The following is a 57,075-nucleotide window of genomic DNA, read 5'->3' as shown; positions in this document are numbered from 1 at the left end:
TCGGGGCGACCGGGACACCGGCCGTGGTCGACGTCAAACTCGACGGCATCCGGATCCAGGTGCACCGCTCAGGCGGCGAGATCGCCGTCTTCACCCGCAGCCTCGACGACATCACCGCCAGGGTGCCCGAGGTGGTCGCCGCCGTACGCGCGCTGCCCGCCCGGGAACTCGTGCTCGACGGCGAGGCGATCGCGCTGGACGCCACCGGCCGACCCCGGCCGTTCCAGGAGACCGCCAGCCGGGCCGCCACCCGTGGCGCCCGCCGCAGCGCCACCGCCGGGCTCTCCGCCGAGGTGGCCGCCGAACAGACGGCGACCGAACCGGTCCGTTCCTTCGGCGCCGCCCCGGCCGCACCACCCGCGCCGACCGATCCACCCACCCCGGCCCAGCTACCGGTGCCGGCCCGCCCGGAACCGGCCGCCCCGGCGGTACGCGCAGCCGCCGGCAGCACCGGCGCGACCGTGCTCACGCCGTACTTCTTCGACCTGCTGCACCTCGACGGCACGGACCTGCTCGACGCGCCCGGCCGGCAGCGGTGGGCGGCGCTGGCCGACACGGTCGCCGCACCGCAACTCGTCGGCCGGATGACCGTCGACAGTGTGCTGGCCGCCGCCGACGCGTTCGCCGCCGCGCTCGACGCCGGGCAGGAGGGAGTGGTGGTGAAGTCGCCGGACGCGCCGTACGAGGCCGGTCGGCGTGGCGGCGGCTGGATCAAGGTCAAGCCCCGGCACACGCTCGACCTGGTGGTGCTCGCGGTCGAGTGGGGCAGCGGCCGCCGCCAGGGCTGGCTGTCGAACCTGCACCTCGGCGCCCGCGACCCGCACGACGGCGGTTTCGTCATGCTCGGCAAGACCTTCAAGGGCCTCACCGACGAACTGCTGCGCTGGCAGACCGAACGCTTCCTCGGGCTGGCGGTCGAGCGGGGCGACTGGGTGGTCCGGGTCCGGCCCGAGCAGGTGGTCGAGATCGCCTTCGACGGGGTGCAGACCAGCTCCCGGTACCCGGGCGGGATGGCGTTGCGGTTCGCCCGGGTGATCCGCTACCGGGACGACAAGACCGCCGCCGAGGCGGACACCATCGACATGGTCCGGGCCATCCACGCCGGCCGGGTCAGCGGCTGACCCAGGAGATCGGTCAGGCGGGTGCCGGGTCGGCGGCCCGGTCCCGGCTGCGCGGGGCACCGTCACGGGTCTTCGGCAGGGTGTCGCCGAGCGCCTCCCGGCGGGCCAACCAACCGAACCCGTAGAGCGTCATCAGGGCGAACAGCCACCACTGGATCACGTAGCCGGCGTTCTGCCAGTTGTTCTCGTGCTGGATCGGCACCGCCGCGAACGTCGGATCGGCCGCCGGGGTCTGCTCGCCGACCAGCAGGTACGCCCCGAACAGCGGGTACGGCAGCTCGCGCGCCAACCGGGGTACGGCCACCCGGCGGGTCTCCAGCTTGCCGTCGCGACGGTCCACCGCACCGGGCTTGCTCTCCGACATGTGCACCCGGCCGACCACCGTCACCTGCCCGGTGGGGATCGCCGGGATCCGAGGCTGCTCCGTGGCGGAACCACCCGGCGGCGGAACCCACCCGTGGTCGACCAGCACGGCGCTGCCGTCGTCGAGCAGCAGCGGGCTGACCACCTCGAAGCCGACCTTGCCGTCCACCGTCCGGCCCCGTACGACGATGGTGTTGGCGGTGTCGTAACGCCCGGTGACGGTGACCCGGGTCCAGGCCACCTCCTTGACCGGCGCGTTGCCCGCCGTCCCGGCCGCGCCGCCCGCCGGGGGCAGCACCTCGGCCAGCGGGACCGGCGCGATCCGGTCGGCGGCGTCGATCCGTTCGTTGATCGCGGACCGCTCCCGGTAGCGGCTCAACTGCCAGTTACCGAGCAGCACCATCACCGCGGCCGCGGCCAGCGTCAGGGCGAGGATGCCCAGCCAGCGTGGGGTGAGCAGGAAGCGGTACACGACACGAGGTTACCCGTGTGACGGCAGCCACTACGCTGGTGCCCGGATCGGCGGCCGGCGGGTCTTTCCGACGCCCGGTATCGTCACGCCCGGCGATCCGGTTGCCGGGTTGGTCCGCCCCGTCACGTCTGCTCACGGTTCGGGTAACGGACCCGGCCGCCCCGGTAACCGTGCCCCGCCCCGCAGTCCGACCCCGGTACCCCGTTCGCCCCCGAGGAGCCGACCATGACCGCCGTGCCGCGCGTACTGGTGAGTGCGCCCTCTTCGGGACACGGTAAGACCGCGATCGCCGTCGGGCTGCTCGCCGCGTACGCCGCCCGGGGGATGGCCGCCGCCGGTTTCAAGGTCGGCCCGGACCAGATCGACGCCGCGTACCTGGGGTTCGCCGCCCGGCGGCCGGGACGCAACCTCGACCCGAGGCTGGTCGGTCCGCACCGGGTCGCGCCGATCTTCGCGCACGGCTCGGCGGGCGCGGACGTGGCTGTGGTCGAGGGGACCATGGGCCTGTTCGACAGCCTTGCCGGGCGTTCCGAAACCGACTCGACCGCTGCCGTGGCGACCGAGCTGCGCGCCCCGGTGGTGCTGGTCGTCGATGTCGCGGCGATGGGTCAGTCGGTGGCCGCGCTGGTGCACGGCTTCCGTGCGTACGACGAGATGCTCTGGCTCGGCGGGGTCATCCTCAACCGGGTTGCGTCGGACCGGCACGAACAGTTGCTCCGGGACGCGCTCGACGACATCGGCGTACCGGTCTTCGGTGCGCTGCGCCGGCACCAACTGCCCGCCGTCCTGCCGTCGCGCGAGCACGGGGTGGTGCCGGTGCTCCAGCAGGGCGTGGACGCGTACCGGGGGGTGCGGCGGCTGGGTGAGGCGATCAGCGGCACCGTCGACCTCGACCGGTTGCTGTCACTGGCCCACTCGGCGCCCCGGCTCGGTGTCGAGCCTTGGTCGGCGGCCGACGCGCTCGCCCAGGTCAGCGGCGCCGGCCAGCCTGGACCGTCCGGGGCGCCGGTCGGCGCGAACGGCGGGCGGCGGCCGGTGATCGCGCTGGCCGGCTCCAAGGCGCTCTCCTACTCCTACCCGGAAACCGTCGAGCTGCTTGCCGCCGCGGGCGCCGAGGTGGTGCCGTTCGACCCGCTGGTCGACGAGGAACTGCCCGAGGGGACCGATGCGCTGGTCGTCGGCGGCGGGCTGCCCGAGTCGTACGCGGAGGAGCTGTCCGCGAACCGCCGGCTCGGTGCGGCCGTGGCCGACCTGGCCCGGTCCGGTCGGCCGGTGCTCGCCGACGGGGCGGGCGTGCTCTGGCTGTCCCGCGAGTTCGACGGGCGACCGATGTGCGGGGTGCTGGACGCGACCGGGGAGAGCACGGACCGGATCGTGGTCGGCTACCGCGAGGCGACCGCTCGCGCGGCCAGCGTGGTCGCCCCGCTCGGCGCCCGGCTGATCGGCTACAAGCAGCACCGCGGGGTGCTCACCCCGCGCGCCGGGCAGACGCCGGCCTGGACCTGGGGCGGCGGTACGCCGGAGGGCTTCGTCTGGCGTCAGGTGCACGCCTCGCAGCTCATCCTGCACTGGGCCGGTACGCCGGAGATCGCGGGTCGGCTGGTCCGGGCGGTGGCGGCGGCCGGCCCGGTGGCACCTCGCGCGGGTGCGGAACCGGTCGTCGGAGCACGGGTCGGACCGGTGACCGGGCCGTTGGCGCCCCGTCCCGGTGCGGAACCCGTCGCCGGGCCGTTGGCGCCCCGCGCGGGTGCGGAACCGGTGGCCGGGCCACGGCTGGGGCTGGTGCCCCGGCCGGCCGGCCCGGTGGCCACCGCGGAGCCGCCGAACGGGCCGGACCAGCCGAGCGGCCCGACGGGTGGGAAGTCGGCGTGACCGGCGAGGTGGCGGTCCGCCGGTTCCCGACCCTGACCGTCTCCACCCCGCGGGCCCACGTACGGCCGCTGCTGGCGTACGACATCGCGGCGGTCGCCGAGATCTTCGGCGACAAGCTGACCCAGCGCTGGTTGCCGCTGCCGGAGTCGTCCGGTCCGATCAACGCCACCGCCTGGTGCACGGAGATGGCCAAGGAGCGGCGGGACAGCGGCAACGGCGACCACTACGGTGTGGTCCGGCGCGAGGACGACCAGCTCGTCGGCGCGCTCTGGACCAAGCGCACCGACTGGTCCGGCAAGGTCACCGAGATCTGTTACGCGGTCGCACCGCAGGCGCGCGGCTTCGGGCTGGCCGCCGAGTCGGTCCTCGCGCTGGCCATCGCCCTGATCCTGGAGCACGGTTTCCAGCGGATCGAGTTGCGGGTGGCGCCCGGCAACGTCGCCTCCCGCCGGGTCGCGGAGAAGGCCGGTTTCAGCTACGAGGGCCTGCTCCGCAACGCCGGGTACGCCCAGGGCGGTCGGGTGGATCTCGAATCCTGGTCTTTCGTGGCGGCCGACCTCCGCTAGCGGGTGATCTGGAGTGACGGTGGGGCGAACTGGCGGACCGGTTGGTCCTTGAGTGCTTCCTTCAGGGTGTCGGAGACCGTGCTGACCGGTTTGTTGGACTGTGCGTCACCTACCGCGTTGAACGGGTTGTCCGGGTCGGCGAGGAAGCTCGCCATCGCGTACTCCGGGGTGTAGCCGACGAACCAGGCCGACCGGGTGCTGTCGGTGGTACCGGTCTTGCCGGCGACCGGGCGGCCGACGGTGCCCTTGACGCTGTCGGCGGTGGACCAGCCGCCGCACGAGCCACGGGCCGGGGTGTCGCCGGTCGGGCAGCGGGCCGCGTCGGTGGCGGCCCGGGCCGCGTCCGCGCTCACCTCCTGGTGACAGCGGGGCTTGGCGGCCTCGACCTGGCCACCGCTGCGGGTGGTGATCATCGTCGGGGTGCCGTCCGGGTTGGTGATCGAGGTGACCGGGATCGCCTCACAGAACCGGCCGTCGGCGGCGATCGCCGCGTACGCGTTGGCCATCTCCAGCGGGGTCACGTCGGAGACGCCGAGTACGAATGCACCCCACTCCTTGCGTTTCTCCGGTGACGCCTGCCGCCGGTCGACGTCCGTACGCCATTGCAGGCCGAGCCGTTCGGCGAGGGCGACCGCCTTGTCCGCGCCGACCGCCTGCTCCAACTGGACGAAGTAGGTGTTCACCGACTTGCCGAAGCCGGACCACATGGTCTGTCGGCCGGTCATCGCGGCGCTGGCATTGGATGGGCACCACAGCCCGCCGCAGCTGCTGGTCGTACCGCCGCCCGGATAGATCGAGGTGATCTTGAATGGTGAGTCGTACGCGGTCGACAGCGGCATGCCGGCGTCCAGTGCGGCGAGCATCACGAACATCTTGAACGTCGATCCGGCCTGGTAGCCGGGGAGGTCTCCGCCGCCGAGCAGCGGGTTGACGGTGTTCGGGTAGTTGCCCCTCATCCGGGACCGTTTCTCCGGGTCGGAGTGCGGGCCGTTGTCGGTGGAGTCCAGGGAGTAGATCCGGTTGATCGCCATCGCCTTGACCCGTCCGGTGCCGGGCTCGACCGCGACCAGGCCGTGCGCGAACGGACTGCTCTCGCCCTCCTTCGCCAGCACGTTCTTCTCGGCGATCTCCTGCACCCTCGGGTCGATACTGGTAATGATCTTGTAACCGCCCCGGCGGAGCTTGTCCAGGCGTTCCATCGAGTTGCTGCCGAAGCCGGGCTGGACCGACCACCACGATTTGAGGTAGTCGCAGAAGAAGCCCCAGCTGTTGTATTCCTTCGGCACCGAGACGCAGTCGTTCGGTGGCGTACTGAGCTTGAGTTTGATCGGTTCGGCCGCCATCGCCGCCGCCGCGTCGGGCGAGATGTAGCCCATGGTCCGCATCCGGTCGATGACGTAGTTGCGCCGGTCGGTGGCGGCCTTCTGGTCGTTGACCGCCGGGTCGTACTCGGAGGGGGCCTTGACCAGGCCCGCGAGGGTGGCCGCCTCGACCGGGCTGAGATCCCTGGGTGTCTTGGAGAAGAAGATCTCCGAGGCGGCGTAGATGCCGTACGCGCGGTGGCCGAAGTAGGCGGAGTTGAGGTACCGCTCCAGGATCTCCGACTTGGTCATCTCCTTCTCCAGGTCGAGCGCGATCCGCATCTCGCGCAGTTTGCGGATGCTCGTCTGCTCGGTCGCCTCCTGCACCTCCAGCGGCGTCTGCGCACTGTCCCGCAGCGCCATCCGGACGTACTGCATGGTCAGCGTCGAGGCGCCCTGGGAGACCCCGCCGGCCTGCTGGTTGGCGACGAACGCACGGGCCACGCCCTTGGCATCGACGCCGTTGTGCTTGTAGAAGCGCGAGTCCTCGGAGGCGACGATCGCCTGCTGGATGTACGGCGACATCTCCCCGATCGGGGTGTACTTGCGGTGCTCCTCGTAAAACGTGGTGAGCAGCGTCTTGCCGTCGGCGCCGTACACGTAGGTGGTCTGCGCGGGTGAGGTGTGGCGCAGGTCGCGCGGCCGGTCGCGGACCAGGTCGGCGGTTGCCTTGGCGCCGAGGCCGCCGATTGCGGCGAGTGGGTAGGCCGCTGCCGCGAGGATGACCCCCGCGATCAGTCCGGCCCGCAGGAGGGGAAGGAAGCGGTTGCCTTCGGGAGGCTTGAGGGTGGGGTTCGTCACCCTCTTAAGCTATGACATGCCCCATAATAACCCGATAAAAATTCGCGAACGTCGCCGTCGAACTCCGCCCACCAGGCGTACACGCGTTGGCCAGCGATCCCACCGCCGGGCAGGATCCCGGTCATGCACCCGCAGGTAACCGCGCCCCCGCCGGCCCCCGAGGTCGACACCGAGGTCGATCTGGGGCACCACGGCGACGCGGAGGTCGTACCCGGGCTGGTCGATCTTGCGGTCAACGTCCGTCGGGCGCCGATGCCGGACTGGCTGGCCGACCCGATCACCGCATCGCTCGGCGACCTGGCCAGCTACCCGGACCCCGGCCCGGCCCGCGCGGCGGTCGCCGCCCGACACGGCCGCCCGAGCGCCGAGGTGCTGCTCACCGCCGGAGCAGCCGAGGGCTTCGTGCTGCTCGCCCGGGCGCTGAACGACGCCCGGCGCCCGGTCGTGGTGCACCCACAGTTCACCGAGCCCGAGGCGGCGCTGCGGGCCGCCGGACACCGGGTCGAACGGGTGCTGCTGTCCGCCGAGACCGGGTTCCGGCTGGACCCGGCACTGGTGCCGGACGACGCCGACCTGGTCTTCGTGGGCAACCCGACCAACCCGACCTCGGTCCTGCACCCGGCCGCCGTACTGGCCGAACTCGCCCGACCGGGACGGGTGCTGGTGGTGGACGAGGCGTTCGCCGACACCACCATCGACCCGGACGGCACCGAGGCCGAGCCGGAATCCCTCGCCGCCCGGCGGGACCTGCCCGGAGTGGTGGTGGTCCGCAGCCTCACCAAGACCTGGGGCCTGGCCGGACTGCGGATCGGCTACCTGCTCGGCCCGGCCGACCTGATCGAGCGGCTGGGCGCCGTACAGCCCCTCTGGGCGGTCGGCACGCCGGCCCTGGCCGCCGCGCGGGCCTGCGCGACGCCGGTCGCGGTCGCCGCCGAACGGGAGATCGCCGTACGGCTCGCCGCCGACCGCGAGCACCTGGTCCGCCGCCTGGCGGCCCTGCCCGGCGTACGCGTCGCGGGTACCCCGGCCAGCGCGTTCGTACTCGTCCACCGGCCCGGCGCCGCCGACGTACGGCTCGCGCTGCGCGCCCGCGGCTACGCGGTACGCCGTGGCGACACCTTCCCCGGGCTGGGTGCCGACTGGCTGCGGGTGGCGGTGCGGGACACTGCCACCACTGACGCGTTCGTCGCCGTGCTGGCGGAGATCCTGGAGGCATGATGTTGGAGGCGTTGATCGCGGCGGTCCGCCCACTGGACACCGAGGCGATGGCGGCCGCCCGCCTGCTGCACAGCCGGCTGACCAAGCCCGCCGGCTCGCTGGGCGCCCTGGAGGACCTGTCGGTACGCCTGGCCGGGCTGGCCGGGGTCTGCCCGCCCCCGCTGCCCGCCCCCGCCGCGGTGGCGATCTTCGCCGGTGACCATGGCGTACACGCCCAGGGTGTGACGCCCTGGCCGCGCGAGGTGACGGCCCAGATGGTCGGCAACTTCCTGGCCGGCGGCGCGGTGGTGAACGCGTTCGCCCGGCAGACCGGCGCTACGGTCACCGTCGTCGACGTCGGCGTGGCCACCCCCCTCGCCGACCCCGAGGACCCGACCGACGCCGAAGACGGCACCCCGCCCGGTCACACCACCCACGACGAGCTGACCGCCCTGGACGACCTCACCGCCCCCGACGCCCTGGTCGACCTCGACGGCCCCACCTCGCCCGTCCCGGCCCAGCGCCTCGCCGCCCCCGACAGCCAGCCCGGCCCCGACAGCCAGCCCGACCGTGACAGTCGACCCGTCCTCGTCCGGGCCCGGATCCGGCCCGGTACCCGGGACATGACCGTCGAACCCGCGCTCAGCCGGGACGAGGCGCTGGCCGCGGTCGAGGTCGGCTCCCGTACCGCCGGTCAACTGATCGACGCGGGCGCGGCCATCCTGCTCACCGGTGACATGGGCATCGCCAACACCACCGCGGCCGCCGCCCTGATCGCCGTACACACGGGTGCCGGTGCGGCCGAGGTGACCGGCCGGGGGACCGGCGTGGACGACTACACGTACGCCCGCAAGGTTGCCGTGGTCACGGCCGCGCTCGCCCGGCACCGGCCCGACCCGGCCGACCCGCTCGGCGTACTGGCCGCCATCGGTGGGCTGGAGCACGCCGCGCTGGCCGGCTTCATCCTGGGCGCCGCCGCCCGGCGTACGCCGGTCATCCTCGACGGGGTGAGTACGGTGGCCGCGGCGCTGGTCGCCGCCGCCTTCGCGCCGGAAGCCGTCGGGGCGATGGTCGCCGGGCACCGGTCCGCCGAGCCCGGTGCCACCGCCGGCCTGCGTGCCCTCGGCCTGGAGCCGCTGATCGACCTCGGACTGCGTCTCGGCGAGGGGACCGGCGCCCTGCTCGCCCTCCCGGTCGTCGCCGGCTCGGTACGGGTACTGCACGAGGTGGCGACGTTCGACGCGGCGGGAGTTTCGGAGAAGTGACGCAACAGATCGGTGCCAATCCCTACCCGCTCGGCCTGCGGTTGGCGGGGCACCGGGTGCTCATGGTCGGTGGGGGAGCGGTGGCGACCCGCCGGGTACCGGCGTTGCTGGACGCGGGTGCACTGGTGGAGGTCGTCTCTCCCGAGCTGACACCCGCGCTGCGGGCACAGGTGGACGCCGGCCGGGTGCGGTGGACGGCCCGGCCGTTCGAGCCCGCCGACGTGGACGGTGCCTGGCTGGTGCAGGTGGCAGTGGACGACCCGGCAGCGGCCGAGGCGGTCAGCGTCGCCGCGTTCGAGCGCCGGGTGTTCTGCGTACGCGCCGACGACCGGACCGCGGCGACGGCCTGGACCCCGGCGGTGGCCCGGCACGGCGCGGTGACCGTGGCCGTGCTCGGTGGCGGTGACCCGCACCGCGCGGTGACCGTACGCGACGCCATCCGCGACCGTCTCGCCGACGGCACCCTGCCGCAGACCGGCCGGGAGTCGACACCCTCCACGGGTGCGGGCATCTCCCCGGCCAACGGCCGCCCGCCACGCGTCGGGCGGGTCGCACTGGTCGGCTCCGGCCCCGGTGACCCTGAGTTGATCACCGTCAAGGGTCGCCGCCTGCTCGCCGAGGCCGACGTCGTGGTGGCGGACCGACTCGTGCCCGGCCTGCTGCTGGACGAACTGCGACCCGACGCCGAACTGGTCGACGCGTCCAAGATCCCCTACGGCCCGGCCCGTACCCAGGAGGAGATCAACCGGATCCTGGTCGAGCGGGCCCTGGCCGGCGCGTTCGTGGTCCGGCTCAAGGGCGGCGACCCGTACGTCTTCGGCCGTGGCGGCGAGGAGGCGCTCGCCTGCGCGGCGGCCGGCGTACCGGTGACCGTGGTTCCCGGCGTGACCAGCTCGATCGCCGCACCGGCGCTGGCCGGCATCCCGGTGACCCACCGCGGCGTGGCGCACGAGTTCACCGTCGTCTCCGGTCACCTCCCCCCGGACGACCCGGCCTCACTGGTCGACTGGGCGGCCCTGGCTCGGCTGCGCGGCACCCTGGTGGTGCTGATGGGGCTGAAGAACCTGCCCGCGATCGCCGCGACCCTCCAGGCACACGGGCGGGCGCCGGGCACGCCGACCGCGGTGGTCCAGGAGGGTACGACCGGCGCCCAGCGTTCCCTGCGAGCCACCCTCGGCACCATCGCCGATGCCACCCACACCGCCAACATCCGCCCTCCCGCAGTAGTGATCATCGGCAACGTGGTGACCACCCTCCCCACCACCTGACCGCCCAGACGGGGTTTCGGTAGTCCTGGCAGGAGATCAACGGATAGGGCTGGCCAGGACAAGAGCGCCTTAGCCGCGCCGGCTGCACCACCGTGGTGGCGGGTCCGGGCAGGCCGGTAGCTCTTCGCCGCCCCAGCGTCACGCGCCAGGACGGGGGCCGGGAGGGGTGATGGCGGCGATGGCCAGGTCGACGATGCCGTCGGCGTAGTCGTCGGTCAGTGGGCCGTTGCGGAGCAGCCAGCGGTGGTAAAGCGGGCCGAACAGCAGCTCGACCACTTGGTCCAGCGGGACGTCGGGGCGGACCTGGCCGGCCTCGCGGGCGGCCTCCAGGCGGGTGCGGACCGCGTCCAGTTGGGGACGGAGCAGGCGGTCGCGCGCCTGGTCGGCCAACTCCTCGTCGGCGAGGGTCTCGATGGTGATGGCACGGGTGGTGGCGGACAGCCGTGGATCGGCGAACTCGGCGACCGTGGCCCGGAGGATCTGGCCCAGGTCAGCCCGCAGGTCGCCGGTGTCGGGCAGGGCGAGGACCTCCGGCGTGTTGTCGACGAGCGCGTCCAGGATGACCGCGCCCTTGCCGCGCCACCAGCGGTAGATGGTCTGCTTGCCGACCCCGGCGCGGGTGGCGATCGCCTCGATGGTCACGGCCGAGTACCCGGTCTCGGTCAACAGCTCCAGGGCGGCGGCGAGGATCGCGCGGCGGGACTGTTCGCTGCGACGGGCGGGCTGTGGAGTCACACCGGTAGCTTACACGAGACGAAACGTTTCGTCTTGACGCGCCCGTGGTGCTGTGCTCTTCTGGTTGCGAGACGAAACGTCTCGGCTCTCTAGTCCTCAGGAGATTCCATGCCGCACCTCGCCATGGTCAGCATTCCGTTCCACGGCCACGTCAACCCGAGCTTGGAGATCATCCGGACCCTCGTGCAGCGCGGCCACCGGGTCACCTACGCCAATGACCCCGCCTTCGCCGAGGTCATCGAGGGCGCGGGCGCCGAGCTGAAACCGTATGAATCAACGCTGCCCAGCGACGGTGGCTCGGGAACCGACAATCCGATCGAGCAGCTAACGCTCTTCCTCGACGATGCCATCGCCATGCTGCCGCAGTTGCGGGCCGCCTATGCCGGCGATCGGCCGGATCTGTTCCTCTACGACATCGCCGGCGCGCCGGCTCGGTTACTCGGCGAGCAGTGGGGGATTCCGGCCATCCAGTTGTCCTCGACGTTCGTGGCCTGGGACGGCTACGAGCAGGAGATGGCGCCCGTCGTCGAGTCGATGCGGGCTGATCCGCGCGGCGCCGACTATTACCAGCGGTTCAAGAGGTGGCTGACCGCAGAGGGTTCGTCGGTCACCGACAGCATGGCATTCCAAGGCCGGCCGGTGCGCAGCCTCGTCCTGCCGCCGGAGGCGCTCCAGCCGAACGCCGACCGGGTGGATCGCTCGGTCTACAGTTTCGTCGGCCCGATCCTGGGTGACCGCTCCCACCAGGGTCCCTGGGTCCGGCCGGACGGCGTCGAGAAAGTGCTGCTTGTTTCCCTCGGCTCCGCCTTCACCCGGCAGCCCGATTTCTACCGCCGCTGTATCGTCGCGTTCGGTGACCTGCCCGGCTGGCACACCGTTTTGCAGATCGGCAGCCACGTCGATCCCGCCGAGTTGGGGCCCGTCCCGGACAGCGTCGAGGTCCACCAATGGGTGCCGCAGTTGGCCGTACTGGAGCAGGCGGACGCCTTCGTCACCCATGCCGGCATGGGCGGCAGCAGCGAAGGCCTTTACTGCGGGACCCCGATGATCGCCGTACCGCAGGCGGCCGACCAATTCGCGAACGCCGAGCAACTGGCCTGTCTCGGCGTCGCCAAGGTCGTCGACTCGGTCACCGTTACCGCCGTGGAACTCCGCGAGACGCTGCTCGCCCTCATCGCAGACCCCGCCGTGGTGGCCCGCAGCGCTGACCTGAAGCGGCAGACCCGCGAGGCTGGGGGCGCCGACCGTGCCGCCGATCTGATCGAGGCCGAACTCACCACGGCGCGACGCCGTACCATCCACCGTCCCGCAAACGGCAGGTAAACCGCCGTACCTCACGCCCTGACCAGCACCGCTGCCAGGGGCGTGAGGTGGCGCGGTCGCCGGCCGGACTATCCCGACCGGAGCACAAACCCAAGGCGTCACCACTCAAGCAAAACCCAAACGGGTAAAGGTCGGGCCCCACCGTGCCTGGCGAGGGGATCAAGCTTGACGGCCCTCGCCAGGCACGGTGGGGCCCAACCCCCCACATCAAAATCTCAGACCGAAGAATCCAACAACAACGCACACCGAATCAACCCGAGATGGCTGTACGCCTGCGGGTGGTTACCCAACCCCCGCTCGACCAGCGGGTCGTACTGCTCCGGCAGCAACCCCGTCGGCCCGGCCGTGTCGACCATCTGCCGGAACAGCTCCTCGGCATCCGACCGCCGCCCGGTACGCAGGTACGCCTCGATCAGCCACGCCGTGCAGATGTGGAAGCCGCCCTCACGCCCCGGCAGCCCGTCGTCCCAGTGGTAGCGGTAGACGACCGGCCCGCTGCGCAGATCCGCCTCGATCTTCAGCACCGTCGACAGGAAGCGCGGGTCGTCGTCGGGCAGCAGCCCGGACAGCCCGATCCAGAGCGAGGACGCGTCCATCTCCTCGTCGCCGTACGCGACGCTGTAGGCGCCGACGCCCTCGTGCCAGCCGTACTCGAGCACGTTGTGCCCGATCCGGTCGCGCAGCTCGACCCAGTCGGGCCGCTCCTCGCCACCGTGGCGGCGCACGATGTGCAGCGCCCGGTCCACGGTCATCCAACACATGACCTTGGAGTAGACGTGGTGCCGAGGGGGGAGGCGCGCCTCCCAGAGGCCGTGGTCGGGCTCGTGCCAGCGGCGGCTGACCGCCTCGACCATCGATTCGAGCACCCGCCACTCGGTTTCCAGCACCGAGCCGCGCAGGTCGGCCACGGCCGCGAGCAGGTCCGCGATCGGCCCGAACACGTCGAGCTGAAGCTGGTGGTTGGCCAGGTTGCCGACCCGGACCGGCCGGGAGCCGGCGTAGCCGGGCAGGGTGTCGATCACGGCTTCGGCGCCGAGTTCGTAGCCGTCGACCGTGTAGAGCGGGTGCAGCCGCTCCGGGTGGCCGCCGGTGCGCTCCACACAGCCGTCGACCCAGCGCAGGAACGCCTCGGCCTCGCCGAGTGAGCCGAGGTCGACCAGGGCGCGGGCGGTCATCGCCGCGTCCCGCAGCCAGCAGTAGCGGTAGTCCCAGTTGCGTACGCCGCCCAGTTCCTCGGGCAGCGAGGTGGTCGCCGCGGCGAGGATCGAACCGGTGGCCTCGTGGCAGAGCCCGCGCAGGGTGAGCGCGCTGCGGGCGACCAGTTCACGGTCGTGGGTGGGTAGCTTCAGGCTGGCCACCCAGTCCCGCCACGGCTGTTCGGCGGCGGCCTGCCGCTCGGCGACCGGTACCCGGTGGTGGGCCAGGCTGTGCGAGCCGAACCGGAGTTCGAGGGTGATCGAGCCACCGGCAGCGGCGAGGTCGACCACGGCGCGGGCGGTCTCGTAGCCGCCGTCGGCGACCACCTTCCACTCGATGCCGGGGGCGTAGAGGGCGATCGGCTCGTTGGAACCGAGCACCAGCAGGCCGTCGGCGAGCGGTTGGAGCTGGACCGCGACCTGACCGAACTCGGGCCGGGGGGCGAACTCCAGCCGTACCCGGCCGGAGCCGGTGAGCACCCGGACCAGGGTCGAGTCGCCGGAGATGACGGCCGAGCCGCTGGGCACGTTGTCCGACGAGGGCCGGTCCAGCCAGTCGGTGACGGTCAGCCCGGACCAGCGGGTCTCCACCGTCATCGTGCCGGGCCGGTAGCGCTGCCCAAGCGGCAGGCCGCCCCGGTCGGGGGCGACGCTGAAGTGACCGGCCGGCGGGCCGCCGACCAGGTCGGCGAAGATCGCCGAGGCGTCCGGCTTGGGGTGGCAGAGCCAGGTGACCTTGGCCTCGGGCGTGAGCAACGCGACCGTACGACCGTTGGCCAGCATCGAGTGCCGCTCGATCGGCACCGCCCGCTCGCCGAACAGCCAGGTACGGCGGACCTGGAGCAGCAGGCCGAGCACCCGGGCTGCCTCGGTCGGGTCCGCGACCCGGTAGGCCGCCTGGGTGTCCCCGCTGCCGATCTTGATGCCGACGTCGGGGCCGTGCAGGTTCGCGAACGCGTTCTCGTCGGTCACGTCGTCGCCCATGAAGAGCACGGCGCTGGCCGAGATCTGGGTACGCAACTGGTCGACCGCGGTCCCCTTGTGGGTGGGGATCACCGACAGCTCGATGACCTCCTTGCCCTGGGTAACGGTCACCCCGGCCCAGCTCGCCGGACCGTTCTTGACCGCCTCGACGACCTGCTTGGCCACCTCGGGCTTCGCACCCCGGGTGTGTACGGCGATGCTCGCCGGTTTGCTCTCCAGCCGTACGCCGGGTTGGTCGGTGGCGATCCGGCGCAGCTCGTTGCGCAGCCGGGTGCGTACCTCGACCAGTTCGGGGGCGAGTCGCTCCACGAAGCCGATGTCGAACTCGGATCCGTGGCTGCCGACCAGGTGCACCTCGCTCGGCAGCCGGGAGAGCGTGGCCAGGTCACGCAGCGCCCGACCGGAGACCACGGCGACCGTGGTCTGCGGCAGGGCGGCCAGGGCGCGTACGGCGGCGACCGACTCGGGCAGCGGTACTGCCTTGCTCGGGTCCTCGACTATCGGCGCCAGGGTGCCGTCGTAGTCGCAGGCGACGAGTAACTGGGGTGAGCGGGCGATCCTCCCGATCGCGTCCCGCAGCACGGGATCGATCGAGTCCAGGGCCATCGCCCCGGTGTCCAGTACGGACGTGCTCACACTGCCTCCGTTTCGGGCACGCCCAGCTCGTTCAGGAAAGACCGGGCCCAGTGTTCGACATCGTGGGTACGCAGGTGGCGCTGCATGATGCGCATGCGCCGCCGTGCTTCCACCTTGTCGACGTGGACCGCGCGCAACAGCGCGTCCTTCACCCCGTCGGGGTCGTGCGGGTTACAGAGGAAGGCCTGGCGCAACTCGGTGGCGGCGCCGGCAAACTCACTGAGCACGAGCGCGCCGCCAGAGTCGGCGCGCGATGCAACGTACTCCTTGGCCACCAGGTTCATTCCGTCTCGCAGTGGGGTCACCATCATCACATCAGCCGCGCAGTAGAGCGCGGCAAGTTCACTGCGACTGTACGACTGGTGCAGATAGTGAACAGCAGGCACGCCGACCCGGCCAAATTCCCCATTAATCCGGCCAACTTCGCGCTCGACCTTCACGCGTAGTGCCTGGTAGTGCTCGACCCGTTCGCGGCTCGGTGTGGCGACCTGCACCATAACGGCGTCGGGAACTGTCAACTTTCCGTCAGCCAGGAGCTCGCGGAAGGCCTTGAGGCGAAGCTCGATGCCCTTGGTGTAGTCGAGCCGGTCGACGCCGAGCACGACGGTCTTCGGGTCGCCCAGTTCGGCCCGGATCTGCTTGGCCCGCGCCTGCACCGCCGGGTCGGCGGCCATCCGTTCCATCTCCGCGACATCGATGGAGATGGGGAACGCGCCGGCCTTCACCTGGCGCCCGTCGACCTGGATCATCTGGCCCTCGTACCGGAGGCCGAGCAGGTGCCGGGCGAGCCGGACGAAGTTCTGGGCCGCCAGCCGCTGCTGGAAACCGACCAGGTCGGCGCCGAGCAACCCGCGCAGCACCTCGGCGCGTAGCGGCATCTGCATGAACAGTTCGATCGGCGGGAATGGGATATGGAGGAAGAAACCTATCCGAAGGTCCGGACGGAGTTCGCGCAGCATCGCGGGCACGAGCTGAAGCTGGTAGTCCTGCACCCAGACCGTGGCGCCCTCCGCGGCCACCTCGGCGGCGGCCTCCGCGAACCGGGCGTTGACCAGCCGGTACGCCTCCCGCCAGCGGCGTTTGTAGGCAGGGGTTTCCACCGCGTCGTGGTAGAGCGGCCAGATGGTGGCGTTCGACTGGCCCTCGTAGTAGCGCTCCAGTTCCTCGGAGCTGAGCGGGACCGGGTGCAGCCCGATGCCCTCGAGGTCGAACGGTTCGGGGGCCGCGCCGACCCCGCCGGCCCACCCCACCCAGGTGCCCTGGTGCTGCACGAGGACCGGGTGCAGGGCGGTGACCAGGCCCCCCGGACTCCGGCGCCATTGCCGACCCTCTGGGGTGGTCACCTCGTCAACCGGCAGACGATTCGCCACGACCACGAACGAGCTACGTTCCGTCACGATCTGTGCACCTCCGGTGATTCCGCAGTCCACCGCTGAGCGTACTGAGCGTAGCTGTGGCTCCTACCTCGCGGTGCCACTCTTACTGCCCTGCGGGACGCTGTGGGCAAACCGGTAAGTGATCTTGGCGATAACGATCCCTTTCGTCCCACCTCGGGTGCTCCGGCGGGGTGATGTGGGCGTACCGCGCTCCACCTGTCAGGATTGACGACGGCCCGCGCGGAGTCGACCCCGGCTCGCGCCTCGCGCTCGCAGGCTTCCGGGCCCGGGCAAAGCTCCCTGTTCCGCAGACTCTGGAGGTAGGCCGCACCGTGGCCCAGTACATCTACGTTCTGGAAAAGGCGCGCAAGGCGCACGGCGACAAGGTCGTGCTCGACAACGTGACGCTGAGCTTCCTGCCCGGGGCCAAGATCGGTGTGGTCGGCCCGAACGGCGCCGGTAAGTCCAGCCTGTTCAAGATCATGGCGGGGCTGGACCGGCCGAGCAACGGCGAGGCCCGGCTGATGCCCGGCTACACCGTCGGCATGCTCGCGCAGGAGCCGCCGCTCAACGACGCCAAGACCGTCCTCGGCAACATCGAGGAGGCGGTCGCGGAGACCAAGGCCAAGCTGGAGCGGTTCAACAAGATCGCCGAGCAGATGGCCACCGACTACTCCGACGAGCTGATGGAGGAGATGGGTCGGCTCCAGGAGGAGTTGGACAACGAGGACGCCTGGGACATCGACTCCAAGCTCGAACTCGCCATGGACGCCCTGCGCTGCCCGCCGCCGGACGCCGACGTCGTCCAGCTCTCCGGTGGTGAACGCCGCCGGGTGGCGCTCTGCAAGCTGCTGCTGGAGGCGCCGGACCTGCTGCTGCTCGACGAGCCGACCAACCACCTGGACGCGGAGAGCGTGCAGTGGCTCGAACAGCACCTGGCCAAGTACGCCGGCACCGTCATGGCGATCACCCACGACCGGTACTTCCTGGACAAGGTCGCCGGCTGGATCCTGGAACTGGACCGAGGCCGGGCCATCGGGTACGAGGGCAACTACTCCACCTACCTGGAGAAGAAGGCCGCCCGGCTGGCCGTCGAGGGTCGCCGCGACGCCAAGATGAAGAAGCGGCTCACCGAGGAACTCGAGTGGGTCCGCTCCAACGCCAAGGCCCGGCAGACCAAGTCCAAGGCGCGGCTGGACCGCTACGAGGAGATGGCGACCGAGGCGGAGAAGACCCGCAAGCTCGACTTCGAGGAGATCCAGATCCCGCCGGGCCCGCGCCTGGGCAACACGGTGATCGAGGCGAACGACCTGACCAAGGGCTTCGGCGACCGGACCCTGATCGAGCACCTCAGCTTCAGCCTGCCGCGTAACGGCATCGTCGGCATCATCGGCCCCAACGGTGTGGGTAAGACCACCCTGTTCAAGACCATCGTCGGCCTGGAGCAGCCGACCGACGGCTCGGTGAAGGTCGGCGAGACCGTCAAGCTGTCGTACGTCGACCAGAACCGGGAAGGCCTGGACGGCGACAAGACCGTCTGGGAGGTCGTCTCCGACGGGCTGGACTACCTGATGGTCGGCAAGGTCGAGATGCCGTCGCGGGCGTACGTGGCCGCGTTCGGTTTCAAGGGCCCGGACCAGCAGAAGCCGACCAAGGTGCTCTCCGGCGGCGAGCGCAACCGGCTCAACCTCGCGCTCACGCTGAAGATCGGTGGGAACGTGATCCTGCTCGACGAGCCGACCAACGACCTCGACGTCGAGACGCTCTCCTCGCTGGAGAACGCGCTGCTCGAGTTCCCCGGCTGCGCGGTGGTCATCTCCCACGACCGGATGTTCCTGGACCGGGTGGCGACGCACATCCTGGCCTGGGAGGGCGACGACGAGAACATGGCCCAGTGGTTCTGGTTCGAGGGCAACTTCGAGGCGTACGAGAAGAACAAGATCGACCGGCTCGGCGCGGAGGCAGCGCGACCGCACCGGGTGACCTACCGCAAGCTCACCCGTGACTAGTCCGGTCGCGGCCGAGCACCCGCCGGCAGCCCGGTACGTCTACCACTGCGCGTTGCGCTGGTCGGACCTGGACGCGTACGGCCACGTCAACAACGCCCGCTTCCTCACCCTCTACGAGGAGGCCCGGGTGGCGTTGATGTTCGTCGGCGGCCGGGCCTGGGGGCTCAGCTCGTTCGTCGAGGGGGTGGTCATCGCCCGGCACGAGGTGGACTACCTGCGCCCGGTCGACTACGCCCTGGGCCGGGCCACCGCGGAGCAGGCGCCGATGGTCCGGGTGGAGCTGTGGGTGGAGGAGATCAAGGCCTCCCGGTTCACCATCGGCTACGAGCTGTTCGACGGCGAGGTGCTGGCCAGCAAGGCCCGTTCGGTGCTGGTGCCGTACGACCTCGAACACGGGCGGCCCCGCCGGCTGACCGAGGACGAGCGGGCCTTCCTGCGGCCCTACCTGCTGCCGTGACCGGGCACGCCGAGCCGGGGCCCGTGTCGGCCGATGCGGTGTCGGCCGGGCACGGGCTGACCGGTGTGGCGGACGCGGGTGCATTCCTGGCCCGGCTGATCCGGCTCGATCCGGCGGCCGTGGTACGGCTGCGTTCGGCCGGGCCGGCCGGGCGTACCACGCTCTGGGCCCGCCTGCCGTGGACGGTGCTGGTCGCCCGGACGGTGGCCGGAGCCGGGCCGGGTGACGTCACCGTCTCCGCGGACGCGCTCCTGGCCGAGCTGGCGCGGGGCGGCACCGACCTGCCGCCCCGCCGCGACGCCGACTGGAAGTGGCCGCTGCCCGGGTCGACCGGCCAGCTGGTGGAGACGATGCCGGGCGGGGACGTACGCCGGATCGCCGCCGCGGCGGCCGGCACCCTGCGCGACGCGGCGGACAACGGGGTCGGCGGTCGGGCGGTGGGCCAGCGGGTGCTGCGGGATGCGCTGCTGGACCACGTGGCGGTGGTGGTCACCGGCTCGACCCAGCAGGCCGGGCCGGGGGAGCGGATCGAGGTGTCGCAGCGGCTCGTGCAGGCGGTCGTCCGGATGGGCTTCCTCGGTCCGGGCGAGGCGGCCGGACCGGGTCGCGCGGGTCCGGGCGAATCGGGTCGGACCGGGGCGGTCGAGGCAGACCTGGTCCAGGTTCGGGTGGCCGGTCGGTGGACGGGGCTTTCGGCACCCTACGGAGCTGCCTGGTCACTCAAGGCGAGCCAGTTGTCGATCATGCCGGTCTGAGATCGCCTGAACGGTTGATGCTATATAGTTCCTCTGGTCATGGGCGTCCGGTGGGGGGATGCTTCAGAACGGCTATCCGGGTACCGTCGTCCCTCGGATCCAACGCACCGTAGGCGACTGGATCCGCTGGGGAGCGAGGTGCGCGAGCAATGCCGTGGTGGTCATGGCGCCCCGGTCACACCGCCGCGAGCGGTGAGCCGGAGACTCGAAGCAGGATCTCCGTGGACGAGGCCGTCCGGGTCGGACCGCCCGCGCCGCGAGAGCCCGAACACGACTCCGATTCCGCGGAATTACCCGCGATAACCGAACGGCCCGCGCCGGTTGTGCCGGCCATCGTCGCGCCGGTCACCCTGCGCCGGCTCGGGGACGCACTCGACCTGCTCGACGTGCGCTACCTCGCCGACGGCGACGGCAGCCTGCTCGCGATGTGGGAGCGGCACGCGGTGCTGTTCACTCTCGAAGGGCCCGAGGACGAGATCCTGGTGATGCGCGCGCGGCCCTACTCGACCGTGCCGCCAGACTGGGCAGACCGGGCCTACCGGGTGGTCAACGAGTGGAACCACGCCCAGCGGTTCGCCAAGGCGTACGTGGGCGACCCGACCGAGCGCGGCCAGTTGCCGATCTACGCCGAGATGCAGGTGCCGATGCGGGCCGGCGCACACGACGCGCTGCTGGTCGAGGTGCTCGACTGCGGTGCGGCGATGGCAACGACCTTCGTCGACTGGCTGCACGACGAGGGCGCCCTGCTCTAGCTGCCATCGGCCGCCCCGCCGGGTCGGTCAGCCGATCTGGGGCGGGGTGGCGGGCTCGCCGTCGTCGGTGTTCACCATGAAGTACGCGGCGCGCTCCAGATAGTCCCAGAGCGTCTGCTCGTACTCCTGGGGTAGGGCCAGGCTATCCACGGCCCGGCGCATCGCCCGCAGCCAGGCGTCCCGCTCGGCCGGCCCGACCCGGAACGGTGCGTGCCGCATCCGTAGCCGCGGGTGTCCCCGCTGCTGCGAGTAGGTGTTCGGGCCGCCCCAGTACTGCATCAGGAAGAGCGTCATGCGGTCGGCCGCCGGCCGGAGATCCTCCTCCGGGTAGAGCGGGCGCAGCAGCGGGTCGGAGGCGACGCCGACGTAGAACTCGTCGACCAGCTTGCGGAAGGTCGGCTCGCCGCCGATCGCTTCGAACAGGGTCGTCGGCGTACCCGCCTGGTCGCCCTCACCTGGAGACGTCACCGTTCCATCCTGCCAGGTGTGCATCGACCGGGCGCGGTGTGGGCGGCGCGGCCTTGATCACAGCGTGCTGACGCCGGTCGGTGCACCGGGTGCACCGGGCGCCCGATCGCCGGCCGGCTCGTCGGTCGACCGCTGCTCCGTCGACCGCTGTGGCGGTGCGGCGCCCTCGTCCGCCCGGGCCTGCCTGGTGGCCTCCGCGATTGCGGAGTTGAACTCCGCAGTGCTGGGCCACTGGGTGGCGACCACCAGCATCAGCAGGACGCCACCGATGCTCCACAGCCCCACCACGGTCGGGATGTCGAACCGCCCCGCCAGGATGCCGGTGATCAGCACTGCTCCACCCTGGAGGACCTGCATCCCGCTGCTCATCACGCCGAACGCCCGGGCCCGGAAGCCGGGCGGCAGCGCCTGCACGAAGAGCCCGTTGGCGACCGGCAGCAGCCCGGCCACGGCGAAGCCGCTGACCAGCGCCATCAGCGCCACCAGGGGCGGGGTCGGGTTGAGCAGTGCCGGTACCAGGGCGAGGGGTGCCAGCACCGCGAACGGGCGGATCAGCGTCCGGCGCAACTCCGGTCGCAGGCCCCGCCCGATGGTCAGGCCACCGAGGATGAAGCCGACCGGGCTGGCGATCATGATCATGGCCTGGGTCAGCCCGCGTCCGGGATGGTCGGGATCCGAGATCGCCGCGAACTTGGCCGCCCAGCCCGCGGCGAGGCCCTCCGGCACGATGGCGAAGAGCATCGAGGCGAAGACCACGATGGCGATGGCGCGCAGCACCGGCGTACCGAAGACCAGCCGGAAGCCCTCGGCGGTCTCCCGGAGCAGGTGGCTGCGGTGCGCCTCGGTCATCGCGGCCGGTCGCTGGTGGATCCGGAACCGGATCAGCGCCGCCGAGAGCGCGAAGGTGCCGGTGTTGATCAGCAGGGCGACGCTCGGGTTCAGCGTGGCGACGGAGGCACCGAGCACGTACCCGACGATCTGCGCGGCCTGGCCGGTGCTCGTGCTGACCGCCAGGCCGACCACCAGGCGGTCGCCGGTGAGCAGCATCGGCAGCAGTGCCGAACGGGCCGCCTGGCTGGGCGGGTTGGCCAGGGTGACACCGAACAGCAGCAGCAGGATGACCGGAACGGGCAGGTCCGGGATCGCGATGATGCCGATCAGCACCATCCGGGTCAGATCGCAGACCACCATCACGGTCCGGTACGGGTGCCGCTCCGCCAGCGTGGCGAGCAGCGGACCCCCGACCAGCCAGGGCAGGAAGCTCACCGCGAACGCGGCGGCGGAGAGCGCCACCGACCGGGTTTCCTGGAAGACGAGTACGGTGACGGCGGCCCGGGCCAGGTAATCGCCGAGCCAGGAGAACGCGTTGGCCGTGTACAGCGCCCGGAACTCCGGCTGTGCGAACACCTCGCGGAAGGTAGCCGGCCCTTCGGGCGTACGTGTCGCGTCGGACACGGGGGCCTCCATCGTTCTCGACCGCTGACCACTCAAGATGGAGCCGTCGGGAAACGTTTGTCAGACGTTGGGGGCAACGTTGTCTTCGTCACGCTGTGAGAGGAGCTTGTCCCGGATTCTGCCCGATCGTCAGACATCTGGCTAGTGTGAATGGGTAGATCGTCGCATGGTTGACTGAACGAACGGACGATACCTGACCAACCGTGTGGTTCGCGACCCCCTGCTCCCCGGTGGCACCGAATTGCGCAATCGCGGCCCGGTCCGGCTCCCGCTCAGGTCGCCCCGCCCTGGCCCGTCTCGTGTCCCTCCGGCGGCGGCGACGGCGACCGGACGTACATCCGCGAGGCCGCGATCTGAGCGGTGATACCCGAGTTCTCCAGCGCCTCGGCGAGCCGCCGACGCAACTCCCGGCCGACCGGCAACTGACCGTCCGCCGTCGTCTTGATCACCGTACGGATCACCGCGCCGTCCACCGTCACCTGTTCGACACCGAGCACCTCCGGCGCCTCGACGATCTCGGGCGCGAGTTCCGGGTCCATCGCCACCGAGGCCGCGGCGGTACGCAGCACCGCGGTCGCCTCCTCCGTACCGGCGAAGCCGATCGGCATGTCGACCACGACCATGGCCCAGCCCTGGCTCTTGTTGCCGACCCGGATGATCTCGCCGTTGCGGATGTACCAGAGCACACCCCGACCGTCCCGGATCGTGGTGATCCGCAGGCCGACCGCCTCCACCACACCGGTGGCCTCGCCGAGGTCGACCGTGTCGCCCACCCCGTACTGGTCCTCCAGCAGCATGAACAGGCCGGCGATCAGGTCCTTGACCAGCGTCTGGGCGCCGAAGCCGAGCGCCACCCCGGCGATGCCGGCACTGGCCAGCAGGGGCGCCAGGTTGAAACTCAGCTCGCTCAGCACCAGCAGTACGGCGATCCCGAAGACCACCGCCGTGACCAGGCTGCGCAGCACCGAGCCGATAGCAGCGGCCCGTTGCCGCCGCCGCTCCGGTACGACCAGGGCAGGGTCGACCGCGGCGGTCGGGATCCGCTCCCGCAGCGGCTTGAGTACGGTCGGCACCCCCTCCGCGGTGGCGTCGACCAGCCGGCTGATGGTCCGGTGCAGCAGCCACCGGATCAGCATCGCGACCAGCACGATCGCGATGATCCGCAGCGGCTTGATCAGGATGTAGTAGCTGCCCTCGGCGAACCAGGGGGTGTCGGTCGCGTCCAGCACCGCCCGGCACAGGAAGCTGTCCAGGCAGCTCTGGCTCGGGCGCGGGGTCGAGGTCACCGTCGGGCTCGGTGTCGGCACGGCGGCCAGGATCGCGAGATTCACGCCTGCTTTCGTACCGCACCGCCGGTCGCGGTCGCCGGGCGCCCCGCCGCAGAACGCCGCCGGAGGCTCTGTGTGCCGCGCGCGCGTACGCCGGAAGGGCCGCAGGTTAACCGGACGGAACCGGTCATCCTGCCACGCGACACAAAAGCTTCATGAGGGACCCCGGATTAGTACGTGCAATCAGGGGTCCTATCGGGGACTATTGGCGCACGGACGCCGGTGATCTGCCGGCGTCGGCCGCGGTCGGTGACGATCCGCGCCGTCGGTCGACACACGGCAGATGACAGGAGCGGGGAGCAAGACAGAACGCGGGAGGGTGATCGCGATGCCTGACATACGACCCACGGTGGGCTCCGGCTCGTTGGTGCTCAACGCTACGTATGAGCCACTGTGTGTCGTTTCGGTGCGTCGAGCCGCGATTCTCGTGCTCTCCGCGAAGGCAGTCTGTGTCGCCGACGGCGAGGGCATGCTGCACAGCGCCCGCAACTCGCTGCCGGTTCCCTCGGTGGTCCGCCTGACCCGCTTCGTACGGGTGCCGTACCGCAGCCACGTCGGCCTCTCCCGTCGGGCGATCTTCGCCCGGGACGGCTGGCGGTGCGCCTACTGCCGGGGTCCGGCCGAGACCATCGACCACGTCTTCCCGCGCAGCCGGGGCGGCCGGCACGCCTGGGAGAACGTCGTGGCGGCCTGCGCCAAGTGCAACCACAGCAAGGGTGACAAGACCCCGGCCGAGTTGGGCTGGCGGCTGCACGCCCTGCCGGCCCCGCCGAAGGGTACGGCCTGGCGGGTGCTCGGCCACCGGGCGCCCGACCCGCGCTGGGCCGACTGGCTCGACCTGCGCGAAGCCGACCTGGCCGCCTGAGCCAGCTCGCGCTCGTCCGGATCCCCCCGGCGGTCGGATGGCTCACCTGGGTGGTCGGGCGGAGACCAGTGAGGCGAACACCACCACGTTGTCGGCGTACCCGGTCGCGCCGCCCACCCAGCGACCACCGCAGGTGATCAGGCGCAGGCCGGGGCGGTTGAAGTCGTCGAACACCCGGTCGGTGGGGAGTTCTGCCTTGTCGTACCGCTGCACCGAATTCACCTCGAAGACGGCCACCGAGCGGTCCATCCGGGTGACCTCGATCTGGGCGCCGGGCCGGATGTCGGCCAGGTCGTGGAAGACCGCCGGACCGGTCCGGGTGTCGACATGGCCGACGATGACCGACGGGCCGTACTGGCCGGGGGTGGGGCTCTGGTCGTACCAGCCGGCCTCCTGGTAACGGTCGGGCGGCGGTACGGCGATCGAACCGTCCGGTGCGATCCCGACCCGGTGTACGCGCGCTCGCACGTCCAGCGAGCGGATCGAGACGGCGGTCGGCGGGCTCGGTTCCATGACCGGGAACTTGCGCGGCGGCGGGCGGCTGCCGGAGCTGAAACCGGGCAGGAAGTTGGTGCCGGTCACGTACTGCACACCGAACCCGGTGATGATCAGGCCCATCAGCACGATGATGATCGGTATCGGCCCGGGGCGTCGCCGTAGTTGGCGACCGCGGGTGACCCGCTGACCGGGCGGCCGGACCGTACCGGCCGCCCGGGCGGTTCCGACGGCACGGGCCGTTGCGTTCGGGTCGGGGCGCAGCGTTCCGGGCGCGGTGCGGTCGGCGGTGTCCGGGGTGACGATGCTCGCCGCCGACGCCTCGTTGGCGAGCCGCGCGGCGAGGCGGCACACCCGGCTGTGCGCCGCCCGGACCGGCGCGAGGCGACCGCCCATCGGCCCGCTGACTCAGGGGCCCGTCGAGGGCCGGCGACGCGCGCTGAACAGCCAGAGTCCGCCGCCGAGCACGATCACGGCGATGCCACCGGCCAGCACCACGGGACCACCGAAGCCGCCCGCCGTACCGCCACCGCCGGTGGCCGGACCCTGGGTCGGCTTGCTCATGTTCACCACGGTCAGGGTGGTGTGCGCGGTATTACCGTTCGGGCAGTTCAGGTTCACGTCGAAGGTGCCCGGCGCCCGGTTGCCCGGAATGGTGACCGCCCCGGTGAGGAAGCCGTTGTTGGGTCGTACGACCACCCGGCCGAACGCCTGCGAGTCCACCGTCGCCTGGTTGTTGTTGGCCTGGTCGCAACTGGCCCGGATGTTCACCCGAGTGCCCGGTTGGGCGGTGTTCGGGGTGACCTCCACGAAGGCGTTGCCGCTCTGCATCGGCGTCGGGGTCGGCGCCGCCTCGGCCGGCGCCGCCGGTGCGGCCAGTGCGATCACCCCGGCCGTCGAGAGGAGCGCTCGACGTACTGCTGATCGACCCTGCATGACCTCCCCCTTCCGGCCATCCGGCCGGCCACCGCGTGGTCCGCGTCGCTCAGGGTGTTCCCACCCGGCTCCGCGAATCACGCCGGATCGCGAGGTCGGTCGGCGCCACCGGGCCCTCGGCTGCGGCTCAGGGGGTCGACTGCTCCGGCAGCGGTGTCACCGGGTGCCAGTTCAGCGGGGACGAGAGCACCATCGTGCTCGACGGCTGCCCGTACGGGGCGAGCCGGTCGATCACCTGCTCGAACGCGTCGATCGACCCGGCCGCGACCTTCAGCACACTGCACGCGTCACCGGTGATCCGGTGTATCTCCAGCACTTCCGGCCAACCGGTCACCGACGGGTCGCGCAGGATGCAGCGGGGGCCGTAACAGGACATCCGGATCAGCGCCACCACACTGCGGCCGGCGCGGGCCAGGTCGACATGGGCGTGGTAGCCGGTTACCACCCCGGCCTCCTCCAGTCGGCGTACCCGCTCGGCGACCGCCGGTGGGGACAGGTGCACCCGGCGGGACAGCTCGCTGAACGAGAGCCGGGCGTCGGCCTGCAACTCGCGCAGCAGTGCCCAGTCCATGTCGTCCACGCCACACACCTTTCCTTCGTGAGGTGATTTCCCAAACTAGCCCTCGAACCGGAGGGTCGAAACGTCTAGGTGCCGTTGGTTCGGCATTCCGTACGGGCGCCCGTCGGGGAGATCATGACGTCAGGCCGACGGGAAGCTGCGCCGACGGACGGAAAGGGGACCGGCGATGAGGCACACAGAGCGCGGGACAGCGGCGGTGGTGGCCGGTGACCCGGCCCCGACCAACGCGGTGATCCGTACGGTGAACGCCGACGAGCGGGCCGCCCGGGCGGTCGCCAACGCGGGCGAGCCGACGCTGGAGTTCGCCGACCGGACGCCGTACGACGCGTACGTGCACGCCAGCACCCTGCACACGTTGCAGCAAACGCTGAGCAAGGATCCGGGCGAGATGTCGTTCCTGATGACCAGCCAGATCATGGAGCTCTACTTCGGGCTGACCTGCTTCGAGCTGCGCGAGACCAGAGAGCGGCTGCGCGACGACGACGTCTGGGGCGCGCTGCCCTCGCTGCGCCGGGCGGCGCTGCACCTGGAGGGGCTGAACGCGGCCTGGCACGGCCTGCGCTGGATGACCCCGGCCGACTTCAACAAGTTCCGCGACCTGCTCGGCGAGGGCTCCGGCTTCCAGTCCGCGATGTACCGCCAGTTGGAGTTCCTGCTCGGCCTGAAGACCGCCTCCCTGGTCCGCCCGTTCCGCCGCCAGCCGGCCGTGTACGAGGCCCTGGTCGACGCCCTGCACGCCCCGAGCCTCTGGGACGAGGTGCTGGTGCTGCTCGACCGCCGCGGCTTCGCCCTGCCGGCCGCGTTGCTCGACCGGGACCTCACCGAACCGGCCGAGCCGGACCCGGCGGTCGAACTGGCCTGGGTCGAGATCTACCGGGACACCGGCCCGGACAACCACCTGCGGATGCTCGGCGAGGCACTGGCCGAGGTCGGCGAGCAGTTCGGCGACTGGCGTTACCAGCACCTGAAGGCGACCCAGCGGGCGATGGGCGCGAAGGCCGGCACCGGTGGCTCGGGTGGCGTGGCCTGGCTGCAACGGAGCATGGCCCGTACGGTCTTCCCGGAGCTGTGGTCGGCCCGCACGCTGATGTGACGAGTGGACGACCGCCCGGGAACCGGAACCACCCCTTTCGTGAAGTGGACGCACAGATGCACGCTGCCGAAGAAGAAGCCCACCGTCTCGACGCCGCCGACCCGGGACACCGGGACCTGTTCCTGATCCCGTCGGCCGAGGGCGGCCGGTACGCCGACAGCGCGTACCTGGTCGGCAACTCCCTCGGCCTCCAGCCCCGGGCGACCCGTACCGAGCTGCTGGAAGAGCTGGACAAGTGGGCGGGGCTGGCGATCGAGGGCCACTTCGAGGGCGCCCGCCCCTGGACCCCGTACGTCGGGTTGCTCACCGGCCCGGCCGCGCGACTGGTCGGCGCGCTCCCGGCGGAGACCGTGGTGATGAACACCCTCACGGTCAACCTGCACCTGCTGATGGTCTCGTTCTACCGGCCTTCCGGCGACCGCACCCGGATCGTCATCGAGGACAGCGCGTTCCCGTCGGACAGCTACGCGGTCCGCAGCCAGGCCGCCTTCCACGGCCTCGACCCCGACGACACGGTGGTACGGCTGCGCGCCCGACCGGGCGAGGAGAACCTGCGCACCTCCGACGTGCTCGACTACCTCGACCGGGAGGGCGACCGGGTCGCGCTGGTGCTGCTCGGCGGGGTGAACTACCTCACCGGCGAGCTGATGGACATCGAGGCGATCACCCGGGCCGGTCACGCCGCCGGGGCGGTGGTGGGTTGGGACCTCGCCCACGCCGCCGGCAACGTGCCGTTGCGGCTGCACGACTGGGACGTGGACTTCGCCGCCTGGTGCACCTACAAGTACCTGAACTCGGGGCCGGGCTCGGTGGCCGCCGCGTTCGTGCACGAGCGGCACCTCGGCAAGGCCGACCTGCCCCGGTTCGACGGCTGGTGGGGCAACGAGCCGGCGACCCGGTTCGAGATGACGGCGGAGATCCGGCCACCGGCCACCGCCGACGCCTGGCAGATCTCCAACCCGCCGATCCTGGCCATGGGTCCGGTCCGGACCTCGCTGGAACTGTTCGACTCCGTCGGCATGGACGCGCTGCGCGAACGGAGCATCCGCCTGACCGCGTACGCGCAACGCCTGCTCGACGAGGTGGTCGCGACCCGGCCGATCAGCGTGCTGACCCCGCGCGACCCGCAACGGCGTGGCGCCCAGCTCTCGCTGCGGATCGGCCGGGGCAGTGCCGCCGAGCTGGCCCGACGGCTCCGGTTCGAGCACGGTGTGTTCACCGACTCACGCGAGCCGGACGTGATCCGGGCCGCACCGGTTCCGCTCTACTCGACGTACCACGACTGCTGGCGGCTCGCCGACGCGCTCGCCCGTACCGTCGGGGAGTAGCCCGGCCGGGCGGTATCGCATCGGCTGCCGGCCGGTGTCCGGTTGTCCGCGATGCGCGCAAACCCGTCCACGATACGGCGACGAGGGCCGATCCACGCCGTCGTCGCCGTACCGCACGCAGGTCAGCGGCGGGTGGGATCGCCACCCCGAGATACGCGGCGTGCCGCACTCCGATACCGTTGACAACGTCTGAGTCGGAGCGGACCGGCAGCCTGGCCGCCCAACCCTGGGCCGGGTGTTTGGTCCCTATCACGCCTGGGAGCGTTGAGGTTGTCTGCTACCGAGCAGTGGACGGTTACCGACACCTTGCTGTATTTCGTCGGGATCCCGGCCGCCGTGGTGCTGGTGATCGCCTTGCTGGCGCTCGCCGGTAGCGGCGGACGGAGTGCTCGACGGTATCGGCCGGGACGGCCATTCGACTTCACCCCGGTCTGGTTCCTGTCCGCGCCGGAGAACCTGGCCGGATCGGCCGCCGCGGCCCTGCGGGGCAGCGGCCGGGCCGCCGAGCTGACCGGCGCGGAGACCGAGACCACGGGTACGCCGAGTCAGGCGGGCACAACGGGAGGCGCAAGTGACCGGTGGTGAGCAGACCATGACGGAGTACAGCCCGGCACAGCCGGAGCCGAGCGGTCACCCGGACGTGCTCGACGGCCCGTTCTCGACCCGCCAACTGCTCCGCATCGACGAGGCGCTCCGCCTCGCCGACCAGGGCAGCGAGTTGGTCTTCACGGTCTACGTCGGCGCGCTCGACGAGCCCGTACGCGAGCACGCGGTGCGGCTGCTGGACCAGCTCGCCGAGCCGGCCCGGTCGGTCCTGATCGCCGTCTCGCCGAACCAGCGGTTGCTGGAGGTGGTCACCGGCGCCGAGGCCCGCAAGCGGATCCCGGACCGGGACGCCAAGCTGGCCGCACTGTCCATGGTGGCCGCCTTCGGTGGCGGTGACCTGGCCGGCGGCATCATCAGCGGTCTCGACCAGCTCGCCAGCCGCGCCGGCAAGGCGTAAGGGCGGGCGCGCTACACCCTGGACGAAGGACCCGGCCGCGGTACCGAATCGAATCGGTGCCGCGGCCGGGTCCTTTTGTCTGTCAGGCGGTGGCGGCGTCCCGGGCCCGGGCCTTGATCGCCCGAACCACGCCGTCGCGGCCCTCGGACACCAGCCGGCGCAACGGTGCCGGGTGCCCCTCCTGGGCCAACCACTCGTCGGTGGCGGCCACGGTGTCCGTGCTCACCTGGTAGGCCGGGTACGCCAGGATCACGAACTCCTGGGCGGGCTCACTGTCGCGGCTCGCCCAGACCCGGGCGAGCGCGTCGAAGTACCGCCCGGTGTACGGCGCGCTCAGGTCCACCTGCGCCGGGTGCTGGAAGCCCTGCAACAGGGCCCGGCTGCGCCAGTTCGGCAGGATCTCGTCGCCGGTCAGCGACGCCCACACCTCGGCCTTGTGCTCGGCCGTCGGCACCAGCGCCCGGGTCAGCGCGGCCTCCCGCTCACCGCTGGCGGTCCGGTCACCGGCCAGCTCGGCGTCGATCTCGGTGATGCCGGCGGCACCCGTGGCAACCAGGGCCCGCAGCAGGGTCCAGCGCAGCTCGGTGTCGATCGCCAGCCCCTGCGGCACGTCGGCGCCGTCGAGCCAGCCGCGCAACGTGGACAGGTCCTCCTCGGACCGGGCCGCGGAGGCGTACGCACGGGCCCAGGCGAGCTGCAGCCCGCTACCGGGTTCGGCCAGCCGGACCGCGGTCCGCGCCGTACGCGCCAGGTCCGCCCAGCCGGTCGGCGCCCAGTCCGGGTCGGCGTACATGGCGAGCGTGCTGGCGGCCTGACGCAGGGTCTGGGTGACCAGGTTGATGTCGCTCTCGGCGGGCAGCCCGGCCAGCACCAGCGCGACGTAGTCGCGGGCGGACAACTCGGCGTCGCGCACCATGTCCCAGGCGGCGGCCCAGCACAGCGCCCGGGGCAGGGACGACTCGAACGCGCTGACGTGCTGCACCACGGTCGCCATCGAACGCTCGTCCAGGCGCAGCTTGGCGTAGGTCAGGTCGTCGTCGTTGAGCAGCAGCACGTCCGGCGCCGCCACCCCGGCGAGCTGGGTCAGCTCGGTGGCCTCACCGGACACGTCGACCTCGATCCGGTCCCGCCGGACCAGCCGGCCGTCGCGCAGGTCGTACAGGCCGACGCCGATCCGGTGCGTACGCAGGGTCGGGTAGTCGGCGGGTGCCTCCTGGCGTACGACCACCCGCTGGTAGTTGCCGTCGGCGCCGATCTCCACCTCGGGGCGCAGCGTGTTGACCTGCGCCGTCTCCAGCCACTGGGCGGCGAACTTGCGCAGCTCCCGGCCGGAGGCCGTCTCCAGTTCGGAGAGCAGGTCGTCGAAGGTGGCGTTGCCCCAGGCGTACCGGCCGAAGTAGCTGCGCAGACCGGCCCGGAACGGCTCCTCGCCCACGTACGCGACGAGCTGCTTGAGCACGCTGGCGCCCTTGGCGTACGTGATGCCGTCGAAGTTGACCTCGACCGCTTCCAGGTCCGGCATCTCGCAGTAGACCGGGTGGGTCGAGGAGAGCTGGTCCTGCCGGTAGCCCCAGTTCTTCCGGATGGACAGGAAGGTGGTCCACGCGTCGGAGAACCGGGTGGCGTGTGTGTTGGCCCAGTGGCTGGCCCACTCGGCGAACGACTCGTTCAGCCACAGGTCGTTCCACCAGCGCATGGTGACCAGGTCGCCGAACCACATGTGGGCCAGCTCGTGCAGGATCGTGTTCGCCCGCTGCTCGTACTCGAAGTCGGTGACCTGGGAGCGGAAGATGTAGTGCGTCTCCGAGTGGGTGACGCAGCCGAAGTTCTCCATCGCACCGGCGTTGAAGTCGGGCACCCAGAGCTGGTCGTACTTGGGCAGCGGGTAGCGGACACCGAACTGCTCGTGGAAGAAGTCGAAGCCCTGCGTGGTGATCAGGTGCAGGTCGTCCGCGTCCATGTGCTCGGCCATGCTGGCCCGGCAGTAGTAACCCATGCTGATGCCGTCGTGGCTGTGCCGGACCTCGTGGTACGGGCCGGCACAGAGCGCGGTGATGTAGCTGCTCATCCGGGCCGACTCGGCAAAGTGGACGGTCTTCGTCGCGCCGCCGTCGGTCTCCTCGGCGACCACCGGCATGTTGGAGATCGCCCGCCAGTGGACCGGTACGGTCGCGTGCCAGGTGTAGACGCTCTTCAGGTCGGGCTGGTCGAAGCAGGCGAAGACCCGCTGGGCGTCGGCCGTCTCGAACTGGCTGTAGAGGTAGGTCTCGCCGTCCACCGGGTCGACGCTGCGGTGCAGGCCCTGCCCGCTGGCGGAGTAGAGGAAGTCGGCGTCGACGACCAGGGTGTTCTCGGCCGCCAGGTCGGTCAGGGCCAGGCCCGCCTCGGCGGACCAGGAGCCGAGGTCGACGGGCGTGCCGTTGAGCGTGGCGGTGCGGACCGAGTCCGCGGCCACCTCGATGAAGGTACTGGCACCCGGCTCGGCGCAGCGGAACCTGACCTCGGTCACCGAACGGAAGGTGCGATTGTCGGCGGCCTGGCCGCCGGAGGTCAGATCCAGGCTGATGTCATACCCGGTGACGTCGAGCAGGCGGGCCCGCTCGGTCGCCTCGACCTGGGTAAGGTTGCGCACTCCCGGCACGTTATGTCTCCATCCGCAGTTCGCCCGCTGTCCCCACTGACAGCGAAGATCCACCCCCGGTGGCTCCCGTCGAGTGTTTCACGTAGGGGAGCGGGCGGGGGTGGTCCAACTCACGGTCTCATCTCGGTGCTCTCCGGGTGTCCCCGGGGTGAAGATTTGTTCAGGTGGATCGCATTCGCCTTTCTTGAATAGTGAAGGGAGTCGCCGTGCCCGAGCGCGCGAGCGTCACGATGTACTTCGATCCGGCCTGCCCCTGGGCCTGGATGACCTCCCGCTGGCTGCTGGAGGTGGAACGGGTCCGCCCGGTCGACGTCGAATTCCGGGTGATGAGCCTGGCGGTGCTGAACGAGGGCCGCGACGAACTGCCGGAGACCTACCGGGAATTCCTCAAGACGGCGTGGGGGCCGGTGCGTATCTGCATCGCCGTCGAACAGAAGTACGGCCAGAAGGCGGTGCGGGACCTCTACACCGCGCTGGGCAACCGGATCCACCCCGGCGGCGAACAGCGCGGCCCCGAGCTGTACGCCGCCGCGCTCGCCGACGCCGGCCTGGACCCGGCGCTCGCCGCCGCCGCCGACTCGACCGAGTACGACGAGGCGCTGCGCGCCAGCCACGAGGCCGGTATGCGTCCGGTCGGCACCGACGTCGGCACCCCGGTGATCCACGCCCCGGGCCCGGTCGACGGCGAGACCGTCGCCTTCTTCGGCCCGGTCGTCACCCCGGCGCCCAAGGGCGACGCGGCCGGACGCCTCTGGGACGGCGTGCTCCTGGTCGCCGGCACCCCCGGCTTCTACGAGCTGAAGCGCTCCCGCACCATCGGCCCGATCTTCGACTGACCGGTACGGCCCCGGTCCGCCCGGCGCGGCACATCGGGGCCTCGGGCGGTACGGCGTGACCGGGCGGCGGCTCCACTCGTTGGACCAGCGTCCGTGGCGGTGGTCGCACCGCCCGCCCGGTCACGCCGACTCACCGGAGAGGCCCCGATGCCCAAGCACCACCATGATCGTGAGCAGTACGCCGTCGTCCCGACACCGGAGGTGGTGGCCCGGAACCTGGGTGGCGCCTACTGGTCGGTGGACCGCCGGTGGCCGGCGCTGCCCGAGCACCTGGCCGACCTGGTCGCCCCGCCGATCGTGGTCGGTGCCGCGCCCGTACCGGCGAGCGCGCTGGTGGCTATGTCGCCCTCGGTACGTCGCCGTGCCGGCCGGCACCGCCGTAGCGCACCCACCGGCTGACGCTCGCCCAGCCGGTGGACACCCCCGGGGGATCCACGCTCCGCGCTCCCGGTGGCCCGGTAGCGTCACCGGACATGACGGTCGTACACCCGATCAACCGGGCCTGGATCACCACCGGCGGCACCGGTGCGCAGAACTACGACGAGTTCGCCGACGACGCGGAGATCACCGCGATCATCGAGGCAAACCCGCACAGCGCCCTCGCCATCGAGATGCCCCACCGGGCGCCGGAGAGCCTCGGTCGCTCCTTCGTCGAGGCCCTGCCCGACGCGGTGGCCCGGCTGGCCGAGGCGAAGGCCGACGGCAGCTACACCCCGGCCGACCGGGTGGTGGTGCTGTACCGGATCAGCTCACCGGTCGACGAGCCCGGCTACGGGCTGTTCGCCCTGGTCGACACCGACCAGATCTCCACCAGCGCGGACGAGCCGGGCCTGGTGATCCGCAACGAGGACGTCTTCATTGCCAAGGTCCGGGAGCGGGTCGCGCTCGCCGAGGCGACCGGGCACCTGCTCTCACCCGTACTGCTGCTCCAGACCGGGCGCGGCGACGAGCTGCACGCCGCGCTCGCGGCGGCGACCGACGCGGCCGGGGCGCCCGCGGCGACCGACACCGACCAGGCGGGCCGGACGCACGCCATCTGGCTGCTCGGGCCGGGGGCGGCCCAGGACGAGCTGTGCGCGCTGGCCGGTGCCGGCGAACTGGTCGTCGCGGACGGAAACCACCGCAGCCTGGCCGCGCAGACCGGCGGCCTGCCGCGCTTCCTCAGCGTGATCACCACCCCGGCGTCGGTGGCCATCCAGCCCTACAACCGGCTGGTCAGCGAACTCACCAGCAGCGCCGAGGACCTGATCGGCCGGCTGCGGGAGGCGGGGGCACGGGTCGAGCCGGTCGCCGGGCCACCGGCGGTACCGGTGGCCGGTGAACCGGTCCAGCTCTACCTCGCCGGTCAGGCATACACGCTCACCCTTCCGGCCGGTCCCGGCAACGCGGTGGAGAACCTCGACCACGCCCTGGTCGAGCGGGTCCTGCTGCGCGACGCGCTCGGGCTGGATCCGGGCGACAAGCGGATCACGTACGTCGGCGGCGACTACCCGGCGCAGTGGCTGGCCGGCGAGGTCGACTCCGGCCGGGCGGAGCTTGCCGTCCTGATCGCCCCGGTGACCGTGGACGACTTCGTCGCGGTGAACCTGGCCCGGCAGAAGATGCCCCGCAAGAGCACCTGGTTCACCCCGAAGGCCCGTGGTGGCCTGGTGCTGGCGGAGCTGAGGGCATGAGCCTCGCCGGTACGGGTGTGAGCCGCGCCGGCTTGTCGGCGCCTGCTCGTCGCCACGCCGACGCGGGCTGAGAGACTGCCTGTCATGCGCGTCTACCTGGGATCCGACCACGCCGGCTTTGAGTTGAAGGTGCACCTGGTCAACCACCTGGCCAAGCAGGGCTACGAGGTGGTGGACGTGGGTCCGCACGTGTTCGACCCGGAGGACGACTACCCGGCGTTCTGCCTGCACACCGGCGACAACGTGGTGGACGACCCGGACAGCCTCGGGGTGGTCATCGGCGGCTCCGGCAACGGCGAGCAGATCGCCGCGAACAAGGTCGCCGGCGTACGCGCCGCACTGGCCTGGAGCGTCGAGACGGCTCAGCTCTCCCGGCAGCACAACGACGCGAACGTGGTCGCGGTCGGCGCCCGGCAGCACACCCTGGACGAGGCGACCGCGATCGTGGAGGCCTTCCTCACCACCCCGTTCTCCGGCAACGTGCGGCACGCCCGGCGGATCGCCCAGGTCACCGAGTACGAGGAGACCGGCGCCCTGCCGCACCTGCCGTCCTGACCCGCGCCCGTACGTCCGAACCGAGGCCGGTGGCCGTCGGAGCAGAGGCTCCGACGGCCACCGGTTGATCTTCTACCCAGCCGCTAGAGGCCGCCGACGCGGGTTCCGCAGGGGCGTACCGGTTCCAGGGTGAAGTCGACCGTCGACACCAGACCGGCGGCGACCACCTGTGGTCGGCCCTGCGGCTTCCAACCGTCCCGGGCGACGATCATGTCGTACCGCCCCAGGGGCAGCCAGATCGCGTACCGGCCCTGGTCGTCCGCGCTCAGCGTGTAGCCGGTGCCCGGATCGGTGGCCAGGTTGATCTGCACGGTCGCCGGCACCGGCACCGGGTCGCCCGTACACGGCTGACCCAGCACGGTGCCCTGGACCTTGCCCCAGTTCGGTGGCGGGGCGACGTGCGTCCGGACCGCCACGGTCGGCGTCGGGTAGGGGACGTCCGCCCGGATGCCGACCGCCGCGGCGTAACTGCCCGGTTGGCCGACCCCGAACGCCTGGCTGGCGGTCAGGCCCACCGTCACCACCTTCGACTCGCCGGGCGCCAGGGTGAAGGCGCCCGGCGCGAGGGCCAACCACGGTACGTCGAGGTTCTCGTCACAGGACTCCAGCCCGCCGAGCCGTTCCGCCTCCCCGGACGGCTCCCACGGCGCCGGCATCCCGCCGAGCTTGTACGCCCCGCACGCACCCGCGCCCCGGTACTGCGCGAACTGCGACGCGGGCAGTTCCCGCCAACTGCCCAGCGCCGGGTTGTAGGCGATGGTGCGGTTCGTGATCGCGTCCTGGTCGGCGACGATCCCGCCGTTGACCACCAGCAGCCCACCGGCGGCGGCGTACTGGGAACCCCAGAGGGCCACCGGTGGCGCGGGCAACGGGGTCCACGCGTCGGTCGCCGGATCGTAGACGTACGCGTCGTTGGTCGGTTCGTCGCCGCTGCCACCGGCGCAGTAGACCTTGCCGGCGATGCCGGCGCAGGACGCCCAGGAGACCTCGCGGGGATACGCGGCACCGGTGCGGAACTCCTGCGTCGCCGGGTCGAAGACCACCAGGTCGGCCGACCTCCCGCAGGAGGCGTCGACACAGCCACCGACCAGGTAGACCCGGCCGTCGACGACCGCCGTGCCGGCGGCGGCCCGGGGCGCCGGGTTCGTCACCCCGGAAAGCCGCTGCCAGGTCCCGCCGGTGGCGAGGTTGTACGCGGCGACGTCGGGCAGCGGGGGAGCCTCCCAGTCGTCCTCGTCCTCCTCCCAGCCGCCGATCACGTAGAGCCAGTCGCCGTACACCGTCACCGACGGTTTGGCCCGCCCGACGGGCAGGTCCGGCAGCGGACTCCAGATGTTCGTCGTCGGGTCGTAGACCGCCACCTGGCGGGCGTTGCCGATCCCGATGCCGCCGCCGACGGAGTAGACCCTGCCGTCCTGTACCGCGGCCGAGCTGTCGAACCCGGCCGAGGGCAGGTCGGCGATCCGTTGCCAGCTCTCGTCCTCCGCCGCCGTGCCCACTCCAGCCGTTCCCGTCGCCGCCCCGGCTGCCGGCGCGACCGGCGGTGCGGCCGGACCCGGCCGGTTGATCCGGGAGGCCGTGCTGACGCCGGCGAGCTTGCGTTCGACCAGTGCCGCACCGGGCCGGGAGAGCAGGTCGAACGTGCCGGGTCGCTCCAGCAGCTCCACCTCCGCCGCGGCGGTGCCGGTGTTGGTCACGGTGACCGTGGCGGTACGGGTGCTGCCGTACGGCTGGTGCATCTCGACGCCTCGGGAGTCGACGGTGAGCCGACCGGCCCGCAGCGCGAAGTCGGCTCGCTTGACGGCGTTCGCGACCACGGTCACCGCCGCACCCGCGGTGGCGTACGCCGACCGGCTGGCCCGGAACTGGAGACTGCCGAGACGGTCGGAGAAGAGCCAGTAGAACCCGTCGGGCAGGTTCGGGTCGTCCGGGGTGGCCGCCGACAGCCCGTACGGGTGCCCCGCCGCCCAGTCGGCCCGGATCACCCGGACGCCGTTGAGCGCCGTACCGGTGTTGTGGTCGGTGGTGAAGCCGACGACCAGGCCGCCCGGCACCGGCTCGCAGCCAGCACCGGCGGCGGCGCGGTAACCGGGGGCGGTGCAGTCCGCTCCGACCGGCACCGCGATGTTCGCGGTCCGGCCCGTGGCACCGACCTGCAGCACGGTGGTGACCGGCGGGTAACCGGGGTAGTGGGCGGTGGTGGTGAGTCGGTAGGTGGTGCTGCCGGGCACGGTGAAGCTGAACGCTCCGGTGACCGGGTTCGTGAAGACCGGGCCGCCGGGACGGCCGGGGACGTCGATCGCGGCGTAGAGCGGCCAGCGGTGGCCGGAGCCGTCGCTGACCCGGCCCGAGACGGTCACGGTCGGCGCCGCGACCAGGGCGAAGTCGCGGGTCACGGACCCGTCGACGGGCACGGTCACCGGCTCGGTCCGGGCGACGAAGCCGTACGCCGAGGCGGTCAGCCGGTGCTGGCCGGCCGGCAGCGCGAACGCGTACCGGCCGTCGGGCCCGGTGGTGACGGTGTGCTCGGCGGTGCTGACGGTGGCGCCGGCGATCGGGGCGCCGTCGGCCGCGGCGGTCACCGTGCCGCTGACCTGGCCGACCGGTCCGCGGGGGGCGGCCTTGACCGCCTGGTACGCGTTCAGCCGGCCCTCGCCGAACGTGTTGTTGTCGTCCACGGTCCCGCCGCACTCGACCGAGTCCACGTCGGTCGCGGTGTTGTCGAGCAGTGCCTCGGTGGCGGCCAGGTCCCCGCGCAGCGTCGGTGACGCCGACCAGATCAGGGCCACCGTGCCGGCGACGTGCGGGGCCGCCATCGAGGTGCCGCTGAAATAGGCGTACGCGTTGCCCGGCACGCTGGAGCGGATCTCCTCTCCGGGTGCGGCGATGTTGGGCTTGATGCCGCCGTCGACCGTGGACGCGCCCCGGCTGGAGAAGTCGGCGATGCTGTTGTCGATGGCGTACGCACCGGCGGAGTAGGAGTTGGGGTAGTCGCCGGGGGAGCCGGCGGTGCCGCATTCGGGGCCGGTGTTGCCGTTGGAGAAGCTTGGGAAGATGCCGACCGCCCGCCAGGCGTCGACGGTGTCGGCGTACCAGCGGTCGCCGGAGCCGCCGCCCCACGAGTTGTTGACGATGTCGGCGTGCAGGTCGGGGCGCGGGTTCTGGCCGTTGGCGTCGGTCGGGGCGAGCACCCACTGACCGGCGGCGAGCAGCGACGCGTCGGAGCAGCTACCGCTCTCGCAGCCCTTCGCGGCGATCCACCTCGCGCCGGGGGCGACGCCGATCTGGTTCTCCGGGCCGTCGTCGCCGACCATCGTGCCCATGGTGTGGCTGCCGTGCCCGTTGTTGTCGCAGGGGTTCGCGTCGGGGCAGGCTTCGGCCGGGTCGTACCAGTTGTAGTTGTGGTCGAAGCTGCCGCCGCCGAGGTTGCCCCGGTACTTGCCGACCAGCGCCGGGTGTTCGTAGTCGACGCCCGTGTCGATGTTGGCGACCACGACGTCCGCGCCGCGTACGCCAAGCTCGTCCCAGACCCTCGGCGCCTCGATGTTGGTCAGGCCCCACTCGGCGGCGTCGACCCCGGCCCGCGCGACCGGCTTCGCCGGCTCCGGCTCGACCAACTCGTAGCTGCGCGACGGTGCGATCCGTTCGACCTCGGGCCGGGCGGCGATGGCGTCGACCAGCGCCCGGTCGCCCTCGACCCGGACCGTGTTGCTGATCCAGTACGCGGTGTGCCGCGCCTTCCGGCTGCCCAGTTCGGCGAGCAGACCGCGCTGGGCGGTGCGGGCGGTGTCGGTGAGGCGCCGGTACACCTCGGCGGCTCGCGCGTCCGGGTTGCCGAGCCTGGCCGCGCCGGTCAGGTCGGCCCGCTCCCGCAGGTACACCAGGAAGGTGGCGCTGGTACGGGTCTTCAACGCGGCCGACACCTCCGGGCTGACCGGGGCCGTCGCTGCTCGCGTACCGGTGGCCACCGCTCGTCCGCCCGCGCCCGTACGGCCGGCTGGTTCCGCCCCGGCCCGCGAGGGCGCTGCCGTGACGGCGAGTACGGCGACAAGCATCACGGCGAGTGAGCGCCAGAGTCCGCTGCCGTGCTTGACGGGCTTGGGTTGTGAAGCCGACATCCGTGCCCCCTGCCTGAGGCCCCTGGCCCCAGCGCCGGTGGCGGGTGCCGATCAGGCCCGGAAGGCGACCACCATCGGCACGCCGGAATGTCCGGCTCGGACGGGCTTGGGACACCGCTTTGTGCGGAACGTACGGATCGGATTTACGCAGGGTTATCGTTCGTCCGGCAACACGAGTGACCGATCTACGACAGCCACCCCACCCGATCGGCGCCCCCACCCCGGCAACCAGTCGCCCTACCCCACCCGATCGCCGGTGTGGCGCCAGCGCGCCCTCTCACCCCCGGTGTCGTCGATCTTGCAGTTGTGGCTCCCTTTCTGCCCCTTTTCGCGACTTTTGACAACGACCACAACTGCAAGATCGCCGGGGTGGGGTGGGGTGGGGTGGGGTGGGGGCGAGAGGGGTGCGGGGGGCGAGAGGGGTGCGGGGGGTCAGCGGGGGGTGCGGGGGAGGTCTTCGCGGGGGACCCAGTTGCGGCGGATCACTACGACTCGTTGTTCGGCCTCGGCGAGGTCGGCTTCGGTCGGGCGGGATGCGTCGCGGGCGCGCATGGCGGCGCTGACGCCGACCTGGGAGGCACCCGAACCGATCAGTCCGCGCAGGCCACGCTCGCTGTCGCGATCGTCGCCGTTCCCGTGGCTGCCGGTGCTCCCGTGGTTGCCACCGTGACCTTTGATCCCATGGCCGTTGCCGTGGCCTTCGCTGGTGCCGGGGCCACCGGTGCTTCCTTGGGCCCCGCTGTTGCCGCTGCCCCCATGGCTTCCCGCGGTCGGGTGGCTTCCGCTGGTCCCGTGGCTTCCGCTGGTCGGGTGGCTTCCGCTGGTCGGGTGGCTTCCGCTGGTCCCGTGGCTTCCGCTGGTCGGGTGGCTTCCGCTAGTCGGGCGGCTTCCGGTGGCGCCGCCGCCCTGGGCGGTGCCGCCGGTTCCGGGGTGGTGGCCGCCGCCGGACCAACGACGGGGTGCGTCCGGTTCGGGCGCCGGGTCGTGCACCTCCGAAGTGGCCGCCGTCCGACCCTCGGGGATCGGGTCGTCGCCGCCATCGGAACCGCCGGGATTGTGACCGCCGGGATTGTGTCGGAGCCGGCGCCGTCGACGCTCGGGATCAGCCATCTGCCGACCGTACCCGCCCGGCGGGCGACCGGGGGATTCCAACCGTCCGGTGGTCCACCGCGGGGATTTCAGCGGCCTGGTGGTCCACTGCGGGGATTTCAGCGGCCGGGTGGTCCATCGGGCGCGGCATCTCGGTCAGCCCGTCGGCCGTCGCCAGGTAGTCGGCCTGCAAACCCGGACAACTGCCCCGCACCGGGCCGGGCCGGTTCGAGGGGTGGTGAACGCCTCGGCGGTGTCCTCGTCGCCGCCCAGCCCGGTGCGCGCAGGTCGGCGGGCCGGCGGTTCGGATCGTCGCTCTTCCCCGGGTGGGGCGGCGGTTCGTCGATGCCGGCGCGGCGGATGCTTCGCGGGCTGGTTACCCTCGAATCGGGACGGGTCACCGGCCCGATGGGGGAGGACAGGGACAGATGGCAGACCAGACGCAGCCGTGGGCCGAGCAGACCGTCGAGGTGCCGCCGCAGCGGGACGGCTTCCGTCGTGGGGTGGCCCCGGTCGCTCCGCGGGCCCCGCGTACCGAGCGCAGCACCGAGTCGTTCCCGGTCGCTCCGCACGAGGAGACCGGCACCGGCTGGCCGGTCGTGGACGAGGAGCCACGGCAGCGGATGCCACTCGCGTACCACCTGCGACAGTTGCGCATCGGCGGGCATTGGAGCGCGCTCGGTGGGCTCTTCGCGTTCGTCTGCTGGGGCATCTGGGCGATCTCGGCCCGTGGCGACTTCACCAGCCCGGTGGTGGCCTTCCTGCTGACTCTGCTGGTGGCGGTGGGCCTGTTCGCCCTGGCCCGGCTGCTCGGCCGGGTCGTGCTGGAGCGGCAACTCGGACGGGTACGGCGCAGTGCCCGAGGCGCCCACCTGGTCGCCGGGGTGTTCCTGACGGGTGTGGGTGTGGCGTACCTGCGCCAGACCGAGTGGGTGGTCGACGCCTGGAACTGGGTGGCCGGTCTCTGATCCACCCGCCTGACCTGCCCGGTCGACGGCACGACCTGCCCGGTCGACGGCACGACCTGCCCGGTCGACGGCACGACCTGCCCGGTCGACGGCACGACCTGCCCGGTCGACGGCACGACCTGCCCGATCGAAGGCACGATCGGCGGCTCTGCTCAGGTGTGCAGGGCCACCTCGGCCTCGATCTCGACCGGGATGCCGAACGGCAGTTCCGCCATACCGACCGCGCTGCGCGCGTGTGCGCCGACCTCCGGTCCGAAGAGTTCAAGGATCAGGTCGGAGCAACCGTTGATCACGGCTGGTTGCTGGTTGAATTCCGGGGCGCTGCGGACCATGCCGAAGATGCGTACCCAGGCCCGGATCCGGTCCAGGTCGCCGAGTACGCGTTGCAGGCTGCCCAGCATCGACAACGCGGTCATCCGGGCGGCCTCGTAGCCGTCCGGAACATCGAGATCGAGGCCCACCCGGCCGAGCTTGCCGCCGATCGAACCGTCCGGATTCTGCGGCGAGTGCCCGGAGACCACCGCCCGGTCACCTAGCACCCGTACGGGCTGGAACGGCAACTGCACCCCGGGCGGGGGTTGCATTGCCGGCGGCAGGACAAGTCCCAGGGATTCGAGCCTGCGCGCAATCTCGCCCATGTCGTCTCATCTCCGGTTCCACGTGACGGCTGCCGATGACCATGAAGGTACCCGCCGTCAGCCGGGGGAGCAGGAGCGGTCGACCGGATCGACGGGACAGCGGTGACCGGTTCCGATCAATACGCTGTCGGCAACCGGACGACCGCGCAACGTTGTGGGCGTGCCGGTCGTTAAACATATGCCTGATTCCAGGCTAGTCGGGGTCTGACCATCCCGGCCCGCGCTCCCCGGAGGTCGAGACCGGTGGTTCTGCTCAGTGTGATCATCCCGGTGTACCGGGTCGAGGAATACCTCACCCGGTGCCTGGATTCGGTCCTGCGGCAACCGTTCACCGACCTCGAGGTGGTGGCCGTCGACGACGCCTCGGACGACGGCTGCGCCGAGATCCTGGCCCGGTACGCGGCCACCGAGCCCCGACTCCGGGTGGTCACGCTCGACCACAACCAGGGGCTGGGCGCCGCCCGCAACGCCGGCCTGGCCAGCGCGACCGGAACGTACGTCTGGTTCGTGGACAGCGACGACTGGCTGCCCGACGGCACCCTGACCGCGGTCGCCAACCGGCTCACCCAGACCCGTCCCGACCTGCTGGTCACCGGCTTCAGCCGGGTCTACTGGGACGGCCGGGTCCGGACCGAGTCGGTGACCCGGGCCGCCGGCCCGCCCGGCTCGCCGCCGGTGTTCGCACTGCGGGACCGGCCTGCGCTGCTCTCGGTGCTGCACATCGCCTGCAACAAGATCGTCCGGCGCCGGTTCCTCACCGACCTGGGTCTGACCTTCGGCGACGGGTGGTACGAGGACGTCTCGTTCAGCTTCCCGCTGATGATCGCGGCCGAGCGGATCAGCCTGCTCGACCGGGACTGCTACGTCTACCGGCAGCGCCGTACCGGCGGGATCACCCACACGGTCAGCGGCCGCCACTTCGAACTCTTCCCGCACTGGGACCGGGTCTTCGAGTTCATGGCCGAGCGGCCGGAGATCCCGGCCGAACTGCGCGGACAGATCTTCCAGCGGATGATCTGGCACTTCCTCCAGGTGCTCGGTCACGCCCAGCGGGTGCCGGCCGCCCGTCGCCGGGAGTTCTTCACCGGCATGGTCCTACGGTTCCGCGGGCACCGGCCGGTGACCGGCTACCAGGTGCCGCCGGGCGCCGCGGGGATCAAGCACCGGCTCGTCGCCGGTGGGGCGTACCGGCTGTTCGAGGCGTTGCGTCGGGCGAATCGGGTCGGCGGCGTGCTGGCCCGTCGCCGTACGCCGGTGCGCAGCGGTGCCGGCGTACACCCGGCGGTGACGTCCCGGGTCTGGCCGGCCGGCGAGGTCGCCATTCCCGGCGAGGTGGTCGTGCCGCACAAGAAGCTCAATCCCGGCGAGCTGCCGGACCGGGTGCGCTGAGCCAACCGCCGGGCGCCAGGCGCCAACCGCTCAGCGCCAACCGCTCAGCGCCAACCGCTCAGCGCCAACCGCCGGGCGCCGGCTGAGTCGACCACCCGGCGCAGCCCGATCGAAGTCTCCGTCAACGGCTGGTCGACGCGCCGGTGGGCGGTGACGGGAAGCCGTCCCGGCCGGGCCGACGCGGGGGCAGCCCGTGCTCGCCCAGCGGGCCCACCCGCCACCCCCGCCGGGCGCATTCGTCCAGCAGGTACGGCAGCGCCGCCAGGCTCGACCGCCAGGCGCCGGGGGCGGAGGCGCAGTCGGAGTCGTGCAGCAGGATCGTCCCGCCGCCGTCCAACCCGGTACGCAGCGTGGCGAGCACCGAGGCCGGTGTGGCGGTACGGGTCCAGTCCCGCCCCCAGCAGGTCCAGAGCACCGGGCTCAGCGCCAGCCGGTGAGCCGCCAGCAGGGCCGCCGCGCTCAGCACCCCGTACGGCGGACGGTAGAAACGGGGCGTCTGGCCGGTGGTCTCCTGGACCAGGTCCCGCGCCCGTAGCAGGTCGTGATGGGTCGAGTACGGCCCCCGCAGCAGCAGGTTCCGGTGCGCCCACCCGTGCACGGCCACCTCGTGACCGGCTGCGGCGAGGTCCCGGCCGACCGAGGGCGCGTCGGCCAGTGTGGAACCGAGCAGGAAGAACGTGGCCCGTACCCGGTGGGCGGCGAGGGCCTCGGCGAACCGTGGTGTGGAGGCCGGGTCCGGCCCGTCGTCGAAGGTGAGCGCCACGTGGTCGGTGGCGCCGAATCCGCTGAGCCGGGGAAAGAGCCGCAGTCGCAGGCTGGGCAGCACCGTGACCGCCGGTACGGCGTTCGCCACCGCGCCGAGCGTGGCCATCAGCGCCGCCCGCCGCCCCGATCGACGCTGACCGCCGTTCATGCCGCCGGCCCGCCGGGCCCGGGGGTGGCACCGGGCCCGGAGTCAACCGCGGCGGGGCACGTCATGCGTACCCCACCAGCCGTCCTCCACCAATCCACGCCGCCTCTTACCCCTTCCCCGCCCCCTCATGCGCCTCAGCTCCCGCTTTCCCCGCTGGTCCGAAGCCCCTCCCCGCTGGTCCGAAGCCCCTCCCCGCTGGTCCGAGGCATTTCCCCGCTGGTCCGGGGCGAGTGCGTGCCTGCCGAGGACGGATGGCCGCCATTCGCCCCGGACCGACCGGTGGTTCCGGGGGCCTGGGTGGCGCGTCTCCTCGCGAGGAGGGCGTCCAGGACCAGGAAGGCGAGCAGGGTGGCGCCGAAGGTGGGCAGGGCCCAGGCCAGGGCGGCCAGGGGGAGCAGGGCGAGGGCGAGCAGGGGGCGGGGCAGGAAGCGCCAGGTGCCGCGTTCCGGTGGCGGGCCGACGAACGTACGCCGGTCCGACCGGGTGGGACGGCGCTGCCACCACATCCGGTAGCCCCAGACGATGACGCAGAGCAGACCCACCGCGAGCGCACCGAGCAACACCTGGTTGACCCAGCCGAAGAGGCGGCCCATGTGCGCCTGGATGCCGAGCTTGCTGAGCTGGGCGAGCAGCGGCCAGTCGGCGAAGTCGCTGCGGGCCACCGGTCCGGTGACCGGGTCGACGGCAAGCTGGTCGAGGCGTACCGGCCAGGTGTTGTCCGCCTGGGTGACGGTCCAGGCAAGCCCGGGTTCGGTCGGCGTGGCGATCTCCACCGGCCCGGTCAGCCCGGCCCGGCGGGCGTGTCCGAGCACCCGCTCGACCGTGGCCGGGTCGACCGCCGCCGGGTCCGCGCCGGCCGAATGGTGCTGCCCGTGCGGAGCAGGAGCACCGTCGGGCAGGGCCAGGTCGAGTGTTGGACGCTTCGCGTCCAGCGCGGTCAGCGCGGTGTCGAAGTGCGCGCCGGCCCAGCGGGACCAGGTCAGGCCGGTCGCGGAGAGCACGAGCAGGCCGACACTGAGCCAGATCCCGGTGGCGGCATGCCAACCCCGGGTACGGCGTACGTTGCGCGCGCCGAGGTCCGGCAGCAGTGCGCGCCGGAGTCGGGACCGCCCCCGGCGGTGTTGCCGAAGCCAGAGCACCAGCCCACCGGCGACCAGCACCCAGAGCCAGCTTGCCGCCAGTTCGGAGTACATCCGACCGAACCAACCCAGGTGCAGGTTGCGGTGCAGGTCGTCGAGCCAGGTGGTGAGCGGGGTCGAGCCGAACCAGGTGACCAGGGTGCCCCGTACCTGAGCGGTGTACGGGTCGACGTACACGGTGTGTTGTCTGTCGCCGAGTTCGGGCAGTGCGAAGACCACCTGCGTGGTGGTGTCCGCTGCGCTGGCCGGGACAACCGTGGTCAGCGTGCCCGTCGGGTGTGCCGCCTGTGCCGCGGCCACCTGTTCGGTCAACGGCCGGGCCTGTCCGGCGACGGTGGCCACCCGCAGTTCGTCGGCGTAGACGAGGTTGTCGAGTTGCGGGGTGAAAACGTACGCCAGGCCGGTCAGCGCGGCCACCACCAGGAACGGGGCGACCAGCACCCCGGCGTAGAAATGCAACCGCCGCAGCAGCGGTACGGCCGACCAGGCCCGCTCCCGTGTCCGCTGTGTCCCGCCGGCCGATTCGTCCGATGGCTCGTGCGATCGCTCGTGCAATGGTTCGGTCGGCAGTTCGCGCGGCGGTCTGTCATCCGGTCCGCGGGGAGGTTGGAGGTCGGCAGCGGTGGACACGGGTCGGCTCCTGTCGTCGATCGACTCAGGTGCGCACTCCGTGATCCCTCGCGCCGCCGGACGGGACCCCGGACCCGAAGCCTGCCGTCGGCGTGGCGGCTCGAGCCGTGCGCGGACGTACCGCAATGGACGCCCGCACCGATAGTCGCCCCCCACCCCCAACTAGTTCCCCAACCCCCCAAAAACCCCCGGCCCCCCATTCCAACCCGTCGATCATGAAGTTAGCGACAGATTTGATCTCCTGGAGGCGCGCTAACTTCATGATCAACGGGGTGGGGGTGGGGTTGGGGGTAGGGGTGGGGTGGGGGTTAGCGGTTGTGGCGGGCGTATTTGGCGCGGAATTTTTCTACTCGGCCGGCGGTGTCGAGGAGGCGTTGGCGGCCGGTCCAGAAGGGGTGGCTGGCGGAGGAGATCTCGACGTCGATCACGGGGTACGTGTTGCCGTCGGTCCACTCGATGGTCCTGTCGCTGTTCCCGGTGGAGCGGGTGAGGAAGGCGAAGTCGGCGCTGCGGTCGCGGTAGACGACGTAGCGGTACTCGGGGTGGATGTTCGGTTTCACTGTGGTTCGATCCCTTCCAGGTGTGATTCGGGTTCGGGTTCCCGTTCCTCGTCGGGGAGCGGGAAGCAGCCGGCGAACGGATCGGGATAGGTCACCCATTCCAACTCCCCGTCGGCCAACTCGGCGTCGCTGAGCAGGCAGCCGGCGAGCAGCCGGTGGATCTCCACCGGGTCGAGGTCGAGGCCGATGAAGACCAGGTGGCTGTGCCGGTCCCCGTAGTACGGGTCCCAGTCCAGGTCGGCGGCGAGCCGGCGCTGGTCGCTCGCCTCGGTCCAGCGTCGCGGTGGCAGGTTCACCAGCCAGCGACCGAGGGTGCCCAGGTTCAGGCCACCGCCGGCGAACTCCCAGGCGACCACGGTTTCCGGCTGGCTGGCCAGCCAGAGGTGGCCGCGTGAGCGCAGCGCCTCGCCGGTCACCGTCTCCAGCACGTCGTGCAGCCGGTCGGGGTGGAACGGGCGGCGGGCGCGGAAGACCGCGGAGACCACACCGGAGTCGGCCAGTGGTTCGTGTACGCCGAGCGGGTAGCCCTCGATGCCCCGGGCCAGTACGCCGGGCGTCTCCGAACGGTGCCGGTGGGTGTGCCGCAGTTGCCGGCGCAGCGTGGTGACGTCCACCAGTTGTTCCTCGGCGGCGCTGACGTGTACGGCCCACGGGGCGATCCGGTGCAGCAGGACCGCCAGCCGTTCGGTGTCGTACGCGCCGTCCGGGGACCGTCCCCAGAGCACGACGGTGTCGGCGTACTCGATCTGCCGGTTGATCACGTCGGCGAGTGCGCGATCGTCGTCCTCGGCGGCCGCGATGCCGAGGTCAGCCATCCGGACACCGACCCGGGCCTGCGCGCCGAGGCGGTCCGGCGGCTGGCCCGGCTGCCCCGGGACACCAGTCCGGTCCGGCTGCGCGGTCGTGACCAGGTCGACGGCCGCCCGCGTGGGGTGCTGTCCCGGTTCGGGCTGTCCCGGGTCCGGTTCCGGGAGCTGGCGCTGCGCGGCGAACTGCCAGGCATCCGCAAGTCCTCCTGGTAGCCGCCGAAGCCGGGGACGAGCGGGAGCGTCTGTACCGTCCTCCGCGCGGGTCGGCCGTGCTGCGGGTCGAGGAGCGGTTGGGCCGCGTTTCGTGAGCGGTCCGTCCACCGTTCGACGCTGACGTAACGTCGACCCGGTCGACACCGTACGGCGTGCTCGCCGTGAAGCACGTCACGGCCCGGGCCCGTACACTTGGCCCCGCTCGTACGCCCGAGTCGGGAAGGTGTCGCTCGTGATCAATTCCATGCCCGGGGCCACTCGCAACACCCGACAGCGTGGCGAGGTCGTCGCCCTGCTCGGCGAGGTGACCGAGTTCCGCAGCGCCCAGCAGCTCCACGCCGACCTGCGTCAGCGCGGTGTCGGGGTCGGACTGACCACGGTCTACCGGACCCTGCAGACGCTGGTCGACGCGGGCGAGATCGACGTGATGCGGCTGCCCAACGGCGAGCAGCTGTACCGGCGGTGCAGCCCCACCCATCACCACCACCTGGTGTGCCGGCACTGCGCCCGTACGGTCGAGGTGGCCGGACCGACGGTCGAGACCTGGACCAAGCGGGTCGCCGACGAACACGGCTTCACCGACGTGGGGCACACGCTGGAGATCTTCGGCACCTGCGCCCAGTGCGCGGCCCAACGGCAGGGCTGACGCAACCGGTGAGTGGTCGGCTCCGGGAGATCGGCCGGCAGACCGTGGAGATCGCCGAGTCCGGCCACTACACGAGCCCCGCCGGTACGCGGATCAGCATCGCCGACGCGGTCGGCGCCGCGGTCGCCGGCACCCGGCACTACCTGCCGGACACCCCGCTGCCCGAGCCCGCACCCCGCGAGCGGGTGGACAGGTCGACGGTGGACGGACAGCCGCCGGCCGGGCTGGCCGTGACGGTGACCCGCGAGTCGAGCCTGGTCGCCGCCGCGCGGCTCGGCTCGGACGTGGCCTGTCTGGTGTTCGCCTCGGCCAAGAATCCCGGTGGCGGTTTCCTCGGCGGCGCCAAGGCACAGGAGGAGGACATCGCCCGTGCCTCGGCGCTCTACCCGTGCCTGCGCAGCGCGCCGGAGTTCTACGAGTTCCACCGCGAGCAGCAGGACCTGCGCTACAGCGACCGGGTGATCTACTCACCGGGGGTGCCGGTGTTCCGGGACGAGCGGGGCGATTTGCTCGACCGGCCGTACCGGATCGCGTTCCTGACCTCGGCCGCGCCGAACCTCGGCGCGATCCGGCGCAACCAGCCGGCGGATGCCGCGGGCGTACCCGCGGTGCTGGGGCGGCGGGCCGAGCGGGTGCTGCGGATCGCCGCCGCGCACGGCCACCGCCGGTTGGTGCTCGGGGCCTGGGGCTGCGGGGTGTTCCGCAACGATCCCGGCACGGTGGCGCGCGCGTTCGTCGAGGCGCTGCGGGTGGTCGACGGGTTCGACGAGGTGGTGTTCGCGATCTACGACAAACTGCCCGGTACGCCGGTCCACGCCGCTTTCGACGAGGTCATGCGGGGGTGGCGAGACCGGCCAGGGTCGCCTGGATGATCTCGCGGGCGTCCTCGCCGTGCCGGGCCACCTCGTGCAGGCGGTCGAAGATCCGCCCGAATCGGTGGGCGTCGGCGGGGGTCTGCCAGGTCTGTTCCTCGGCCCAGGTCTCGACGCTGACGGTGTCGTCGAACATGACAAAACCGTGCAGCGGTGCGAGCGGCAGCCGGGCCTCGGTGGGGATGATGCCGAGTTCGACGTTGCTCATGCCGGTCAGCGCGGTCAGCCGGTCGAGTTGCCCGCGCATCACGTCGACCGGGCAGAGCGACATGCGCAGTACGGACTCGGTCACCAGGAACCTGAACTGCTTGGTCGAGTCGTAGAGCACCTGCTGGCGCTGGATCCGCAGCAGCAGCGCGTCCTCCAGGTCGTCGCCGGGTGCACCGTGGAACTCGACGTTCTCGGCGAGGCGTACGCGGGCGTAGTCGGCGGTCTGGAGCAGGCCGGGCACCACACCCAGTTCGAAGTTGCGGACCAGGGTCGCCTCGGCGGCCAGCTCCATCATGGACCGCTGGGTGCCGGTCTGCGCCGCGTCCGCAGCACCGCGCCGCCAGGCGATGTGTTCCCCGCGCAGTGCGCGCAACTGTCGCAGCAGCTCGTCGAGTAGGGGTTCGTCGGCGTCGATCACCGCGCCCCAGGCCCGTACGTCGTCCTCGGTGGGTAGTTGCCGACCGGTCTCGATCCGGGAGACCTTCGACTGGACCCAGCCCAGCCGGCTTGCCAGGTTGATCCCTGAAATGCCCTCGCGGGCCCGAAGCTCTCGCAGTCTCGCCCCAAGCGCGCCTCGGTCGCTGCCGGTCTGGTTGCTGGACATCACCTGCTCCTAAGCTGCGCTTGGGTAGGCGTCACGGTACAGCTCACACGGCATCGCAGGTGGTAGAGCGGCCGAGTGACCAGCCAATGTCGGGCTGACCGGTCCGGGTGCGGCACCGGCCCGGTGGTGGATCCTCCGCTGTCCAGCTTAGGTCGATCGGCTCACCGGCGGGATCCTCGCGGGTGCGCGTACTCCTGGTCGGTGAGCCGATCTCAGATCACTACATGGCCTTTGCGATCTCCGCCAGTACGTCGACCGGCACCTCGACCACCGTCTCGTGCGCGGGTACGTCAAGCTGTGCCAGGGCTTCGGGGTCGGACACCCGCCATCCCTGCACAACGAAGGTGTCGCGGTCGGTGCGATATAGCGACGGGCAGTTGTTTACCTGAGACAACGCAGTCTTGCGAACGAAGGTGAGCTTCACGGCTCCACCTCTCACTCTCGATATGCCGCTTTTGGCCGGATGCCAGGCGACCTGCGTTGCATTATGCGTCTGCGCGATGGGTGGCTAACCCACTTTAGGGCGCGACACGGCATTAAAACTGCCTTAACTTTGGCTCAGCCGAACATATCCGACACGTACCGCAATGATGCATGATCCATTCACGATTTAAACGTGCATGATTCCCGCATTCCGTCAGCGGTGATCGTTCGGAGCGGGCGCCGCGCCGACATGCATCTTGTAGATCCACACCGGATACTCGACCGCCTGCACACCACCGTTGAAACCCGCGGTGCGGTTCAGCTGGGGCACCGGAATCCACAGGTCGCCGGCGCTGTCGAGCCACATGGCGTCGGCCCAGACCAGACGTGGGTCGGCGACCACCGTCTCCACCTCCCGGTCCGGGCTGATCGCCAGCACCCGCCGCTGGTTGGTGTCGCTGAGGTAGATCACGCCGTTCGCGTCGATCGCGGTACCGCCGGTGGTCGGCGTGTCCAGCCAGGGCTCGACCTGGTCGGACAGCTCCCCGGGGGTGACCGAGGGGTCGTCCAGCCACCTGGTGGCGATCCGGGACATCGGTCCGGACCCCGGCTGGTAGTAGAGCTGGCTGCCGTCCGGTGAGACCTCCAACTGGTCGGCGTGGACCAGTACCTCGTCACCCTCGGGGCCGCGGGCCTTGCGGTGGTCGGCGTACAGCGGGCGCTGGTCGGTGGTGCTGGGATGGTCCTCCAGCACCCGGCGCAGCTCGCCAGAGCCCAGGTCCAGCACGATCAGTCCGGGCTCTCCGGCGTCGGTGAGATAGACCTGGTCACCGTTGAAGCGCAGGTCGTCGAGGTAGCTGTGCGGCCGGACCGCCGGAGAAAGGTCGTAGATGTCGCCGACGCTGTCGGTGCTCAGGTTCACCACGATCAGCCGGGCGCCGCCCGGAACCGCCGGCCGACCGATACCCGGCGCGCCCGCGTCGATGATCCACAGGCGTCCGTCCGGCCCGATCCGCAAGCCGTTGACCTGGACGAACGCACCGTCGGGGTCGTGGTCGTCGCGGACCGAGTTCCAGGCGGCGTCCGGGTACGGCACGTGCTGCCCGTCTGAGCCGAGTTCGGCCACCTGGATGCCGGGCCGGTCGGCGTTGGGAAAGCTGACGAACACCCGCCCGTCGGCGCTGGTGGTCACGCCGCTCCAGACCCGGTCGGACCGGTACGTCGCCTCCAGGCGCGGGTCGTTCTCGGTTGGTAGCTCGATCATCCGCCGCCTCCTCCCCGTACGACCGGGGGGCGATCGGCGCGGCCCCGGTGCTGACGGTGGGGGCGTACCCGCTGTGGGTCGGCGTACCCCTGTCGGGGTCAGACCTCGCGGCAGGCGTCGTCGTTGACGGCGGTGTTGATCCGGCTCAGCAGCCGGTGCAGGGTGGCGACCTCGTCGGCGTCGAGGTGGACGAACAGCTCGCGTTCCACCGCGTCCATCGCGGCGTCGACCCTGGTCAGGACCGAGCCGCCGGCATCGGTGAGGACGACGATGTGCCGTCGTCGGTCGGCCGGGTCCCGGCGCCGTTCGACCAGGTTGTCCCGTTCGAGGTCGTTGAGGATGGCCACCAGGGCGCTGGGATCGACACCGAGTGCCTCGACGAGCGCCTGCTGTCCGATCGGGCCGTTCTCGGCGAGGTGCATCAGGGTGATGCCTTGCCGGGTGCTCAGTCCGGTGGCCTCCAGCGCGTCACGCATGCGCGCGTTGCTGATCCCGCCGTGCCGGGCCAGCAGCAGACCGATGCGGTCCATCGCCCGCCGGGACCGGGTCTCCTCGACCGTCATGCGGGTTATGTTAGCAGAGCCGAAATGATTTGCCCCCACGGATTATTTGTGCAAACCAACGATCTGGTACGGTCGTCGCATGAGTCGCGCTCGCGCTCCCCGGCAGGCGAAGGCGCCGGGTGAGCATCTGGTCGAGGAGCTGAGGTGGATCCACGGCGCACTGCGCCGCGACCTCAACCAGCTCCGCAAGCTCGCCGACCAGATCGGCCGGGGTGCCGCACCGGACCGGGTCCGCTCTACCGTCCGCTCGTTGCAGACCCGCGGCCCGCTCTGGCAGCTTCGCACCAACTGCCTGAGCTACTGCCGGCTGGTGCACTCGCACCACGGCAACGAGGACGTACGCCTCTTTCCGGCCGTACGCCGGTCCAACCCGGCCCTGGTTCCGGCGGTCAAGCGGCTGGAGGCCGACCACCGCCGCATCTCCGACCTGCTCGACCAGGTCGAGGCGCTGGCCGACCTGCTCCGCAGCGACGACCGGCCGGAGACCAGGAAGCGGCTGATCGCCGCCCTGGATGCGGTCGGCTCGGAACTGCTGGCCCACCTCGACCTCGAGGAGAAGACCATCATCCCGACGCTGCGACAGTGGCGGGACTGGCCCCGCTGACCCCGTCAGCCCCTCCGATCGCCGAACCGATGACCCGCAGAGACAGGAAGACCGTGACCGACACCGACCACTGGCTGACCAGCCGTACCGGACTCGCGCCCACCCCGCCGCCGCGTACCCGGCACAGCAGCACCGAGGTCTGGGACGAGAGCACCCGGCCGACCGCCCCGGAGCCGGCGCAGGAGGTGCAGTTCACCGGCCGCGGCGTCTCCGCCGGCAAGCACCTGATCGACGTGCACAACCACTACCGGGAGGAACTGGCCCGGGTACGCGACATCCTCGACCAGGTACGGGCGAACGCGCTCGACATCGGCTCCGCCCGGGGTGAGGTCAACGCGATGACCCTGCGGTCCAACAACTGGACCCTCGGCTCCTTCTGCCAGTCCTACTGTGTCTCGCTCACCCAGCACCACACGATGGAGAGCGGCGGCATCTTCCCGTACCTGAAGGCCTCGGACCGGAATCTGGCCGCGGTGATCGACCGGCTCGACCAGGAGCACCAGGTCATCCACGAGGTGCTCGAAGCGGTGGACCGGGCACTGGTCGACCTGGTGGGTCACCCGGACGACCTCTCCGGCATCCAGGAGGCGGTCGACGTGCTCACCGACGCGTTGCTGTCCCACCTGGCCTACGAGGAACGCGAGCTGATCGGTCCACTGTCCCGGTTCGGCTTCTTCGGCGGCCAGGTCTGACACGGCAGAACTCTCTGAAACAGTTCAATCTTTGGAAGTTACCGGCGGCTTCGCGGGTAAGTCAACCGATCATGCCGTTTCACTGGCGAATGCGAGCGCCAGCTTCGGGAAGGTGTTCTTTTCCTTGACACCTTCGTAACGTCCTGGATATCTTGGCCGCGGCTTATTGAAACGGTTCATCTCCTTGCGGAATCCCCCGCTCCCTTCAGGAGGCTCCGACATGCCGCAGTCACCCCCGTCCCGCTCCGCTCGATCCCGATTCCGATCCCGGTCCGGGCGTGCCGCCGGCTCGGCCGTGGCACTGCTCGCCGTACTCGCCCCGCCCGGCCTCGCCCGGGCCGAGACCCCACAAGCCCCGGCAGCCGCCCCGGCCCAGATCGTGCCGAACGTGGTGACCACATTCGACACCAGGGCCGCGGGTGGCGGAGCGCGCCCGCTCTTTGGCGACGTCACCGGCGACGGCCGGCTCGACATCGTCTACATGCAACCGCACTACGTCGCCGACGACCGCTACGAAGGCGCGCTGGTCGCCGCGCTGACCGCGTACGACCTGGACGGTCGGCTGCTCTGGCAGGCCGGCACCCCCGATCCCCGTGGCCGCAACAACGGCAGTGACATCCCCGCCCAGGTGCACGACGTCGACGGGGACGGGGACAACGAGGTCGTCGCGATCATGCATCCGGGTGGCGACACCCGTCAGCCCGGTCGGTTCATGGTCTTCGAAGGCGCCACCGGGCAGCTCGTACGCGACTTCGCGCTGCCCGACCGGCTCGCCCACGACGCGATCATCTTCGCCAACCTCAGTGGCCGGAACACCGCCCAGGAGATCATCCTCAAGGACCGCTACGACACCGCGTGGGCGTTGTCCGGCGACGGCACGCTGCTCTGGACCCACCGGGGCAACACCGGGCACTACCCCTGGCCGTACGACATCGACAACGACGGCCGGCAGGAGGTGATGATCGGATACGACATGGTCGGCCCGGACGGGCAACTGCTCTGGCAGCACCGGGGCGACGGCCACGCCGACACCATGTGGATGGCCGACATCGCCGGTGACGCCGAGCCCGAACTCATCCTCGGCGGTGACGCGGCGGTCGCGCACGACCTGCGTACGGGTGCGGAACTCTGGCGCAACAGCGACATCGTCGAGACGCAGAACATCATGACCGGCGACTACATCCCGGAACTGCCCGGCCTGGAGTCGCTCGGCCTGGACCGGATCGACCGGACCACCAACGGTTACGACGGGCTGTTCCTCCTCGACGAGCAGGGCGGCATGGTCTGGCAGGAGGCGCGCACCACGCGCGGCTGCTGGGGGTCGATCCCGGAACCGATCCACAACTGGACCGGCGACTACAGCGACCTGATCATGGTGTGGAACCGGGGCTGCGGCGAGCCGACCACCATCATGAACGGCAGCGGGGACGTGATCAGCGTCCTCGACCCGGCCGCCCGGCTCTGGCACGCCGACTTCTGCGGCGACGACAAGGAAGAGGTCGTCGAGTACATCCAGGGTGCCTCGTTGACCATCAAGAGCAACGGCCCGTGCGACCTGGCCGCGAAGGTGACCGGAACCCCGCTGCCGCAGGCGAAACGGCTCTACAACTACACCCGCTACACGGCCGGGGACACCCCGGTCGACGTCTCCGCCGGCCGTCCCGCCACCGCCACGAGTGCGCTGCCCGGACACGCCGCCGCACTGGCCACCGACGGCGACCCGGCCACCGCCTGGAAGGCCGCCAGCACGTCGACCGGTCAGCGCTGGCAGGTCGACCTCGGACGCTGGCGGACCCTTGCCGGGATCGAACTGACCTTCCCGCGTACGGACGTGCAGGACGCCTGTACCCGTACGGTCGGTGGCACCCATGCCGGCCCGCTCACCGTGACCGACGGGGTCACCTGCCTCACCGGCACCGTCAGCGGCCCGGTCACCGTGCGCCCCGGCGCCTCGCTGGTCGCCGACAACGCCACCATCGCCGGTCCGGTCTCCGCGACCGGGGCGGTCGTGGTCCGGGTGACCGGCAGCCGGATCGCCGGCCCGGTCTCGGTCAGCGGCTCCACCGGCCAGGTCGTGCTGACCGGCAACCAGGTCGCCGGCCCGGTCAGCCTCTCCGGCAACCGCACCGGCAACCGGCCGGTGGTGGTGTCGGCGAACACCGTACGCGGGCCGCTGGCCTGCACCGGCAACCAGCCGGCGCCGGTACGCGACGGCGAACCGAACACCGTCTCCGGTCCCGCCACCGGCCAGTGCGTCGCCGTCCCGACCGGGGCCGCCGAAGCGGCCCAGTTCGGCTACGGCTACACGGTCGAGGTGTCCAAGGACGGCCTGACCTGGACGAAGGTGCTCGACCGGGCGGCCGACCCGGATGCCGCACAGACCCAACGGGGGCTCTTCACCGGCCTCGGACAACACGTCCGGGTCACCCTCACCGACCTCCCCGACCTCCCGTTCGCCCGTCCCGGGCTGGCCGGGGTCAGCGTGCTCGGCAACCGCTGACCGGCCCGCCCGAACAGAGCCGCCGCACCCGAGTTTCTTCCTCGATCCGGCGTACCCGCTCCCGGCTCGGCGTAGCGACATCGACGTCGCGAAGAAGTAACCCGAGCGGGGTGTGAGGGCCCGTTGTCATCGCTGCGGCGGTGGCAACGGGCCCTTCCCCGTCACACCGTCGCGCGGGTCGCGGCGGTGCCCTGCTGTTCGGAGTGGATCGCCGCCGGTCGCCGCCAGAGGCTCAGCGCCACCCAGGCCAAACCGACCGCGACCAGTACGCCGTGGCCGATCCGTACCGCCGGTGGTGTGTAGAACTGGGGCAGGAAGAGGGCGAAACCGAGCGCGAGGGGGATGCCGCTGGCGCGGGGGATCAGCCCGGAGCGCCAGATCGCCACCGCCGCGAGCACCGCGCCGACCCCGAGCAGCACCAGGCCGACCCCGAAGCTGGTGATCGCGACCGGGCCGTAACGGACGG

General features: G+C 71.4%; 49 protein-coding genes and 5 pseudogenes (2 of these 54 only partly in view). 30 read left to right on the top strand and 24 right to left on the bottom strand.

The window, feature by feature from the left end; genetic code table 11:
- Positions 1–1,121: the 3' portion of an ATP-dependent DNA ligase gene (locus AB0J90_RS27890; protein ID WP_363600757.1), read on the top strand. It extends 595 nt beyond the left edge of the window; 1,121 of the gene's 1,716 nt are visible here — the last part of the coding sequence; its start codon lies off the left edge, out of view; the stop codon is at positions 1,119–1,121.
- Positions 1,122–1,134: 13 nt separating this feature from the next.
- Here the strand turns inward: AB0J90_RS27890 and AB0J90_RS27885 are convergent, their stop codons facing one another.
- Positions 1,135–1,956: an SURF1 family protein gene (locus tag AB0J90_RS27885; RefSeq protein WP_363600755.1), complete on the bottom strand. Its 822-nt coding sequence runs from the start codon at positions 1,954–1,956 to the stop codon at positions 1,135–1,137.
- A 225-nt stretch (positions 1,957–2,181) separates the two neighbouring features.
- Here AB0J90_RS27885 and AB0J90_RS27880 point away from each other — a divergent pair, with 225 nt between their 5' ends.
- On the top strand, positions 2,182–3,828 hold the full coding sequence (locus tag AB0J90_RS27880) for a cobyrinate a,c-diamide synthase (RefSeq protein ID WP_363600753.1): 1,647 nt from the start codon (positions 2,182–2,184) through the stop codon (positions 3,826–3,828).
- Entirely contained in the window at positions 3,825–4,394 is a 570-nt protein-coding gene (locus tag AB0J90_RS27875) for a GNAT family protein (protein WP_363600751.1), read from the top strand. Before AB0J90_RS27880 ends, AB0J90_RS27875 begins: the two co-directional genes overlap by 4 nt.
- Here the strand turns inward: AB0J90_RS27875 and AB0J90_RS27870 are convergent.
- A complete protein-coding gene (locus AB0J90_RS27870; protein WP_363600749.1) occupies positions 4,391–6,556 on the bottom strand; it encodes a transglycosylase domain-containing protein in 2,166 nt (721 codons plus the stop codon). The two genes, AB0J90_RS27875 and AB0J90_RS27870, sit on opposite strands and share 4 nt — an antisense overlap.
- A gap of 123 nt (positions 6,557–6,679) precedes the next feature.
- On the opposite strand from AB0J90_RS27870, the gene cobC reads away from it, so the two are divergent.
- The 4 genes and pseudogenes from cobC (at position 6,680) to cobA (ending at position 10,286) form a co-directional block, all read left to right on the top strand.
- Entirely contained in the window at positions 6,680–7,774 is a 1,095-nt protein-coding gene (gene cobC, locus AB0J90_RS27865; protein ID WP_363600747.1) for an Rv2231c family pyridoxal phosphate-dependent protein CobC, read from the top strand.
- Positions 7,774–8,127 (top strand): annotated as a pseudogene (locus tag AB0J90_RS27860) (nicotinate-nucleotide--dimethylbenzimidazole phosphoribosyltransferase); the annotation flags it as partial. The gene cobC and the pseudogene AB0J90_RS27860, both read left to right, overlap by 1 nt.
- A gap of 201 nt (positions 8,128–8,328) precedes the next feature.
- A pseudogene (locus AB0J90_RS27855) lies at positions 8,329–9,018 on the top strand (nicotinate-nucleotide--dimethylbenzimidazole phosphoribosyltransferase); the annotation flags it as partial.
- An 8-nt stretch (positions 9,019–9,026) separates the two neighbouring features.
- Positions 9,027–10,286 carry a uroporphyrinogen-III C-methyltransferase gene (gene cobA, locus AB0J90_RS27850; protein WP_363600831.1) on the top strand — a complete coding sequence of 420 codons (1,260 nt, stop codon included), beginning with the start codon at positions 9,027–9,029 and terminating at the stop codon, positions 10,284–10,286.
- A gap of 138 nt (positions 10,287–10,424) precedes the next feature.
- On the opposite strand, the gene AB0J90_RS27845 is transcribed toward cobA, so the two are convergent.
- Entirely contained in the window at positions 10,425–11,021 is a 597-nt protein-coding gene (locus AB0J90_RS27845) for a TetR/AcrR family transcriptional regulator (protein ID WP_363600745.1), read from the bottom strand.
- A gap of 108 nt (positions 11,022–11,129) precedes the next feature.
- On the opposite strand from AB0J90_RS27845, the gene AB0J90_RS27840 reads away from it, so the two are divergent.
- The gene (locus tag AB0J90_RS27840; protein ID WP_363600743.1) at positions 11,130–12,344 is read left to right on the top strand and encodes a macrolide family glycosyltransferase; all 1,215 of its coding nucleotides are present in this window, start codon (positions 11,130–11,132) and stop codon (positions 12,342–12,344) included.
- A gap of 215 nt (positions 12,345–12,559) precedes the next feature.
- Here AB0J90_RS27840 and otsB read toward each other — a convergent pair whose 3' ends face one another.
- Positions 12,560–15,130, bottom strand: coding sequence for a trehalose-phosphatase (otsB, locus tag AB0J90_RS27835; protein WP_363600829.1), 2,571 nt, complete (start codon positions 15,128–15,130; stop codon positions 12,560–12,562).
- Between the two features lie 26 nt (positions 15,131–15,156).
- Positions 15,157–16,557, bottom strand: a complete 1,401-nt coding sequence (locus tag AB0J90_RS27830; RefSeq protein WP_326556131.1) for a trehalose-6-phosphate synthase — start codon at positions 16,555–16,557, stop codon at positions 15,157–15,159.
- Positions 16,558–16,868: 311 nt separating this feature from the next.
- Between AB0J90_RS27830 and ettA the strand changes: the two genes are divergently transcribed.
- From ettA to AB0J90_RS27810, 4 genes are all read left to right on the top strand, one after another.
- Positions 16,869–18,545: an energy-dependent translational throttle protein EttA gene (gene ettA / locus AB0J90_RS27825; protein ID WP_363600741.1), complete on the top strand. Its 1,677-nt coding sequence runs from the start codon at positions 16,869–16,871 to the stop codon at positions 18,543–18,545.
- A complete protein-coding gene (locus AB0J90_RS27820; protein ID WP_363600739.1) occupies positions 18,538–19,002 on the top strand; it encodes a thioesterase family protein in 465 nt (154 codons plus the stop codon). Before ettA ends, AB0J90_RS27820 begins: the two co-directional genes overlap by 8 nt.
- 23 nt (positions 19,003–19,025) lie before the next feature.
- A complete protein-coding gene (locus AB0J90_RS27815) occupies positions 19,026–19,757 on the top strand; it encodes a hypothetical protein (protein WP_363600737.1) in 732 nt (243 codons plus the stop codon).
- A gap of 149 nt (positions 19,758–19,906) precedes the next feature.
- Positions 19,907–20,509 (top strand): YbjN domain-containing protein, encoded by a 603-nt coding sequence (locus tag AB0J90_RS27810; protein WP_363600735.1) that lies wholly within the window; start codon positions 19,907–19,909, stop codon positions 20,507–20,509.
- Positions 20,510–20,536: 27 nt separating this feature from the next.
- On the opposite strand, the gene AB0J90_RS27805 is transcribed toward AB0J90_RS27810, so the two are convergent.
- The 3 genes from AB0J90_RS27805 to AB0J90_RS27795 all read right to left on the bottom strand — a co-directional run bounded on the left by AB0J90_RS27805 (position 20,537) and on the right by AB0J90_RS27795 (position 23,763).
- Positions 20,537–21,001, bottom strand: a complete 465-nt coding sequence (locus tag AB0J90_RS27805) for a globin (protein ID WP_363600733.1) — start codon at positions 20,999–21,001, stop codon at positions 20,537–20,539.
- Positions 21,002–21,034: 33 nt separating this feature from the next.
- Entirely contained in the window at positions 21,035–22,444 is a 1,410-nt protein-coding gene (locus tag AB0J90_RS27800; RefSeq protein WP_363600731.1) for an MFS transporter, read from the bottom strand.
- A 260-nt stretch (positions 22,445–22,704) separates the two neighbouring features.
- Positions 22,705–23,763, bottom strand: a complete 1,059-nt coding sequence (locus AB0J90_RS27795; protein ID WP_363600729.1) for a mechanosensitive ion channel family protein — start codon at positions 23,761–23,763, stop codon at positions 22,705–22,707.
- Between the two features lie 325 nt (positions 23,764–24,088).
- Here AB0J90_RS27795 and AB0J90_RS27790 point away from each other — a divergent pair, with 325 nt between their 5' ends.
- Entirely contained in the window at positions 24,089–24,625 is a 537-nt protein-coding gene (locus AB0J90_RS27790) for an HNH endonuclease (protein ID WP_363600727.1), read from the top strand.
- A gap of 42 nt (positions 24,626–24,667) precedes the next feature.
- Here AB0J90_RS27790 and AB0J90_RS27785 read toward each other — a convergent pair whose 3' ends face one another.
- The 3 genes from AB0J90_RS27785 to AB0J90_RS27775 form a co-directional block, all read right to left on the bottom strand.
- Positions 24,668–25,516, bottom strand: coding sequence for a class F sortase (locus tag AB0J90_RS27785; RefSeq protein ID WP_363600725.1), 849 nt, complete (start codon positions 25,514–25,516; stop codon positions 24,668–24,670).
- A 12-nt stretch (positions 25,517–25,528) separates the two neighbouring features.
- Positions 25,529–25,951, bottom strand: coding sequence for a hypothetical protein (locus AB0J90_RS27780; RefSeq protein ID WP_363600827.1), 423 nt, complete (start codon positions 25,949–25,951; stop codon positions 25,529–25,531).
- A gap of 232 nt (positions 25,952–26,183) precedes the next feature.
- The gene (locus AB0J90_RS27775; protein WP_363600723.1) at positions 26,184–26,636 is read right to left on the bottom strand and encodes an Lrp/AsnC family transcriptional regulator; all 453 of its coding nucleotides are present in this window, start codon (positions 26,634–26,636) and stop codon (positions 26,184–26,186) included.
- A 166-nt stretch (positions 26,637–26,802) separates the two neighbouring features.
- On the opposite strand from AB0J90_RS27775, the gene AB0J90_RS27770 reads away from it, so the two are divergent.
- The 4 genes from AB0J90_RS27770 (at position 26,803) to AB0J90_RS27755 (ending at position 30,060) form a co-directional block, all read left to right on the top strand.
- On the top strand, positions 26,803–27,729 hold the full coding sequence (locus tag AB0J90_RS27770; RefSeq protein ID WP_363600721.1) for a tryptophan 2,3-dioxygenase family protein: 927 nt from the start codon (positions 26,803–26,805) through the stop codon (positions 27,727–27,729).
- 56 nt (positions 27,730–27,785) lie between these two features.
- Positions 27,786–29,057, top strand: coding sequence for a kynureninase (gene kynU, locus AB0J90_RS27765; RefSeq protein ID WP_363600719.1), 1,272 nt, complete (start codon positions 27,786–27,788; stop codon positions 29,055–29,057).
- 306 nt (positions 29,058–29,363) lie between these two features.
- Positions 29,364–29,642 (top strand): hypothetical protein, encoded by a 279-nt coding sequence (locus tag AB0J90_RS27760; RefSeq protein WP_363600825.1) that lies wholly within the window; start codon positions 29,364–29,366, stop codon positions 29,640–29,642.
- A 7-nt stretch (positions 29,643–29,649) separates the two neighbouring features.
- Complete coding sequence (locus AB0J90_RS27755; RefSeq protein ID WP_363600717.1) at positions 29,650–30,060, top strand: DUF5130 family protein; 411 nt, start codon at positions 29,650–29,652, stop codon at positions 30,058–30,060.
- 82 nt (positions 30,061–30,142) lie between these two features.
- On the opposite strand, the gene pepN is transcribed toward AB0J90_RS27755, so the two are convergent.
- A complete protein-coding gene (gene pepN / locus AB0J90_RS27750; RefSeq protein ID WP_363600715.1) occupies positions 30,143–32,692 on the bottom strand; it encodes an aminopeptidase N in 2,550 nt (849 codons plus the stop codon).
- 239 nt (positions 32,693–32,931) lie between these two features.
- Between pepN and AB0J90_RS27745 the strand changes: the two genes are divergently transcribed.
- From AB0J90_RS27745 to AB0J90_RS27730, 4 genes are all read left to right on the top strand, one after another.
- Positions 32,932–33,537, top strand: a complete 606-nt coding sequence (locus AB0J90_RS27745; protein ID WP_363600823.1) for a disulfide bond formation protein DsbA — start codon at positions 32,932–32,934, stop codon at positions 33,535–33,537.
- 147 nt (positions 33,538–33,684) lie between these two features.
- Entirely contained in the window at positions 33,685–33,936 is a 252-nt protein-coding gene (locus tag AB0J90_RS27740) for a hypothetical protein (protein ID WP_363600713.1), read from the top strand.
- Positions 33,937–34,010: 74 nt separating this feature from the next.
- Positions 34,011–35,210, top strand: a complete 1,200-nt coding sequence (locus AB0J90_RS27735; protein ID WP_363600711.1) for a DUF1015 family protein — start codon at positions 34,011–34,013, stop codon at positions 35,208–35,210.
- Positions 35,211–35,294: 84 nt separating this feature from the next.
- Positions 35,295–35,765, top strand: coding sequence for a ribose-5-phosphate isomerase (locus AB0J90_RS27730; RefSeq protein ID WP_363600709.1), 471 nt, complete (start codon positions 35,295–35,297; stop codon positions 35,763–35,765).
- Positions 35,766–35,848: 83 nt separating this feature from the next.
- On the opposite strand, the gene AB0J90_RS27725 is transcribed toward AB0J90_RS27730, so the two are convergent.
- The gene (locus AB0J90_RS27725; protein ID WP_363600821.1) at positions 35,849–39,820 is read right to left on the bottom strand and encodes a S8 family serine peptidase; all 3,972 of its coding nucleotides are present in this window, start codon (positions 39,818–39,820) and stop codon (positions 35,849–35,851) included.
- Positions 39,821–40,315: 495 nt separating this feature from the next.
- Positions 40,316–40,561 carry a hypothetical protein gene (locus AB0J90_RS27720; RefSeq protein ID WP_363600819.1) on the bottom strand — a complete coding sequence of 82 codons (246 nt, stop codon included), beginning with the start codon at positions 40,559–40,561 and terminating at the stop codon, positions 40,316–40,318.
- An 839-nt stretch (positions 40,562–41,400) separates the two neighbouring features.
- Here AB0J90_RS27720 and AB0J90_RS27715 point away from each other — a divergent pair.
- Both AB0J90_RS27715 and AB0J90_RS27710 read left to right on the top strand, forming a co-directional pair.
- Positions 41,401–41,940: a hypothetical protein gene (locus tag AB0J90_RS27715; protein WP_363600707.1), complete on the top strand. Its 540-nt coding sequence runs from the start codon at positions 41,401–41,403 to the stop codon at positions 41,938–41,940.
- Positions 41,941–41,971: 31 nt separating this feature from the next.
- A pseudogene (locus AB0J90_RS27710) lies at positions 41,972–42,076 on the top strand (hypothetical protein); the annotation flags it as partial.
- A 16-nt stretch (positions 42,077–42,092) separates the two neighbouring features.
- Here AB0J90_RS27710 and AB0J90_RS27705 read toward each other — a convergent pair.
- Positions 42,093–42,578 carry a RidA family protein gene (locus tag AB0J90_RS27705; protein ID WP_363600705.1) on the bottom strand — a complete coding sequence of 162 codons (486 nt, stop codon included), beginning with the start codon at positions 42,576–42,578 and terminating at the stop codon, positions 42,093–42,095.
- A 243-nt stretch (positions 42,579–42,821) separates the two neighbouring features.
- Here AB0J90_RS27705 and AB0J90_RS27700 point away from each other — a divergent pair, with 243 nt between their 5' ends.
- On the top strand, positions 42,822–43,967 hold the full coding sequence (locus AB0J90_RS27700; protein ID WP_363600703.1) for a glycosyltransferase family 2 protein: 1,146 nt from the start codon (positions 42,822–42,824) through the stop codon (positions 43,965–43,967).
- A 121-nt stretch (positions 43,968–44,088) separates the two neighbouring features.
- Here the strand turns inward: AB0J90_RS27700 and AB0J90_RS27695 are convergent, their stop codons facing one another.
- The 4 genes and pseudogenes from AB0J90_RS27695 to AB0J90_RS27680 form a co-directional block, all read right to left on the bottom strand.
- On the bottom strand, positions 44,089–44,880 hold the full coding sequence (locus AB0J90_RS27695) for a polysaccharide deacetylase family protein (RefSeq protein ID WP_363600701.1): 792 nt from the start codon (positions 44,878–44,880) through the stop codon (positions 44,089–44,091).
- 134 nt (positions 44,881–45,014) lie between these two features.
- Entirely contained in the window at positions 45,015–46,649 is a 1,635-nt protein-coding gene (locus AB0J90_RS27690) for a PepSY domain-containing protein (protein WP_363600699.1), read from the bottom strand.
- A 308-nt stretch (positions 46,650–46,957) separates the two neighbouring features.
- Positions 46,958–47,209, bottom strand: a complete 252-nt coding sequence (locus AB0J90_RS27685; RefSeq protein ID WP_363600697.1) for a type B 50S ribosomal protein L31 — start codon at positions 47,207–47,209, stop codon at positions 46,958–46,960.
- Positions 47,206–48,015, bottom strand: a pseudogene (locus tag AB0J90_RS27680) (GTP-binding protein); the annotation flags it as partial. The gene AB0J90_RS27685 and the pseudogene AB0J90_RS27680, both read right to left, overlap by 4 nt.
- Here AB0J90_RS27680 and rpsN point away from each other — a divergent pair.
- From rpsN to AB0J90_RS27665, 3 genes and pseudogenes are all read left to right on the top strand, one after another.
- Positions 48,016–48,231, top strand: a pseudogene (gene rpsN, locus AB0J90_RS27675) (30S ribosomal protein S14); the annotation flags it as partial.
- A gap of 244 nt (positions 48,232–48,475) precedes the next feature.
- Positions 48,476–48,877, top strand: coding sequence for a transcriptional repressor (locus AB0J90_RS27670; RefSeq protein WP_363600817.1), 402 nt, complete (start codon positions 48,476–48,478; stop codon positions 48,875–48,877).
- A gap of 8 nt (positions 48,878–48,885) precedes the next feature.
- Positions 48,886–49,749 carry a TIGR02452 family protein gene (locus AB0J90_RS27665; protein ID WP_363600695.1) on the top strand — a complete coding sequence of 288 codons (864 nt, stop codon included), beginning with the start codon at positions 48,886–48,888 and terminating at the stop codon, positions 49,747–49,749.
- Here the strand turns inward: AB0J90_RS27665 and AB0J90_RS27660 are convergent.
- The 4 genes from AB0J90_RS27660 to AB0J90_RS27645 form a co-directional block, all read right to left on the bottom strand.
- Positions 49,709–50,563: a helix-turn-helix transcriptional regulator gene (locus AB0J90_RS27660; RefSeq protein WP_363600693.1), complete on the bottom strand. Its 855-nt coding sequence runs from the start codon at positions 50,561–50,563 to the stop codon at positions 49,709–49,711. The genes AB0J90_RS27665 and AB0J90_RS27660 overlap by 41 nt on opposite strands.
- A 220-nt stretch (positions 50,564–50,783) precedes the next feature.
- Complete coding sequence (locus AB0J90_RS27655) at positions 50,784–50,987, bottom strand: hypothetical protein (protein ID WP_363600691.1); 204 nt, start codon at positions 50,985–50,987, stop codon at positions 50,784–50,786.
- Positions 50,988–51,200: 213 nt separating this feature from the next.
- A complete protein-coding gene (locus tag AB0J90_RS27650) occupies positions 51,201–52,250 on the bottom strand; it encodes an L-dopachrome tautomerase-related protein (protein ID WP_363600689.1) in 1,050 nt (349 codons plus the stop codon).
- A gap of 98 nt (positions 52,251–52,348) precedes the next feature.
- Entirely contained in the window at positions 52,349–52,813 is a 465-nt protein-coding gene (locus AB0J90_RS27645) for a MarR family winged helix-turn-helix transcriptional regulator (protein WP_363600687.1), read from the bottom strand.
- Between the two features lie 79 nt (positions 52,814–52,892).
- Here AB0J90_RS27645 and AB0J90_RS27640 point away from each other — a divergent pair, with 79 nt between their 5' ends.
- From AB0J90_RS27640 to AB0J90_RS27630, 3 genes are all read left to right on the top strand, one after another.
- Entirely contained in the window at positions 52,893–53,417 is a 525-nt protein-coding gene (locus AB0J90_RS27640) for a hemerythrin domain-containing protein (RefSeq protein WP_363600685.1), read from the top strand.
- Between the two features lie 53 nt (positions 53,418–53,470).
- Positions 53,471–54,109: a hemerythrin domain-containing protein gene (locus AB0J90_RS27635; protein ID WP_363600683.1), complete on the top strand. Its 639-nt coding sequence runs from the start codon at positions 53,471–53,473 to the stop codon at positions 54,107–54,109.
- Between the two features lie 220 nt (positions 54,110–54,329).
- Complete coding sequence (locus AB0J90_RS27630) at positions 54,330–56,609, top strand: discoidin domain-containing protein (RefSeq protein WP_363600681.1); 2,280 nt, start codon at positions 54,330–54,332, stop codon at positions 56,607–56,609.
- 161 nt (positions 56,610–56,770) lie between these two features.
- Here AB0J90_RS27630 and AB0J90_RS27625 read toward each other — a convergent pair whose 3' ends face one another.
- On the bottom strand, positions 56,771–57,075 hold the 3' portion of the coding sequence (locus AB0J90_RS27625) for a hypothetical protein (RefSeq protein WP_363600679.1). The gene runs 385 nt beyond the window's last position; the window shows 305 of its 690 coding nt (coding positions 386–690); its start codon lies beyond the right edge, outside the window; its stop codon occupies positions 56,771–56,773.

It is taken from the genome of Micromonospora sp. NPDC049523 (assembly GCF_040676775.1).
Classification (GTDB): Bacteria; Actinomycetota; Actinomycetes; order Mycobacteriales; family Micromonosporaceae; genus Micromonospora_G.
This window is presented reverse-complemented; position numbering and strand designations above follow the sequence as displayed.

What these genes read in the sequence shown, in the direction of transcription:
- AB0J90_RS27880 (WP_363600753.1), top strand. Translation starts at nt 2,182, where the DNA reads ATGACCGCCGTGCCGCGCGTACTGGTGAGTGCGCCCTCTTCGGGACAC.
- cobC (WP_363600747.1), top strand. Translation starts at nt 6,680, where the DNA reads ATGCACCCGCAGGTAACCGCGCCCCCGCCGGCCCCCGAGGTCGACACC.
- AB0J90_RS27840 (WP_363600743.1), top strand. Translation starts at nt 11,130, where the DNA reads ATGCCGCACCTCGCCATGGTCAGCATTCCGTTCCACGGCCACGTCAAC.
- otsB (WP_363600829.1), bottom strand. Translation starts at nt 15,130, where the DNA reads ATGGCCCTGGACTCGATCGATCCCGTGCTGCGGGACGCGATCGGGAGG.
- AB0J90_RS27810 (WP_363600735.1), top strand. Translation starts at nt 19,907, where the DNA reads ATGCCGTGGTGGTCATGGCGCCCCGGTCACACCGCCGCGAGCGGTGAG.
- AB0J90_RS27805 (WP_363600733.1), bottom strand. Translation starts at nt 21,001, where the DNA reads ATGCACACCTGGCAGGATGGAACGGTGACGTCTCCAGGTGAGGGCGAC.
- AB0J90_RS27800 (WP_363600731.1), bottom strand. Translation starts at nt 22,444, where the DNA reads ATGGAGGCCCCCGTGTCCGACGCGACACGTACGCCCGAAGGGCCGGCT.
- AB0J90_RS27790 (WP_363600727.1), top strand. Translation starts at nt 24,089, where the DNA reads ATGCCTGACATACGACCCACGGTGGGCTCCGGCTCGTTGGTGCTCAAC.
- AB0J90_RS27785 (WP_363600725.1), bottom strand. Translation starts at nt 25,516, where the DNA reads ATGGGCGGTCGCCTCGCGCCGGTCCGGGCGGCGCACAGCCGGGTGTGC.
- AB0J90_RS27780 (WP_363600827.1), bottom strand. Translation starts at nt 25,951, where the DNA reads ATGCAGAGCGGCAACGCCTTCGTGGAGGTCACCCCGAACACCGCCCAA.
- AB0J90_RS27770 (WP_363600721.1), top strand. Translation starts at nt 26,803, where the DNA reads ATGAGGCACACAGAGCGCGGGACAGCGGCGGTGGTGGCCGGTGACCCG.
- kynU (WP_363600719.1), top strand. Translation starts at nt 27,786, where the DNA reads ATGCACGCTGCCGAAGAAGAAGCCCACCGTCTCGACGCCGCCGACCCG.
- AB0J90_RS27755 (WP_363600717.1), top strand. Translation starts at nt 29,650, where the DNA reads ATGACGGAGTACAGCCCGGCACAGCCGGAGCCGAGCGGTCACCCGGAC.
- AB0J90_RS27745 (WP_363600823.1), top strand. Translation starts at nt 32,932, where the DNA reads ATGTACTTCGATCCGGCCTGCCCCTGGGCCTGGATGACCTCCCGCTGG.
- AB0J90_RS27740 (WP_363600713.1), top strand. Translation starts at nt 33,685, where the DNA reads ATGCCCAAGCACCACCATGATCGTGAGCAGTACGCCGTCGTCCCGACA.
- AB0J90_RS27735 (WP_363600711.1), top strand. Translation starts at nt 34,011, where the DNA reads ATGACGGTCGTACACCCGATCAACCGGGCCTGGATCACCACCGGCGGC.
- AB0J90_RS27730 (WP_363600709.1), top strand. Translation starts at nt 35,295, where the DNA reads ATGCGCGTCTACCTGGGATCCGACCACGCCGGCTTTGAGTTGAAGGTG.
- AB0J90_RS27725 (WP_363600821.1), bottom strand. Translation starts at nt 39,820, where the DNA reads ATGCTTGTCGCCGTACTCGCCGTCACGGCAGCGCCCTCGCGGGCCGGG.
- AB0J90_RS27715 (WP_363600707.1), top strand. Translation starts at nt 41,401, where the DNA reads ATGGCAGACCAGACGCAGCCGTGGGCCGAGCAGACCGTCGAGGTGCCG.
- AB0J90_RS27705 (WP_363600705.1), bottom strand. Translation starts at nt 42,578, where the DNA reads ATGGGCGAGATTGCGCGCAGGCTCGAATCCCTGGGACTTGTCCTGCCG.
- AB0J90_RS27695 (WP_363600701.1), bottom strand. Translation starts at nt 44,880, where the DNA reads ATGAACGGCGGTCAGCGTCGATCGGGGCGGCGGGCGGCGCTGATGGCC.
- AB0J90_RS27670 (WP_363600817.1), top strand. Translation starts at nt 48,476, where the DNA reads ATGCCCGGGGCCACTCGCAACACCCGACAGCGTGGCGAGGTCGTCGCC.
- AB0J90_RS27660 (WP_363600693.1), bottom strand. Translation starts at nt 50,563, where the DNA reads ATGTCCAGCAACCAGACCGGCAGCGACCGAGGCGCGCTTGGGGCGAGA.
- AB0J90_RS27650 (WP_363600689.1), bottom strand. Translation starts at nt 52,250, where the DNA reads ATGATCGAGCTACCAACCGAGAACGACCCGCGCCTGGAGGCGACGTAC.
- AB0J90_RS27645 (WP_363600687.1), bottom strand. Translation starts at nt 52,813, where the DNA reads ATGACGGTCGAGGAGACCCGGTCCCGGCGGGCGATGGACCGCATCGGT.
- AB0J90_RS27640 (WP_363600685.1), top strand. Translation starts at nt 52,893, where the DNA reads ATGAGTCGCGCTCGCGCTCCCCGGCAGGCGAAGGCGCCGGGTGAGCAT.
- AB0J90_RS27630 (WP_363600681.1), top strand. Translation starts at nt 54,330, where the DNA reads ATGCCGCAGTCACCCCCGTCCCGCTCCGCTCGATCCCGATTCCGATCC.